Source organism: Pseudomonas sp. NPDC087639 (assembly GCF_044743385.1).
GTDB lineage: Bacteria > Pseudomonadota > Gammaproteobacteria > Pseudomonadales > Pseudomonadaceae > Aquipseudomonas.
The window spans coordinates 1-57671 of record NZ_JBIUWI010000007.1; the positions used below are offsets into that span (position 1 = coordinate 1).

Consider the following 57671-nt stretch of genomic DNA (forward strand, 5'->3'; position numbering starts at 1 on the left):
ATCGGACCTTCGAAGGTCGACATGCCGTAGAACGCCAGGGAAACCACGAGGAAACGCAGGATCGGGTCGGTGCGCAATTTATGCCACGCGCCCGACAGGGTCATCATGCCGTTGATCATGCCGCCCCAGCTTGGCGCCAGCAGAATGATCGACATCGCCATGCCCAGCGATTGAGCCCAATCCGGCAGCGCGGTGTAGTGCAGGTGGTGCGGGCCAGCCCAGATGTACAGGGTGATCAGTGCCCAGAAGTGCACGATCGACAGGCGATAGGAGTAGATCGGACGTTCGGCCTGTTTCGGCACGAAGTAGTACATCATCCCGAGGAAACCGGTGGTCAGGAAAAAGCCTACGGCGTTGTGGCCGTACCACCACTGAATCATCGCGTCGGTGGCACCGGCATACACCGAGTAGGACTTGGTGAAACTCACCGGCAATTCCAGATTGTTGACGATGTGCAGAATCGCCACGGTGATGATGAACGCACCGAAGAACCAATTGCCGACATAAATGTGCTTGGTCTTGCGCTGCATGATCGTGCCGAAAAACACAACCGCGTAGGCGACCCAGACGATGGTGATCAGGATGTCGATCGGCCATTCCAGCTCGGCGTATTCCTTGGAACTGGTGTAACCCAGCGGCAGGCTGATTGCCGCCAACAGGATTACAAGCTGCCAGCCCCAGAAGCAGAACGCGGCGATTTTCGGCGCAAATAGCTGAGTCTGGCAGGTGCGCTGCACCGAGTAGAACGAACTGGCGAACAGCGCGCAGCCACCGAAGGCGAAGATCACCGCGTTGGTGTGCAGCGGGCGCAAGCGGCCGAAACTGGTCCAGGGCAAATTGAAGTTGAGTTCGGGCCAGACCAATTGAGCCGCGAGAAAAACCCCGAGGCCCATGCCGACGATGCCCCACACCACCGTCATAATGGCGAATTGGCGGACCACCTTGTAGTTGTAGGCGGTACTGATAGAAGTGTTCATGGTTCCCCATCCACGGTTCAGCCGAAGTGAGCGCACGCAGAAAACGCTGCGAATCCTTCGTCTGGAGTTATAGGCAGACTAAAAGCGAGGCAAGCATGGACAAACAGCACAAGGCCAGTATTGACGGGGATCAATGGGCGCAGTGCGTACGTGATCATGGGTGGTTATGGGATGCGGCTGTGGGTGAGGCTTCGGCGACGTTGATCCTTGCGCATGGGGCGGGTGCGCCGATGGATAGCGAGTGGATGACGGATATGGCTGGGCGCCTTGCTGGGCTTGGGGTGAACGTGTTGCGGTTCGAGTTTCCGTATATGGCGCAGCGGCGGGTGGATGGGGGCAAGCGGCCGCCGAATCCTGCGGCGAAACTGCTTGAGTGCTGGCGCGAAGTATTTGCCGAAGTGCGACGCCATGTCGCTGGGACTTTGGCCATCGGTGGTAAGTCCATGGGCGGGCGGATGGCGAGTCTCTTGGCCGATGAGTTGGGCGCTGATGCCTTGGTTTGCCTGGGTTATCCGTTTTATGCGGTGGGCAAACCGGAGAAGCCGCGGGTTGAGCATTTGGCTGGTTTGCAGACGCGGACGTTGATTGTGCAGGGGGAGCGGGATGCGCTGGGTAATCGTGAGGCGGTTGAGGCTTATTCGTTATCGCCGAGTATTGAGGTGTTTTGGCTTGTGGCGGGGGATCATGACCTGAAGCCGCTCAAGGTTTCCGGGTTTACGCATGAGCAGCATTTGGCCAGTGCCGCGCAGAAAGTAGCCGAGTTTCTCAGCAGCTGACCGAGCTGGTCTGAGATTTTGAACTGCATGAAGATCTGCTCCCTTTCCCCTCGACCCCATGGGGGAGAGGGCTGGGGTGAGGGGGATCGATTTCAGTCACGACATATTTTTTGGGTACATATCCATTGCTGCGGTAACGGCCACTTAGGGTTTCGCCCTGACGGCGACTCACTTTTTTTACAAACGCCTAAAAAAAGTAAGCAAAAAAACGCTTGCTCCTACGTGCGGCCCGCTCGCTGGGGCTCGGGGTTCCTTCGCTCCGGGATCGATCCGGGCGCAGCGTCTCCGGTTTGCTGCGCTGCACCTCCTCTCGCTGTGTTTGGCTTCGCCAAACGGTCGCTGCGCTCCCACGCCCAGATCGATCCCTCCACTCAGCCTTCCGACGTCGCCCGTGGATCAAGATCAAAAGCCGCAGCCGAGCTAACGCTCATCCTTTGAGTGGGGCGGCATGCGCCGCGTGCGGGGTGTACTCATTTTCTTGTGGGAGCTGGCTTGCCAGCGATGGCGGCCTGCCAGCCGACCAATCCCTTGCTGGTGTACCCGGCCCAACTGTAGGAGCGAGCCTGCTCGCGAAAGCGGCCTGACAAACAACATCAAAACAACAGGCCAACTTCCCGCTTTTTCTGCCCATAAACGCAATCCCGCGAGCACGTTTAAACTACACAACCCGTTACGCCATCGGGCCTACAACACCTTGCGCCGTTACCTACGCGTACGCCAGAATCCGCCGGCTTACACTGCTATGCAGTGGGCTATATCGTTCCCCTGTCACTGAAAATCAGTGATCGGGTTTGGTAGCCCGTCTGTAATAGCTGTATGGCAACACCGTAGGCAGTCCCTCTTCTTGGTGCTCGGTTTTATGGTGGTCATGCGTGGGGCTCACTCGTGAGCGCCGGGTTCCTATTGCAGCCGGTCTACCAACCCGCGTATGGCCGCCACCCTCGTTTGGTAGCGAGAGTGATGGCTCCTAAACTGCAATAGGAGTGTCATCCATGTTCAAAATCACGCCAAACCCACCGCACACCGATCCCATCCCCCATGACCCTGCGCTTGACCCGCAAAAGGTAAAAGAGGCAACCGATCGCGCCCTCGACTACTACCTCAAACCCGAAGACCTGGCGGCTCCGCCAAAATCGCCCAAGTTTCGCCCCGTGTTTCTCGTTGACCCCACGCTGGATGACGAAACCCTGCTCGTCGAAGCCTGTGAGTCGCTGTCATACGCCCATGCCATTGCCGGTAATATCGCCAACTCGGTGGGTGGCCCGGAGCGCAAACCGCTGCTGGCGCTGCAACAGGTGATCATGCTGAACGAGCTGTTGGTCAATCGGTTGCTGGATAAGTTGAAGTTGCCTCAATAATTTCGCTGGCTGTTATGGACTCTTCGCGAGCAGGCTCGCTCCCACACTGGATTTGCGGTGGCACACATATTTTGTGCCCGACGACGATCCCTTGTGGGAGCGAGCCCGCTCGCGAAAGCGGTCTGCCAGACAACATCAAAAGAGGAGGCTGATTACCGGCAATTTCAGCGAGTAAACGTAATCCCATGAACACGTTTAAACCACACAAAGCGTTACGCCATAAGGGCTACAACACCTTGCGCCGTTACCTACGCGTACGCCAGAATCCGCCGGCTTACACGGCTATGCAGTGGGCTATATCGTTCCCCTGTCACTGAAAAACAGTGATCGGGTTTGGTAGCCCGCTTCGAAACCGTCGTATGGCGTCACCGTAAGCAGTCCCTTTTTGGGGCTCAGATTTTTATGGTGGACATGCGTGGGGCTCACTCGTGAGCGCCGGGTTTCCCGTTTCGACCGGTCTACCAACCCACGTATGGCCACCACCCAATCGTTTGGTAGCGAGGGTGATGGCTCCTAATATTCGAAACTGGAGTTACACCAATGTTCAAAATCACACCCAACCCACCGCACACCGATCCGATCCCCCACGACCCTGCGCTTGACCCGCAAAAGGTAAAAGAGGCAACCGATCGCGCCCTCGACTACTACCTCAAACCCGAAGACCTGGCGGCTCCGCCAAAATCGCCCAAGTTTCGCCCCGTGTTTCTCGTTGACCCCACGCTGGATGACGAAACCCTGCTCGTCGAAGCCTGTGAGTCGCTGTCATACGCCCATGCCATTGCCGGTAATATCGCCAACTCGGTGGGCGGCCCGGAGCGTAAACCGCTGTTGGCGCTGCAGCAGGTGATCATGCTGAACGAGCTGTTGGTCAATCGACTATTGGATAAACTCCGTTTGCCGCAATAGTTGCGAAGCCGATGAGTGGGGCGTTTGCCCCGCTCATCGCACAGAAGCCGTACCGCCTAATGCTGATTCATTGATCGGTTCTTGTCAGTTTGAACGTTCCGTTCGGCCACAAACGATAACCTTCGGATTTGAACGTTGCGGTGAAGTCACCGGTGACGGTGCCTGTTGTCCGGTCCAGTCTGATTGTAAGTTCCGCGTCATCGGCATCGACAGTTGCGAATCCCGTGAAACCCGGTGGGGCAGGTATCGAATGGATATGGGCAACATGCAACCCTTTGCCGTCATTCAGTTTGTAGGTGTACTCCATCAAATCTTCATCGAGATAAGGCACGCTCAGAAGAAAGCTAAAGTAGTTTTCTTCGTCCAACGATCCGGTCGAACCGGCAAAGACCCAACTTTCTTCGCCGGTAGGCGCGAAGACGCTATAGGCGAACGAGCTGTGTTGAGCGTTGATGGGCTCAGCCCCGAAACTCCAGTGAAAATCATTGGTGGCGGGCTGGAAACTGTTTTGCTTCGTGATGAAAATGCACTTCGCGCTCATGATGAAATCCTTCTCCGTGTATGAACAAAGACAGGTGAGAACACCTGGGTGCCATTGAAGGTTCTTTAATGAACGCGCGTCTACTGTAAAACCTGACAGCTAGACAGCGTCGGGCAAGTGTGGATGCGTAGGCAAACCAAGGTAGTCAGCGAATTCCGGCTCTGGCGCCATCCATTTCCGACCTGCAATAAAAAACCCGGAAGCTTTCGCTGTCCGGGTTTTTGTTATCGCCAGTTCAATCAGCGGTTAAACCGCTCCACCAACGAATACTGCGTATTGGCCGTCTTCGTCAGCTCTTCACTCAGCAATGCCGAGTTGTGCGCCTGTTCCGAGGTCTGATCCGCCAGTTCCGAAATATTGCTGATGTTGCGGCTGATTTCTTCGGCCACCGCACTTTGCTCTTCGGTCGCGGCGGCGATCTGGGTGGTCATGTCGGTGATGTTGGCCACCGCTTCGCTGATGCCGACCAGTGCCTGATCCGCTTCCAGGACTCGCGCCACACCTTCTTCCGCCTGGCGATGCCCGGCTTCCATGGTTTGCACGGCGCTCGAAGCAGTCTGCTGCAACTTGGCGATCAGCGCATGAATCTGCCCAGTCGATTCGCTGGTGCGTTGCGCCAATTGGCGCACTTCGTCAGCCACCACGGCAAACCCACGGCCCATCTCGCCGGCACGGGCCGCTTCGATGGCGGCGTTGAGGGCGAGCAGGTTGGTCTGGTCGGCGATGCCTTTGATCACGTCGACCACGCCGCCGATTTCGTCGCTGTCCTTGGCCAGTTGGGTCACGGTCAGGCCGGTTTCACCCACAACCACCGACAAGCGCTGAATGGCTTCGCGGGTTTCGCCGGCGATGTCGCGGCCGCGACCGGTCAGGCGATTGGCCTCTTGAGTGGCGTCGGCGGTGCGCTGCACGTGGCTGGCGACTTCCTGAGTAGTCGCGGCCATCTGGTTGACGGCGGTGGCGACCTGTTCGGTTTCCACGCGCTGACGTTCCAGGCCGGTAGAGCTGCTGTGCGCCAGTCGGTCGGACTGTTTGGCCTGATCGGTCAGGTGTTCGGCGGTGTCCTGCAGACGGGTCAGGCAGGTTTTCAGGCGTGCTTCCTGGCTGAGGATCGACATTTCCAGACGTGCCTGGGCGCCACGGCTGTCGGTGTACATCTGCGCGATCAACGGGTCGGACGTGGTCTGCCCGGCCAGACGCAGCAGGCGTTTGAGCCCGCGTTGTTGCCATTGCAAACCCATCAGGCCCAGCGGCACCGACAGACCGGCCGCCAAAGCAAAGCCCCACTGCGAGTTCAGGGTTGCGCCGATCACGAAACCCAACTGACTGACCAGAATGAATGGCAGCCAGTCTTGCAACACCGGCAGCCATTTATCGCTGGAAGGGATCGCCGACTTGCCCTGGTTGATGCGTTGGTAGAGCGCTTCGGCACGGCGGATCTGTTCGGCGGTGGGTTTGATCCGCACCGACTCGTAACCGACCACTTGATTGCCTTCAAACACCGGTGTCACGTAGGCGTTAACCCAGTAGTGGTCCCCGGACTTGCAGCGATTCTTGACAATGCCCATCCATGGCAAGCCTTGTTTCAGTGTGCCCCACATGTGCGAAAACACCGCCGCCGGGACGTCGGGGTGACGAACCAGGTTGTGCGGCGCACGGATCAGTTCCTCACGCGAAAACCCGCTGATCTCGACGAAAGCGTCGTTGCAGTAGGTGATCATGCCCTTGGCGTCGGTTGTGGAAATCAACCGTTGCTGAGCCGGGAAAGTCCGTTCGCGTTGTGTGATGGGCTGGTTATTACGCATGGTTTTTCAATCCGCAAGGCTTTGAAAGGTTGTCGGCGGTGTCAGCTTTTTATTGAATTTTTTTTCAGATTTATGTACGGCGTCGCAAAACCGGCCTTGCTTCAGCCCGCGAGCATCGGATAGGTGAACAAGCCGAAATGCAGCAGGTTCAGCCCGAAATGCGTGGCGATCGCCGCGCCGAGTCCGCCAAAACGGTAGGCCAGACCATAGCCGACACCTGCCAGACCCGCCAGCAACACCCATGTCCAGCCAGCGCCGATATGCGCCAGTGCGAACAATGATGAAGCCAGCAGCAGGGCGAGATTTTCGCCGTATGGCAGGTGCTTGAAGCGTCGGCTCAGGCCGCCCTGTATATAGCCGCGAAACAGCGCTTCCTCGACCAGCGTCACCAGCAGCAGATTATTCAGCACCCACAGCCACGCCTGATCCGGCCACTTCGGCGCCCAGGCGATCACGCCCAGCAACACAGCCCCGCCGAGGGCGAGGATCGCGCTCAAGGTCAGGGCGAGAGCGCTGGCGTACACCGTCAGGCGCAATGAACGCCGCGCGACAATCCATGGGCAGACCAGCAACAGCCAGAGGCCGATCAGCGGTTTGTCCTGATTCAGGTACATCGAGAACGGTACGGCATTGTCGGTGAAGCGTTGCGGGTCGATGGCGCGACCGTTGTAGAAACCGGGCAACCAATGCAACGCCAGCGCCAACGCCAGAACGACGAACAGACCGTGACCGAGATAGCGCGCGACCTGCACGTGTTGCTGACGTACGGCAAAACCGGCGAAGAGCAGAAGCCCGACAGAAATCAGCGCGAGCCAGCCGAGTTGGCCGTAACTCAGCGCCAATCCGTAGCCGATACCGAGAAGTGCCAGATAAAGCCATGGCAGAGACTTCATGGAGGGTCCTTGTGCAGATTTTGTGGAAGGGCTTTCTACACGGACGGGCGGCGGGGGACAAGTGAAGGTGAAGAGCAAAGCAGGGGCTGAAGCCAGTGACAGCCGACCTGTAGGAGCTGCCGAAGGCTGCGATCTTTTGATCTTGATCTTGAAAAAGCCAAAGTCAAAAGATCGCAGCCTTCGGCAGCTCCTACAGGGTTTTGTGGATGGCTGAGGATCAGCGCAAGTTGAGTTTCGCCGCCGCGCGCCCGGTGATTTCCGTGCGCAGTTTCAACGATGGCGCCGCACGCAGCCGGGCTTCATCGACGATTGCGCTCGGCGCTGTATCGGGGCTGCCGGCATTGAACGGCGGTGCCGGCGCGTACTCAAGTTGCAACTGCACCAGTTGCGCCGTATCGGCATCAACCAGTTCAGCCGCCAGCACCAGCGCAAAATCGATCCCGGCAGTAATCCCGCCACCGGTAAACAGATTGCCGTCACGCACCACCCGATCCTTCACCGCAATCGCGCCCAGTGTCGGCAGCAGATCGTGATACGCCCAGTGCGTGGTTGCGCGTTTGCCTTGCAGCAGGCCCGCCGCGCCAAGCACCAACGAGCCGGTGCACACCGACGTCACGTAACGCGCCTGCGCCGCCTGACGTTTGATGAAGCTCAGCGTCTGCTCATCTTCCATCAGCGGCCCGACGCCACCGCCACCGGGCACACAGATCACATCCAGATCCGGACAGTCCTCGAACGTGGTGGTCGGCTTGAGCAGCAACCCGGTGCTGGCGGTGACCGGCATCAGATCCTTCCAGATCAGATGCACCTGCACGCCCGGCAGCGAAGCGAGCACGTCGTATGGCCCGGTCAGATCCAATTGCTGAACCTGCGGAAACAACAGAAAACCGATCTGCAGCGTCATCGTTCTTGCTCCATTAAAAGGGGTGGACGGCTTCACTGTAGGCGCGTAGGTTTTGGCGCATACGCCAATTGCCCCACGAATTACGCCAAATGCCCAAAGCCATCCACGTACTCGCGTTTGCCAACATGCAGATCCTCGATATCACAGGTCCCTTGCAGGTATTCGCCTCGGCCAATGATCTCGCCCGTCAGCGCGGCTTGCCGGTTCCTTATGCGCCGTCAGTGATTGCCAGCGAGGGCGGGGCGGTGATGTCGTCGGCGGGGTTGGCGGTGCTGGCCGAACCGTTACCGGTGGAGCCGAGCGATACGCTGATCATCGCGGGCGGCTGGGGGATTTATTCCGCCGCTGAAGATGTGTCACTCGTGGACTGGGTGCGGGAACACGCGGCGAAATGCCGGCGCGTGGCCTCGGTGTGCACCGGGGCATTTTTGCTCGCGGCCAGTGGCTGGCTCGACGGTCGTCGCGTCGTCACCCACTGGACCCGTTGCGAGCAACTGGCGCAGCAGCACCCTAACTTGCAAGTCGAGGCCAATCCGATCTTCATCAACGACGGCCCGGTCTGGACTTCTGCAGGCGTCACTGCCGGCATCGATCTGGCGCTGGCCATGGTCGAGGAAGACCTCGGCCGCGACATCGCGCTGGACGTCGCCCGGCATCTGGTGGTGTTCCTCAAACGCCCGGGCGGGCAGTCACAGTTCAGCGTGACGTTATCGCTGCAAAATCAGGGCAATCGTTTCGATGACTTGCATGCGTGGATCGCCGAAAACCTGACCTGCGATCTCGGTGTTCCCACCCTCGCCGAACAGGCCGGCATGAGCGAACGCAGCTTCGTCCGCCACTACCGCGCCGACACCGGCCAGACCCCGGCGCGGGCTATCGAGTTGATCCGCGTCGAGACCGCGCGGCGGCTGCTCGGTGATACTGGGCTCCCGGTCAAACGAATTGCTGCCAATTGCGGGTTTGGCAGTGAAGAGACATTGCGCCGCAGTTTCCTGCGCGCCATCGGCGTGACGCCGCAGGCGTATCGGGAGCGGTTTTCGGTGAGTGCTGCTGTTCCTTAAGCCTCAGCTTCCGCCACCTGATTGAAATACTTCGTCCGATCCGGGGTAAACGTCACCACCATCTTCGTCCGTGAACACGTCAGCGAGCGCTCATCACTCAAATCGATATCCAGATCTTCTCCGCGCAACCCTTGCCATTGGGCGAGGTATTTCAGTGAGCCGTGCTTCTCGTTTTTCTTCAGGCTGCGGCTGACGCCACCTTTCCAGCCGAGCACCGGCAGTTCACCCGCGAGGCATTGCAGAGCGAGGTCGGGGAAGCGGGTGGCGCGCTGGCGGCCGATTTCCCAGCATTTGATCAGGCCTTTGTCGGCGGCTTCCCACAGCTGGGTGCGGGTCAGGCCGGTGCGCAGGGGGGAATTGATGGTGCGCTGGACGTGCTGGGACATTCTGGTTCCTTGAATTCGGGTTTTGTTGGACAGCTCCGCTGTGCCCGTTGCGCTTGATGGTAGGGGCGGATGTAACCGCTGGCAACAAGGTATTTCGGGGTGTAAGCGCAAGTTGCGGGGGGAGGGATTGAGTGGTGGTGTTTAGCGAATGTAGGAACTGAGCCGCGCAACTGTGGTGAGGGGATTTATCCCCGACCGGCTGCGCAGCAGTCGCAAAGTCAGTGAATGCGGTATTTCTGGAGGATTGCTTGTGGAGGGTTTGGGGCTGCTTCGCAGCCCATCGGGGATAAATCCCCTCGCCACAGGGAGTGACTGATTGTAGGAATTAGTCTTGCTGCGAGTGGGAGGTGGCAAATGTCCGACAGACTCCGATGACAATTACGGCTGCCACTCACTCTTTTCCCCACTCAAGCGCCTATCGAGAAAACTCGCTGCACTGATCAATGCCAGATGCGTCAGTGCTTGGGGGGTATTGCCCAGATGCCGCCCATGACTGTCGAACTCTTCGGCGTACAGCCCCAACGGATTGGCGTAGCGCAGCAGTTGTTCGAATTCCAGATGGGCCTTTTCCACTTGCCCGGCACGGGCCAGGCATTCGACATACCAGAATGAACACGCGGCAAACGCGCCTTCAGTGCCGGTCAAACCGTCGATGTTGGCGTCATCATTGCGGTAGCGATAAACCATGCCGTCGCGCACCAGCGTCTTTTCGATGGCCTCAAGCGTCGACAGCCAGCGCGGGTCCTTCGCGCTGACGAAACGCACCAGCGGCATCAACAGCATTGAACCATCCAGCGCAGTGCCGCCCTTGTACTGCACGAAATGCCCGCGCTCTTCGTCCCAGAAGTTGTCCCAGATGTCGGCGTAGATCGCTTGGCGAGTCTGATCCCATTGCGCGAACGGTGCAGGCAGCGAGCGTTTCGAGGCCAGCCGAATCGCCCGATCCAGCGCCACCCAGCACATCAGCCGCGAGTGCAGAAAGTGATGTTGCTCACCACGCATTTCCCAAATGCCTACATCCTTGGTCTGCCATGTCTCACAAACCTGATCGACCACTTCGCGCACGTGTTTCCAGCCTTCGTGGGAAATCGCGTCACCGTACTTGTTGACCAGATACACCGCGTCCATCAACTCACCAAAGATGTCGAGCTGGATCTGGTCATACGCGCCATTGCCGATCCTGACCGGTTGCGCACCGCCATGGCCTGAAAGGTGGGTCAATTCGGTTTCCGGCAATTCCTGACGACCGTCGATGGCGTACAGAATGTTCAGTGTCATCGGTTGGCCACAGCAGTCGCTGACCCGTCCGCGTAGCCAGCCCATGTAGGCGTTGGCTTCACTGACGAAACCCAGACGCATGAACGCGTAAACCGTGAACGAGGCATCGCGGATCCAGGTGTAGCGATAGTCCCAGTTGCGCTCGCCGCCGGGGGTTTCCGGCAGGCCGAAGGTGGCTGCGGCGAGGATCGCACCGTGTTTGCGTGAGGTCAGCAGCTTGAGCGCGAGGGCGGAGCGGTTGACCATTTCCCGCCAGCGTCCGCGATAAATCGACTGACCGATCCAGTCGCGCCAGAACTTCAGGGTGCGCTCCATGCAGAAGTCTCCGGCACCTTCGGCAAAGCGCGGATCGTCGGTGGCGCCGAGCATGAAGGCGGCGGTCTGATTCTGTTTGAGGGTGAAGCGGGCAACCGCTGCATCTGCGTCGACTTGCATGGGCTGATCCGAAGCCAGACGCAGTGTTGGTTGCCCTGTGGCACTGAACACCACGTCTTTTTGATCCAACTGCGCACGGGTGTCGGCGCGGGAATAGTCGTGACGAACGGCGCAGCGCATGTGGAACGTCGCCTCGCCACTGACCACCCGCACCCGCCGCATCAGCAGTGGCAAGTCATCTTCGCTGTCACCCACCGGCAGCATGTCGGTGATTTGCACCACGGCATATTCACTGAGCCAGCGGGTTTGCAGGACGTTGGTGTCCGGCAGGTAAATCTGCTCGCGGCGGGCATCGGGCAAGTCCGGCGCCAGTTGAAAAATCCCTGCGTCAGGGGTGTCCAGCAGCGAACAGAAAATCGATGGGCTGTCGAACTCCGGCCAGCAGAAAAAATCCACGCTGCCCTTATCGTTGACCAGTGCCGCACTGCGCATGTCGCCGATGATGCCGTGGGCGTCGATCGGGCTTTGTCGTTCTGGATGATGCTCAGCCATTGCCGCGAAACTCCGGATAGAGGCTCATGCCGCCGTCTATAAACAGGGTGGTGCCGACGATGTAATCGGCGGCATCGGAAGCGAGAAACACCACCGCGTTGGCGACGTCTTCGACATCGCCGATGCGACCGTAGGGAATCAGCTCAAGCAGTTTTTCGCCGGCCGCGCCTTCGGTGGCTTCTTTATTGATGGCCGTGCGAATCGCACCCGGCGCAATGCCGTTGATGCGAATGCGCTGATGGCTGACTTCCTGCGCCAGAGACTGCATCAACAGATCGACGCCGCCCTTGGACGCCGCGTAATTCACATGCCCGGCCCAAGGGATGCGCTGGTGCACCGAACTCATGTGAATGATCTTGCCGGCGGCCCGGGACACGCCTTCGCGCACGCCCTGGCGGTTGAAAATCCGCAGGGCGGCGCGGGCGCAGAGGAACTGGCCGGTGAGGTTGACGCCGATGACCGCGTTCCAGTCCGCCAGCGACATGTCCATAACCGCCGCGTCTTTTTGCAGACCGGAATTGGCCACCAGAATGTCCAGTGAACCGAAAGCTTCGAGGGTCTCGGCGAACAGTCGTTCTACGTCATCTTCCTTTGACACATCGGCGCGAATGGCAATCGCCTGACCGCCGTCGGCGATGATCTGCCGGGCGAGTGCTTCGGCGGGTTCGGCCTGGCGGTTGTAGTTGATGACCACGGCGGCGCCGGCAGCGGCCAGGGCCTTGGCGGCGGCATGGCCGATGCCGGAGCTGGCGCCGGTGATGAGGGCAACTTGGCGGGCGAGGGAAATCTGCATGAGTGTCAGGGCCTGAAGCTTTAGTCTTGAATAGCTGACTGGCCGGCGCAGGCGAGAGTTCAGTGAAAAAATAGCTGCCCCTGCCAGCCCAATGCGCTTTGAGGGGGCAGCGCGTATTAAAACGATCGCTCAGATGTGATAACGCGCACTGTGTTTATGCCATTCCCGATTGCCCGCAATCCAAGTGGTCAAGCCGTTCAGATAGCGTTTGGTCAAAGGCGTGGCCGTGCTCAGCAATTGCTTTTCAAGCGTTACGTATTCCTGCATGACGGCATCATGAATATCCGCCGATTTATCGATGGCATCTTGAAGCGAGCAGTCGTGTCTGGCCGCCAGCAGGTAGGGAAGCTTGAAGTCTCCCGTTTCCTTGAGGTGCTCTTTGTAAGCGGAGTACAAGTCGTTGACCAACGTCGTGGCCAGTGCTGCCAGCGCGCTGATGTGGTGAATCTCCGGCTGGGAATACAGGTTGGCGGGTACTTCGTATCCCCCGATAGCATCAATCAGAACCTGACAAGGCCAGAAACTGTTGACCTGTCGGCTGGCCAGGTATTCCGCGATGGTGGGTTGGGTGCCATAGATACGCCACGGAGCTTCGGCAGCCATGGTGACAAACATGGCAATGGTGATTTGCCGGACTCGAGCCACTTGTGAGGGTGTGCAGAAATGACCCACGCGTGTCATGTAAGACAGCAATCCTCTGATCACCGGGTCGCGCGATTGTTGTTGCGAGAGTTCTTCATCGAAAGGCGCAGGCAAATAAACCGGGTCGATAGCCGTGATGGCGAACGACAGCATTTGGGCCACATTCTCAGGGCGGCCGCCAAGCGATTGGTCGTCACAATAATGGTCATCCACCGCGAACAATGCCGCGAAACACTGCGCTGCGAGCAGCAACCTGTCCGGATCGTCCGTGTCGGCATGGCACAACATTGCATAGCGGCCGAAGTCACTGGCTCGCAGTTTCTCGTGTTTACCGGCAAAGATACCCACGCTCGGTATCCACGCCATCAGACGCTCGTTGACCTCCTGGCCCAACGCCTCATCAATGCGTGTGGGTGGAGGGCAAAAGAGTTCGCGCACGACAAAGGGTGCAATTGCGCTGCGTGGTTGTGACGAGATCGTGGGCTGATTCATGGTGTGCTCCTGTTATCGACGCTGACTCAGGACACTGAACGCAATAGTCGGGTCCGTGCTTGACGGGCGAGTTCCTGCGTAAGTAACGGTGGGAATATAAATGCGCTTTGTCGGGAGAAAGCGCACCTGTCAGGTCTGACAGGTGCGCAGGTTTTGCGACGGGTGGTGGTGTCACTCGCGGCTTACCAACCGCGCCCCGAGTTGACCCAGAAATTCACCGACAACGAGGTCGACACCGACTCGACCTGATGGAACCAGCCTTCCGGCAAAAACAGCAAATCTCCCGCCTCAAGTGTCACGCGCAGAAACGTCACATCCCGCGCCGCCGGGAAGCGTTCGTAGTCCGGCGCATCCGGGTTGAAATCGCAGCCATCCAGCCCGCCCTTGGGCGCGGTCGACCAGGTGCCGAGCGCTTCACGATGATGCGGTGCGGCGAGGATGAATTTCTTCTTTCCCCACACCTGCGCAAACAGATTGTCGGTGTCATCGCGATGCAGCGGCGTCAGCGTGCCTTTGGGGCCGATCCAGATGCGCGGCGGAATGAACTGCGAGGGATCGAAGTAGCCCGGGTATTTGATCTGCTGCATCAATTGCGCCGGCAGAATGTTGTTGCCCATGTAGGCCGGCGGTTCGCCGTCTGCGCCTTTGACCGCCGGTTGGTCCAGCGAAGCAATGAAGTCGGCCATCGACGTTGAACGGAAATCACGTTCGGTGGAAAAGGTCTTCTTCACGTAATCGCCATGGCGGGTGATGCCTTGCAGTTCGGCGAAATGCACCAGCGACTCTTCGCGACTCAATTTGAACAACGGCCAGTCATGCAGCGCGTTGCTGATCACCACGGGAATGCCATGGGGCAGATAGCGGCTCTTGAACTCGGTCACCGACAGCTCGCTGCGCGAACGTCGCTCGACGTTCAGTTGGGTCGGCAGGCCGGCGGTGAGCTTTTCACTGAAGCGCGGCGGCGTCGGGTAACGCTTGTTCATGTCGACTTTTTCCGCCACGGCGCCGCCGTGCATCGCATGCTCGATGATCTGCGGCAGCAGGGTCGCCAGGCCCATGTTGCCGCCGATTTTCAGGCGACCGCTGGCGAACAGTTCTTCGACGTTGGCCATGCCGCCCATGATCCCGAGGAAGTCGCGCTCGGCGACTTCGATGGTCACATCAGGGCTCGCGTGCCGGCCAGACACGGTGCGACTGCTGGCCTTGACCTCGGACCAGTAGGCCTGCTGCGGGCCAAACACGAATTGAAAAACGCCTTCGATGCCGACGGCACCGGCATTGGCGAACAACTTGCCCAGGATGCTCTGCAGGTCCACGGTGAATCCTCATTATTGGTTTTGGCCTGAACAGTTAACGAGCGCCTGTGCAGAGGATTTAGCGGGCGCCGACTAATTTGATCGGGCCGCGATCCGTTTCTCTCTACAGACGAATTTTTTGAGGGGAGCGTGGTGACCAAGCTGACTCTGCTGTGCCTGCCGTACTCCGGCGCCAGCGCGATGGTCTACAGCCGCTGGCGGCCGAAGATGCCGCAATGGTTGCACTTGCAACCGGTGGAACTGCCGGGGCGCGGCGCGCGGTTCGACGAGCCGCTGCACACCGACATGCGAACGCTGGCGATGCAATTGGCCAAGGAATTGCGCCCGACACTCAAGACCCCGTACGCGCTGTTCGGTCATAGCCTCGGCGCGTTGCTGGCCTGCGAAATGGCGCATGCCTTGCGCGCGCTGGGATGTCCGGAGCCGGTGGCACTGTTTGCCTCGGGCACGGCGGCGCCGACGATGCGCGCCGATTACGATCGCGGTTTTGCCGAGCCGAAAACCGATGCCGAGCTGATCGAGCAATTGCGCACGCTCAACGGGACGAGCGAGGAGGTGCTGGCCAATGCCGAGCTGATGAGCCTGACCTTGCCGATCCTGCGGGCGGACTTTCAGTTGTGCGGCAGGTTCGAAACCTTGCAGCGACCACTGCTCAACTGCCCGGTGCATGTGCTCGGCGGCAAGGCTGACCGCGCCACCACCGAGCAACTGATCGGCTGGAGCAAGGAAACCCGTGGCAGCTTCTCGGTGGACATGCTGGCCGGTGGGCACTTCTTCATCCATGAGCACGAAGCCAAAGTGCTGAAGGTGATCAAGGATCAACTGGATGTGCACCATCGCCGGCACAGCGTGATGGCCGCCGTGTAAACCGACTCCTGAAACTTACCCAATACCCTGTGGGAGCGAGCCTGCTCGCGATAGCTATTGATCAGTCACTAAAACATTGGCTGACAGACCGCTATCGCGAGCAGGCTCGCTCCCACAGGTTTTTGTCTGTCTGACAGTTGTTCTCATTCGCTAATTTTTCCGGTCTGCATTCGTTTTATAGGGACGACGTGCCTTTGTGCTGCCTGCCTACTGATCCGGATGCCAAGAAATGAATGCAGAAGACTCCTTGAAACTCGCTCGCCGGTTTATCGGGTTGCCCCTGGAAAAGCGCCAGATATTCCTTGCGGCCCTGCACAAGGAGGGCGTTGATTTCGCCCGGTTTCCGATTCCCGCCGGCATTGAGGCCGAGGATCGTCAGGCGCTGTCCTACGCGCAACGACGTATGTGGTTTCTCTGGCAACTTGATCCGCACAGCGGTGCCTACAACCTGCCGGGCACTGTGCGTCTGAGCGGGCAGTTGAACCGTCGCGCACTGGAGCAAGCTTTTGCCAGCCTGGTCGAGCGCCATGAAACCCTGCGCACGGTGTTCGAGCGTCAGGCCGATGACAGCCTGCTGCAGGTGCCGGCGGCGGCACCGCTGGTGATTAACGTTGAGGATTTCACGGGTCTACCGGCCGTCGAGCGTGAGCAGGCGGTCGTCTGCGCAGCGGAACAACAATCGGTGTTGCCGTTTGATCTGGCGGTTGGGCCGCTGTTGCGGGTGACGCTGCTCAAACTGGCCGAACAGGAACATGTGCTGCTGCTGACCTTGCACCACATCGTTTCCGATGGCTGGTCGATGAACGTGCTGATCGATGAATTCATCCGTTGCTACGACGCGTTCGATGGCGGCCAGCAGCCGCAACTGGCGCCGCTGCCGATTCAGTACAGCGACTATGCCTTGTGGCAGCGTCGCTGGCTGGAGGCCGGCGAGCAGGCGCGCCAGCTCGATTACTGGCAGGCACAACTGGGCGACGAACATCCGGTGCTGGAATTGCCGCTGGATCACTCACGTCCAGCGATGCCGAGCTATCGCGGCACCCGCTACGAATTTGCCGTCGACGCGCAGTTGGCCGAGCAACTGCGCAACACCGCGCAGCAGCATCAAGTGACGTTGTTCATGCTCTTGCTCGGTGCGTTCAATGCGCTGCTGCATCGCTACACCGGCCAGACCGACATCCGCGTCGGCGTGCCGATTGCCAACCGCAACCGTGGAGAAATCGAAGGCCTGATCGGTTTCTTCGTCAACACCCAGGTGCTGCGCACGCAACTGGACGGCCAGACCCGTGTCGATGATCTGTTGCGCGCCATCAAGGAAACCGCCCTCGGTGCCCAGGCCCATCAGGATCTGCCGTTCGAGCAACTGGTCGAAGCGCTGAAACTGGAACGCAGCCTCAGCCACACGCCGCTGTTTCAGGTGATGTACAACCACCAGCCGCAAGTCGCCGATGTCGCCACACTGAGCACCGCGTCGGGTCTGGCGCTGAGCAGTCTCGACTGGCAGAGCCGCACCACGCAGTTCGACCTGACCCTGGACACCTACGAGAAGGGCGGCAAGCTGCACGCCGCGCTGACCTACGCCAGCGACCTGTTCGACGCCGCGACCATCGAACGCATGGCTCGCCACTGGCTGCGTTTGCTGACAGCGATGGTCGCCGATCAGTCGCAGCGCGTCGGTGAGTTGCCACTGCTGGAGGCGGATGAGCAGCACACGCTGGTGCACCTCTGGAACGATACCCCGGCGGTTTATGCAGTTGAGCAGCCGATTCATCAACTGATCGAAGCACAGGTTGCGCGCACGCCCGACGCGCCAGCGCTGGTGTTCGGTGAGCAGACCTTGAGCTACGCCGAGCTGGATGCCCGGGCCAATCAACTGGCGCATCTGCTGCGTGAGCAAGGTGTGCGGGCGGACAGTCTGGTGGGCATCTGCGCCCAACGCTCGCTGGAAATGGTCGTCGGCCTGCTGGCCATCCTCAAGGCTGGTGGCGCCTATGTGCCGCTGGACCCGGAGTACCCGCAGGAACGTCTGGCCTACATGATCGAGGACAGCGGCATCACCTTGTTGCTGACGCAAGCGGCGTTGCTGACGTCGTTGCCGACGGACGGCGTGCAGGTGATTACGCTGGATCAGTCGGGCCTGCTCGACGGCTACAGTGAAAACCGTCCCGAAGTCAGCGTCGACCCGTTGAATCTTGCGTATGTGATTTACACCTCCGGCTCCACCGGCAAGCCCAAAGGTGCGGGCAACAGCCACGCGGCGCTGGTCAACCGCTTGTGCTGGATGCAGCAAGCCTACGGGTTGGACGCCGCTGATTCGGTGTTGCAGAAAACCCCGTTCAGTTTCGACGTATCGGTCTGGGAGTTCTTCTGGCCGCTGCTGACCGGCGCGCGTCTGGTCGTGGCCGCCCCGGGTGCGCACCGCGATCCGCTGCAACTGATCGACACCATCAACCGCTATGGCATCAGCACGCTGCACTTTGTGCCGTCGATGTTGCAGGCGTTCATTCACGAACCGGGCGTCGAGACGTGCACGGGGCTCAAGCGCATCGTGTGCAGCGGTGAAGCGTTGCCGCTGGATGCGCAACTGCAAGTCTTCGCCAAACTGCCGAACGCCGGTCTCTACAACCTGTACGGTCCGACCGAAGCGGCCATCGACGTCACCCACTGGACCTGCGTCGACGAAGGCGCCGACAGCGTGCCGATCGGTCGACCGATTGCCAACCTGCGCACCCACGTGCTCGACGCCGAGCTGTTGCCGGTACCCAGTGGCGTGGCCGGCGAACTGTATCTGGGCGGGGCAGGGCTGGCACGCAGTTATCACCAGCGTCCGGCACTGACCGCCGAACGTTTTGTGCCGTGCCCGTTCCATGACGGCGCGCGGCTGTACCGCACCGGTGACCGTGTGCGTCAGCGCGCCGACGGCGTGATCGAGTACCTGGGCCGTCTCGACCATCAGGTGAAGTTACGCGGCTTGCGCATCGAGCTCGGTGAAATCGAAACCCGCCTGATGCAGCACCCGCTGGTGCGCGAAGCGGTGGTGCTGGTGCAGGGCGGCAAGCATCTGGTGGCTTATCTGGTGCTGGAAACCGCCCAGCCAGACGAGCAATGGCAGCAGGACGTCAAAGCCTGGCTGCTCGGCAGTCTGCCGGAATTCATGGTGCCGACCTACCTGCTGACCCTGGACAAACTGCCGGTCACCGCCAACGGCAAACTGGATCGCAAAGCCCTGCCGCAACCGGACGCCGCACCGCAACAAGCCTTCGTTGCGCCGCAGGATGCGCTGCAGAAAGCCCTCGCGGCGATCTGGGAAGACGTGCTGGGTCTGGAGCGTGTGGGCCTCGAAGATAACTTCTTCGAACTGGGTGGCGACTCGATCATCTCCATCCAAGTGGTCAGCCGGGCGCGGCAGGCCGGGATCCGCGTCAGCCCGCGTGATCTGTTCCAATACCAGACGGTGCGCAGCCTCGCGTTGGTCGCGACGCTGGACAACCAGACCTCGGTGGATCAAGGGCCGGTAACCGGCGGCGCCGTACTCGGGCCGATCCAGCAACACTTCTTCAGCCGTGCGATGCCGGTGCGTGAGCACTGGAACCAGTCGCTGCTGCTGACCCCGCGTGAAACATTGAATGCGCAGTGGCTCGATGCAGCGCTGGCGCATGTCATCAACCATCACGACGCCTTGCGCCTGCGTTTTGTCGAAAACGCCGAAGGCTGGCAGCAAAGCCACGACACGCGGGTTGAAAGCGCTGACCTGTGGCGGCGCGACGCCGAGTCTGTCGAGCAGTTGAATGCCTTGTGCAATGAAGCCCAACGCAGTCTTGATCTGCAAAATGGCCCGTTGCTGCGCGCGTTGCTGGTGAACATGGCGGATGGCAGTCAGCGTCTGGCGCTGATCATTCATCACCTGGTGGTGGACGGGGTTTCCTGGCGCGTGCTGCTGGAAGATGTGCAGCAGGCTTATGAACAACTGGCGGCGGGGGGCGGCATTCAGTTGCCGGCAAAAACCACGTCCTTCCAGAGCTGGACGGCGCGCCTCGAAAGCCAAGCATCACGCTTCGACGAACAACTGAATTATTGGAAAACCCAGCATCAGGGTGCCCAGGATCTGCCCTGCGAGCGCCCGGATGGCAGCTTGCAGAATCTGCATGGTGAGAAAATCGAATGGCGCCTCGACGCCGAGCGCACCCGGCAACTGTTGCAACAGGCGCCGGCAGCGTATCGCACGCAGGTCAACGATCTGCTGCTCACCGCACTGGCGCGCACCATCAGCCGCTGGAGCCAGCAACCGGGCACGCTGATCGAACTCGAAGGTCATGGCCGCGAAGACCTGTTCGATGACATCGACCTGAGTCGCACCGTGGGCTGGTTCACCAGCCTGTTCGCGGTCAACCTGAGCGCCGCCGATGATCTCGATGGCTCGATCAAGTCGATCAAGGAGCAACTGCGCGCGGTGCCGGACAAAGGTCTGGGCTATGGCGTGCTGCGTTATCTCGCGGCGCCGTCGGTACGCGCCGAACTTGAGTCGCTGCCGCCGCCGCGCATTACGTTCAACTATCTCGGCCAGTTCGACCGCCAGTTCGACGACGCGGCGCTGTTCGTGCCGTCCGCTGAAACCAGCGGTGTCGCGCAGGACCCGGCAGCGCCGTTGGCCAACTGGCTGACCGTTGAAAGCCAAGTGTATGGCGGCGAACTGTCGATGAGCTGGGGCTTCAGCCGCGAGATGTTCGACGGCGCGACCGTGCAGAAACTGGTGGACCAATACGCCAGCGAGTTGCACGCACTGATCGAACATTGCTGCACGCTGCAAGCCGCGCAAGCGACGCCGTCGGACTTCCCGCTGGCGCAGGTCACTCAGGCGCAACTCGATGCGTTGCCGGTGTCGGCCGGGCAACTCGATGACCTTTATCCACTGGCGCCGATGCAACAGGGTTTGCTGTTCCACACCCTCTACGAGCAGGCGGCGGGCGAATACATCAATCAGTTGCGCGTCGATGTGCAAGGCGTTGATCCCGAGCGCTTCCGCGCGGCGTGGCAGGCCACCGTCGACGCGCAGGACATTCTGCGCAGCGGTTTCGTCTGGCAGGGCGAGCTGACACAGCCGCTGCAGATCGTGCACAAGCAGGTGCAGTTGCCGTTTACCACGCTGGACTGGCGCAACCGCGACGACCAGCCAGCGGCGCTCGCAGCGCTGGCCGACGCCGAGCGTCAGCAAGGTTTTGACCTGTCCCATGCGCCGCTGCTGCGGCTGGTGCTGGTGCAGACCGGCGCCGAGCAGTGGCACCTGATTTACACCCACCACCACATCCTGATGGACGGCTGGAGCAACTCGCAGTTGCTCGGCGAAGTCTTGCAGCGCTACAGCGGCCGCACGCCGATAACTGGCGGCGGACGCTATCGCGATTACATCGCCTGGCTGCAACGTCAGGACGGTCAACTCAGTCAGGACTTCTGGAGCGAGCAACTCGCTGCGCTGCAAGAGCCGACCCGACTGGCCCGCGCCGCTACCGGCGGGGAAAACCTCAGCGGTCACGGCGACCATTACCTGACGCTGGACGTGTCTCGCACACAAGCGCTGGAAGCGTTCGCACGGCAACAGAAAGTCACCGTCAACACCTTGGTGCAAGCCGCATGGCTGCTGTTGCTGCAACGCTACACCGGTCACGAAGCGGTGGCGTTCGGTGCCACCGTGGCCGGGCGCCCGGCGGAGCTGCCGGGTATCGAGCAACAAGTCGGTCTGTTCATCAATACCTTGCCGGTGATCGGCGCGCCGCGTCCGGATCAAACCGTCGGCCACTGGCTGCAAGCGGTGCAGGCACAGAACCTCAGCCTGCGCGACTTCGAACACACGCCGCTGGCGGACATTCAGCGCTGGGCCGGGCAGGGTGGCGAGGCGTTGTTCGACAACATTCTGGTGTTTGAAAACTACCCGATTGCCCAGGCGCTGAGTCAGGCCGGGCAGGGGCTGGTGTTTGGCGACGTGGGCAATCTGGAGCAGACGCACTATGCGCTCAGCGTTGCCGTGACCTTGGGGCAGCAACTGGCGTTGCATTACAGCTTTGACCGTGGCCAGTTCGCCAGTGATGTGATCGAGGGCATCAGTGCGCATCTGCTGCAACTGCTTGAGCAATTTGCCGTGTCGGCTGAGCGCAACCTCGGTGAAATCGCCCTGGCCAGCGCTGAGGAGCAGGCGCGCCAGCAAGCCGAAAACCACCCGCAGCCTTACCCGGTGGACATCGGCGTGCATCAGCGTATTGCCGCGCTGGCCGCTGAAAACCCGCAACGCACGGCGGTGATCTTCAACGGTCAGCGCTTCAGCTATGGCGAAATCGATCAGCGTGCCAACCAATTGGCCCACGCGCTGATCGCCCGTGGTGTCGGCCCGGAAACCCGCGTCGGGGTGGCCCTGCCGCGCAGCGAGGCGGTGATCGTTGCGCTGCTGGCGGTGCTCAAGGCGGGCGGTGCTTATGTGCCGCTGGACACCAGCTATCCGCGTGAACGTCTGGCCTACCTGATCGAGGATTCGGGGCTGGCACTGCTGATCAGCGATTCATCGGTGTCGGCGCAATTGCCAGTGGCCGAGTCGGTGCCGCTGCTGGAACTGGATCGTCTCGACCTGCGCGATTGGCCGATCATCGCGCCGCCCGTGCAACTCGATCCGCACAACCTCGCGTATGTGATTTACACCTCCGGCTCCACCGGCAATCCGAAAGGCGTCAGCGTCGCCCACGGCCCGTTGGCGATGCACTGCCAGGCCATCGGCCAGCGCTATGAAATGCGCGACAGCGACTGCGAATTCCACTTCATGTCGTTCGCCTTCGACGGCGCCCATGAGCGCTGGCTGACCAGCCTGACTCACGGCGCGTCGTTGCTGATCCGCGATGACAGCCTGTGGACACCGGAGCAGACCTACAACGCCATGATTGAACACGGCGTGACCGTCGTCGCGTTCCCGCCGGTGTACCTGCAACAACTGGCCGAACACGCCGAGCGCGTGGGCAATCCACCCAAAGTGCGTATTTACTGCTTCGGCGGTGACGCGGTGCCGAACGCCAGTTTCGAGCGGGTCAAACGTGCGCTCGATCCGGACTACATCATCAACGGTTACGGCCCGACCGAAACCGTGGTCACGCCGCTGATCTGGAAGGCCGGTCGCGAGGTGCCGTGCGGTGCCGCTTACGCGCCAATCGGCAGCCGCATCGGTGATCGCAGCGCCTACGTGCTCGACGCCGATCTGAACCTGCTGCCGCAGGGCATGGCCGGTGAGCTGTATCTGGGTGGCACGGGCCTGGCCCGTGGTTATCTGAACCGTCCGGGGCTGACTGCCGAGCGTTTTGTCGCTGATCCGTTCAGCAGTGCTGGAGGCTTGCTCTATCGCACCGGTGACCTCGTTCGTCAGCGCGCCGATGGCACGTTCGACTATCTGGATCGCATCGACAATCAGGTGAAGATCCGTGGTTTCCGCATTGAACTCGGTGAAGTCGAAGCCGCCCTGCAAGCGCTCGACGGCGTGCGTGAAGCGGTGGTTGTGGCCCAGGAAGGCAGCGCCGGTAGCGGCAAGCGTCTGGTGGCGTATGTGGTGGGCGATTCGACCCGAGCGGACTTCACCGAAGACCTGCGTGCGCAGCTCAAGGCCACTTTGCCAGGCCATATGGTGCCGGCGTACGTGCTGCGTCTGGAGCGCATGCCGCTGACGCCAAACGGCAAGCTCGACCGCAAGAACCTGCCGAAACCGGATGTCAGCCAACTGCAGCAAACCTATGTCGCTCCGCAGAACGCGCTGGAGCAACAACTGGCGGCGATCTGGCAAGACGTGCTCAAGCTTGAGCAGGTCGGCATCAGCGACAACTTCTTTGAGCTGGGCGGCGACTCGATCATTTCGATTCAAGTGGTCAGCCGTGCGCGGCAGGCTGGCATTCGCTTTACGCCCAAAGACCTGTTCCAGCACCAGACCATTCAGGCGCTGGCCGCTGTCGCGCAGACGGGCGAAGCGCAGCAAGTGATCGATCAGCAACCGGTCACCGGCAGTACGGCGCTGTTGCCGATTCATCAGGAGTTCTTCGCTCAGGCGATTCCCGACCGTCATCACTGGAACCAGTCGGTGATGCTCAAGCCAACTCAAACCCTTGATGCCCAAGTGCTTGAGCAAGCGCTGGATGCGTTGGTGCTGCATCACGACAGTCTGCGTCTGGACTTTGTCGAGCAGGCTGACGGCTGGACATCGAACTACCGCGACATCGCCACGCAAGCAGGTGAAACGATCCTCTGGCAAGTCGAGGTCGCCGACCTCGCAGCCCTTGAAACACTGGGTGAAAAGGCCCAACGCAGCTTGCAATTGAGCGGTGGCTCGCTGATTCGCGCGGTGCTGGCCAACCTTGCCGATGGCAGTCAACGCCTGCTGCTGATCGTCCATCACCTGGTGGTCGATGGCGTGTCGTGGCGGATTCTGTTTGAAGACCTGCAAAACGCTTATCGGCAGATAGCGAGCGGCAATGCCGTGCAATTGCCGGCCAAGACCAGTGCGATCAAAGCCTGGGCGGCTGCATTGCAGGACTACGCCGCGACGCCTGCGTTGCAGACTGAACTGGGCTTCTGGCAGCAACAGTTGCAAGGCGCATCGGCGGCGTTGCCTTTCGACCGTCCCAACGGTGGGCAACAACACGATCAGGCGCAGACCCTTCGCAGCAAACTGGATCAGACCCTGACCCGTCAGCTGTTGCAGGATGCTCCGGCGGCTTATCGCACGCAGGTCAACGATCTGCTGCTGACCGCTCTGGCGCGGGTGATGGTGCGCTGGACCGGTGCCGACCACGCACTGGTATTGCTCGAAGGCCACGGTCGCGAAGACCTGTTCGACAGCGTTGACCTGACGCGCACCGTCGGCTGGTTCACCAGTGTGTTCCCGGCGCGCCTGTCGCCGGTCGCGGAACCGGGCGCATCGCTCAAGCAGATCAAGGAACAACTGCGGGCGATTCCGCACAAAGGCATTGGCTTCGGTGCGCTGGCGCACCTGGGCGATGAGCCTGCTCGCCAGACCCTGCAAGCGTTGCCCGCACCGCGCCTGACCTTCAACTATCTGGGACAGTTCGACGGCAGCTTCGATGCCGCCGACCAGGCTTTGTTTGCACCGACCAGCGAATCCGGCGGCGCCGAAGTCAACCTGCAAGGCCCGCTGGGCAACCCGCTGGCGCTGAACGGCAAAGTCTTTGGCGGTGAACTGGATCTGAGCTGGACCTACAGCAGCGCGATGTTCGACGCCGCGACCATTCAGCGTCTGGCCGATGATTACGTGCAGGAATTGACGGCGCTGATCGGCCATTGCTGCGACAGCGTCAACCGTGGCGTGACGCCCTCGGACTTCCCGCTGGCGCAACTGTCGCAGACGCAACTCGATGCGCTGGTGCTCGAACCGCAGAGCATCGACGACATCTACCCGCTGTCGCCGATGCAGCAGGGCATGCTGTTCCATACGTTGCTCGAACACGGCAACGGCGACTACATCAACCAGATGCGTCTGGACGTCGACGGCGTCGATCCACAACGTTTCCGCGCGGCGTGGCAAGCGGTGGTGGATGCCCATGACATTTTGCGCACCGGGTTCTTCTGGCAGGGCGACTTGCCGCAACCGGTGCAAGTGGTGCAGCGTCAGGTTGAAGTGCCGTTCAGCGTGCTCGACTGGCACGGCAAAACCGGGCTGGACGCAGCGTTGCAAACCCTCGCCGATGAGGAACTCGCTCTGGGTCTGGACCTGACCTGCGCGCCGCTGCTGCGTCTGGTGCTGGTGCGCACTGCGACGGATCGTCATCACCTGATCTACACGAACCATCACATCCTGATGGACGGCTGGAGCAGCGCGCAGTTGCTCGGCGAAGTGTTGCAGCATTATCGCGGCGAAGCGGTGGCGCGTCCGGCGGGCCGCTATCGCGATTACATCGGCTGGCTGCAGCGTCAGGACAATGCGGCGGCCGAAGCCTACTGGCTGGCGACGCTCAACAACCTGCAAGAACCAACGCGTCTGGCCACTGCCATCGCGCGGCCGCATGACGGCTTGCCGAGCGTCGGTTATGGCGATCATTACCAAGTGCTGGACGCGGATCTGACTCAGCGTCTGGGTGAATTTGCCCGGGCCGCGAAACTCACGGTCAACACCGTGGTGCAAGCCGCATGGCTGTTGCTGTTGCAGCGTTATACCGGCAAAGACTGTGTGGCGTTCGGCGCCACCGTTGCCGGGCGTCCGGCGGATCTGCCGGGTGCTGAAGCGCAGATCGGTCTGTTCATCAACACCTTGCCGGTGGTTGCCGCGCCGCAAGCACAGCAGAGTCTGGCCAGTTGGCTGCAAGGGGTGCAGGCGCAGAATCTGGCATCGCGCGAGTTCGAACACACGCCATTGGCGGATATTCAGCGCTGGGCCGGGCAGGGCGGTGATGCGCTGTTCGACAGTTTGATGGTGTTCGAGAACTACCCGATTGCCGACGCGCTGGAACGCGGCGCGCCGCAAGGCTTGCGTTTCGGCGCGGTGGCCAATCAGGAGCAGACCAACTATCCGCTGACCCTGTTGGTGAACATGGGCGCGCAACTGACGGTGCATTTCAGCTATCAGCGCGACAGCTTTGCCGACGCCAGCGTGGCGCAGTTGGGCGCGCATTTGCAGCGTCTGCTGAGCCAGATGACCGAGGCAGGCGAACGCGCACTCGGCGAGCTGAGCCTGATCGAAAGCACGCCAGGCATCAATGCCGGTTTCGTCACCGAGCTGTGCATTCATCAGGGCATTGCGCGTCAGGTGGCGGCGACCCCGAATGCGCTGGCGGTGACTTTCGGCAGCACGCAACTGACTTACGCTGAACTCGACGCGCAAGCCAATCGTCTGGCGCACAAATTGATCGAGTTGGGTGTAGGCCCGGAAGTGCGGGTGGGCGTGGCGATGCCACGTTCCGAGCAACTGCTTGTCGCCTTGTTGGCGGTGCTCAAGGCCGGTGGCGCCTATGTGCCGCTGGACCCGGATTACCCGGCAGATCGTGTCGCTTATATGCTCGACGACAGCCGTGCGCGGGTGTTGCTGACCGAGCAAGCGGTCGCCGCGACCCTGAGTGTGCCGAGAGATACCCAAACGCTGCTGCTGGATCAGGTGTCGTTGAGCGGTTATTCGAGCAGTGCACCGCAAACATCGGTCGCGCCGGATAACCTCGCTTACGTGATCTACACCTCCGGCTCCACCGGCAAACCCAAAGGCGTGGCGATTGCCCATCGCAACGTCATGGCGCTGATCGACTGGTCGGCCAAGGTTTACAGCCGCGACGACATTCAAGGTGTATTGGCTTCGACGTCGGTGTGCTTCGATCTGTCGGTGTGGGAGCTGTTTGTCACGTTGGCCAACGGCGGCTCGCTGATCATCGCCCGTAATGCCCTGGAGCTGCCGCAACTGCCGGCCCGCGATCAGGTGCGCCTGATCAACACTGTGCCGTCAGCCATTGCTGCGCTGCAACGCGCCGGGCAGATTCCTCCGAGCGTGCGGATCATCAATCTGGCGGGTGAGCCTCTCAAGCAAGGGCTGGTCGACGCGCTGTATCAACAGTCGACGGTCGAGCACGTCTTCGACCTGTACGGCCCGTCGGAAGACACCACCTATTCGACCTGGACTCGCCGCAGTGCCGGTGGTCAGGCGCGCATTGGTCGTGCCCTCGACCACAGCGCCAGTCGCTTGCTCGACGCCGATTTGCACGTTGTCCCACAAGGCGTTTCGGCTGAGCTGTACCTGTCTGGTGCCGGCATCACTCGCGGCTATCTGGGCCGTGCGGCGATGACCGCCGAGCGGTTTGTGCCCAACCCGCTCGCCAACAACGGTGAGCGCATGTACCGCACCGGCGACCTGATCCGCGAGCGCGAAGAGGGCGATCTGGAGTACATGGGCCGAATCGACCATCAAGTGAAAATTCGTGGATTCCGCATCGAACTGGGCGAGATCGAGGCGCGATTGCTCGCTCAACCGGCAGTCACCGAAGCGGCGGTACTGGCGGTCGAAGGCGAGGCTGGCGCGCAACTGGTGGCCTATGTGGTCGCCCCGCCACTGGATCTGTACGACGGCGAAGCGCAGCGGCTCCTGCGCGACGGACTAAAGACTGGCCTCAAGTCTTCGTTACCTGACTACATGATTCCCGCGCACCTGCTGTTCCTTGAGCAGTTGCCACTGACCCCCAACGGCAAACTCGACCGCAAGGCCTTGCCAGCGGTCGATGCCAGCCAGATGCAGGCCGCGTATGTCGCGCCGCATAGTGAGCTTGAGCAGCAGGTCGCGGCGATCTGGCAGCAAGTGCTCGACGTGCAACGCATCGGCCTGAACGATCACTTCTTCGAACTGGGCGGGCACTCGCTGCTGGCGGTCAACGTGGTGTCGCGCATCGCCCTCGAACTGGGCCTGACGCTGACCCCGCAACTGTTATTCCAGCACCCCGTCCTGAGCGACTTTGTCGCTCACCTCGATACAGGAGGCGGGGCAATCAACGAACAGAAACTGAGCAAGCTGGAAGCCCTGCTTGACGATATGGAGGAAGTCTGATGGACAAGAGTGTTGCTTTGAGGGTAGCCAAGCGCTTTATCACTCTGCCGCTGGACAAACGTAAGCTGTACCTGGAAAAGATGCTCGAAGAGGGCGTCTCTCCGGCCAACCTGCCGATCCCGGAAACGCGTTCCGGGTTTACGGCGATTCCTCTGTCGTACGCCCAGGAACGTCAATTGTTCTTGTGGCAAATGGACCCGCACAGCACCGCGTATCACATCCCCAGCGCCCTGCGCCTCAAGGGGCGGCTGGATGTGGCGGCGCTGGAACGCAGCTTCAATGCCGTGGCGGCGCGTCACGAAAGTCTGCGCACCACTTTCGCCGAGCAGGGCGAAACCTTCTGTCAGGTGATCCATCCGCAACTGCCGCTGAACATCACGTTGGCGCCGTTGCCGGAGGGCCTCGACGCCGCAGGCACGGACGCTGCGATCAAGGCCTTTGTCGAAAGCGAAACCGCGCGCCCGTTCAACCTGCGACAGGGCCCGCTCCTGCGCGTGGCACTGTTGGAAGTGGCGCAAGACGATCATGTACTGGTGCTGATCCAGCACCACATCATCTCCGATGGCTGGTCGATCAAAGTGCTGGTCAACGAGCTGATCCAGCATTACGCCGCCGACACCAGCGGGCAACCGTTGACGTTGCCGGCGCTGGAAGTGCAATACGCCGACTACGCGATTTGGCAGCGTCACTGGCTGGAAGCGGGCGAGCGCGAGCGGCAACTGGCTTATTGGGTCAAGACTCTGGGCGGCGAGCAGCCGGTGCTGGAGTTGCCGATCGATTTTCCCCGTCCGGCGGTGCAAAGCCTGCGCGGTGCGCGGCTCGAACTGGACTTGCCGGCGGATCTCGGTGATGCCCTCAAACAACTGGCCCAGCGTGAAGGCGCGAGCCTGTTCATGGTGTTGCTGGCATCGTTCCAGGCGTTGTTGCATCGCTACAGCGGCCAGGCGCAGATTCGCGTCGGTGTGCCGACCGCCAACCGCAACCGCGTCGAGACGGAGGGCCTGATCGGCTTCTTCGTCAACACCCAAGTCCTGAATGCCGAGGTGAACGGACAACTGCCGTTCAACCGATTGCTGGCGCAGGTCAAGCAAGCGGCGATGGACGCCCAGGCGCATCAGGATCTGCCGTTCGAGCAATTGATCGAAGCGCTGCAACCGGAACGAAGCCTGAGCCACAGCCCGGTGTTCCAGGTGATGTTCAACCACCAGACCCGCCGTGATCAGGGGCGTGGCGCGGTGCAACTGCCGCAGTTGAGTGTCGAGGATGTGCAGTGGGAAGGGCGCACCGCGCAGTTCGACCTGACCCTCAACACCTATGAATCCAGCGATGGTTTCGCCGCCGAACTGACCTACGCCACTGACTTGTTCAAGCCTGAGACTATCGAGCGCATTGCCCGTCACTGGCAGCACCTGTTGCAAGGCATCGTGGCCGCACCGACCCAACGTGTCGGCGAATTGCCGTTGCTGGATCGTGCCGAACATGGCGTGCTGTTGCAGGACTGGTTCCGCGTTGCCGATCACTCCGCGCAAGCCGATTGCGTGCAGCAGGCTTTCGCCTTGCAAGCGCAGCAAACGCCGCAGGCCACCGCGCTGATCATCGGCGAAGACGTGCTGACCTATGGCGAACTGGATGCCCGGGCCAATCAACTGGCGCACAAACTGATCGAGGCCGGTGTCGGCGCGGATCAACTGGTCGGCATCGCCGTCGAGCGCAGCGTCGAAATGATCGTCGGCCTGCTGGCGATCCTCAAGGCGGGCGGTGCGTATGTGCCGCTCGACCCGGCGTATCCCGAAGATCGTCTGGCTTACATGATTGAGGACAGCGGCCTGCAATTGCTGCTGACCCAAGCGCACTTGCAGGTACAGTTGCCGATCCCGACGGGCGTGCAAACTTTGTTGCTCGATCAGCCACACGGCTGGCTGGCGGCGTATCCACAGACCGCGCCGGACGTTGCGGTCAACGGCGAACATCTGGCCTATACGATCTACACCTCCGGTTCCACCGGCAAACCGAAGGGCGTGATGGTGCGTCACGCGGCGCTGAGCAACTTTGTCGCGAGCATGATCAAGCAACCGGGGATCGCGGCCACTGATCGCATGCTGTCGCTGACCACCTTTTCGTTCGATATTTTTGGCCTGGAAATCTACGGCCCGCTGTTGGCCGGTGCCTGTGTGGTGCTGACCGGCAAGGACGTGCATCAAGACCCGCAAGCGGTGCTTGAACTGATCGAGCGCCACGCCGTCAGTGTGCTGCAAGCCACACCTTCAACCTGGCGCATGCTGCTGGACAACGAACACGCTGCGATTCTGAGCGGCCGCACGTTCCTCTGTGGCGGTGAAGCACTGTCGCAGGAACTGGCGCAACGCATGCTGGCGCTGACGCCGAGCGTGTGGAACCTCTATGGCCCGACCGAGACCACCATCTGGTCGGCGCAACACGCCCTGAGCGCGGACAACAGCCGGCCGTTCCTCGGCACCCCGATCGATAACACCGCACTGTACATCCTCGGTAGCGACCTTGAGCTCAATCCGCTCGGCGCACCGGGTGAACTGCTGATTGGCGGTGACGGTTTGGCCCGTGGTTACTTCCAGCGCCCGAGCCTGACCGCCGAACGTTTTGTGCCGGACCCATTCGCGAAGAACGGCGCGCGTCTGTACCGCACTGGCGACCTGACCCGCTACCGCGCCGAGGGCGTGATCGAATACATCGGGCGGATCGACCATCAGGTAAAAATCCGTGGTTTCCGTATCGAACTGGGCGAAATCGAAGCGCGTTTGCTCGCGCTCGACAGCGTGCGCGAAACCGTCGTGGTCGCGCAGGATGGCCCGACCGGCCCGCAACTGGTGGGCTACGTGGTGCCATCGGCGAGCGATGTTTCAGAGGCCGATCTACGCGCCGCGCTCAAGGCCAGCCTGAAGGCTGAACTGCCGGAATACATGGTGCCGGCGCACCTGCTGTTCCTCGCGCAACTGCCGCTGACCCCCAATGGCAAAGTCGACCGTAAGACCTTGCCGGCGCCCGATGCCAGCCAATTGCAATCGGCCTACCGCGCGCCGCAGACCGCCACCCAGCACACCGTCGCCGAGATCTGGCAAGCGGTGCTGAAACTCGATCGCGTGGGCCTCGGCGATAACTTCTTCGAACTGGGCGGCCACTCGTTGTTGGTCACGCAAGTGGTCTCACGGGTGCGTCAGGCGCTGAACGTTCAGGTGCCGCTGCGTACGCTGTTTGAACACAGCACGCTGGAAGATTTCGTCGCCGCGCTCGGTGTTGATCAGGCGCATCAGGAGCCGCCGATTGTCGCGTTGCCGCGCCTGCAACCGCTGGCGCTTTCGTATGCTCAGGAACGTCAATGGTTCCTCTGGCAACTGGAACCGACCAGCACCGCCTATCACGTACCGGTGGCGTTGCGTTTGCGTGGTGAGCTGGATCTGCCGGCGTTGCAGCGCAGCTTCGATGCCCTGATCGAGCGCCACGAATCCCTGCGCACCTGCTTCGTCGAAGAGCAGGGCCAGACCCTGCAAGTGATTCAGGCCCATGGAACGCTGGATCTGCACGTGCAGGACGTTGCCGCCGATCTGGATGAGGCCGCGCTGCAAGCGCTGGTCGCCGAAGAAACCCTGCACCTGTTCAATCTTCAAAAAGGCCTGCTGCTGCGGGTCAAATTGTTGCGTCTGGCCGCTGACGACCACGCACTGGTTATCACCTTGCACCACATCGTCTCCGATGGCTGGTCGATGACCGTCATGGTTGATGAGCTGGTGGCGTTGTACGCCGCTTACAGCCAGGGTAAGACCGTGCAACTGCCAGCGCTGCCGGTGCAATACGCGGACTACGCCGTGTGGCAAAAGCAGTGGATGGACGCCGGTGAACGCGAGCGTCAGTTGAGCTATTGGACTGCGCAACTGGGTGACGGTGATCAGCCGCTGCTGGAACTGCCGACCGACCGCCCACGTCCGCCCGAACAAAGCTATCGCGGTGCCCGTCGCGACATCCCGCTGAGTCTGGAGCTGGCGACTGCGCTCAAGCAGGTTGCTCAGCGTGAAAACGTCACGCTGTTCGCACTGTTGCTGGCGTCGTTCCAGACCTTGCTGCATCGCTACAGCGGTCAGGCCGACATCCGCGTCGGCGTGCCGGTGGCCAACCGCAACCGGGTCGAGACTGAAGGGCTGATCGGCTTCTTCGTCAACACGCAAGTGCTCAAGGCCGAGTTCGACAGCCAACAGACCTTCCGCAGCCTGCTGCAACAAGTGAAAAACACCGTGCTCGGCGCCCAGGCGCATCAGGATCTGCCGTTCGAGCAACTGGTCGACGCGCTGCAACCGGAGCGCAGTCTCAGTCACAGTCCGTTGTTCCAGGTGCTGCACAACCACCAGAGCCAGGCCCGTCAGGCGCAGGGCGCCACGCGCTTGCCGAACATCGAGATTAAAGGCCTGAGCTGGGCGTCGAACACCGCGCAGTTCGATCTGACCCTGAACACCTTCGAGTCCACCGACAACGTCTGGGCCGAACTGACCTACGCCACCGACCTGTTCGACGCACCGACCATCGCGCGCCTGTCGCAACATTGGACGAATCTGCTGCAAGGCATCGTCGCCGACAGCGGCCAGCGCATCGCCGACCTGCCGCTGCACGACGCCGCCGAGCGTGCGGCAACCCTGTTGCAATGGAACCCGGCCGTGGCCGATTTCCCAAGCGAGCAATGCCTGCATCAACTGATCGAAGCCCAGGCTGCCCGCGCACCGCAAGCGATTGCCGTGACCTGTGCCGGGCAATGCCTGACTTACGGCGAACTCAACAGCCGCGCCAATCAGTTGGCCCACCAATTGATCGCCAGCGGCGTCGGCCCGGACGTGCGCGTCGGTCTGGCGGTGGAGCGCAGCCTCGACATGCTGATCGGGCTGCTGGCGATCCTCAAGGCCGGCGGCGCTTACGTGCCGCTTGATCCGAGCTACCCGGAAGAACGCCTGAGCTACATGATCGGCGACAGCGGCATCTCGCTGCTGCTGACCCAAAGTCATTTGCTCGGTCGCCTGCCGGTGCCGGACTCGGTCCGCAGCTTGATGCTTGATCAGGAGCGCGACGGTCTCGAAGGCTACAGCGACAATAATCCGCTAGTCAGCATGAGCCCGGACAACCTGGCTTACGTGATCTACACCTCTGGTTCCACCGGCCAGCCGAAAGGCACGTTGCTGGCTCATCGCAACGTGCTGCGTCTGTTCGAAGCCACGGGGGCGTGGTTCGATTTTGGCTCGGCCGATGTCTGGAGCCTATTCCACTCCTACGCCTTCGACTTCTCGGTGTGGGAGATCTTCGGTGCGCTGCTCTACGGCGGCAAACTGGTGGTGGTGCCTTACGAGGTCAGCCGTTCGCCGGAAGATTTTTACGCCTTGCTGTGCCGCGAAGGCATCACCGTGCTCAACCAGACGCCGTCGGCGTTCAAGCAATTGATGCAAGTGGCGTGCGCCCCGGAACACGCCGCGCAACAGCCGTCGCTGCGTTACGTGGTGTTCGGTGGCGAGGCGCTGGAGGTCAAGAGCCTGCGCCCGTGGTTCGAGCGTTTTGGCGATCAGGCGCCGCAACTGATCAACATGTACGGGATTACCGAAACCACCGTGCACGTGACCTACCGGCCGATTTCGCTGGCCGATCTGCAAGGCGATGTCGGCAGCCCGATCGGCGAGCCGATTCCGGATCTGTCGTGGTACTTGCTCGACGGTGATCTGAACCCGGTCGCCAAAGGCTGTATCGGTGAGCTGTACATCGGGCGCGCCGGCCTGGCGCGGGGTTATCTGAACCGTGCGGATCTGACCACCCTGCGTTTCATTCCCGATCCGTTTGCCGCTGATGGCGGGCGTCTGTACCGCACCGGTGACCTGGCGCGTTACCGCGCTGACGGGGTCATCGAATACGTCGGGCGCATCGACCATCAGGTGAAGATTCGCGGATTCCGTATCGAACTCGGCGAGATCGAAGCGCAATTGCTGGAACAAGCCGCCGTGCGCCAAGCCGTGGTGCTCGCGCAACCGGGCCTCAGTGGTCAGCAACTGGTGGCGTATCTGGTGCCAGACGATGTCGCGCTGCTCGACGCCAGCCCGGCCGAACAAGGCCTGTGGCGTGACAAAGTGCGTGCCGAACTCAAGGAAAACCTGCCGGATCACATGATCCCTGCGCACCTGTTGCTGCTCGCGCAACTGCCGCTGACCGGCAACGGCAAACTCAACCGCAGCGCGTTGCCGTCTCCGGATGCCAGTCAGGCGCAGCAGGCTTATCAGGCACCACAAAGCGAGCTGGAACAGCGTTTGGCGGCGATCTGGCAAGATGTGCTGAAACTGCCGCAAGTGGGCCTCAACGATAACTTCTTCGAACTGGGCGGCGACTCGATCATTTCGATTCAAGTGGTCAGTCGCGCCCGTCAGGCCGGCATTCGCCTCAATCCCAAAGACCTGTTCCAGCACCAGACCGTGCAGCGTCTGGCGCTGGTCGCGCAACTGGGCGAGGACGAGTCGAGTATCGATCAACAAGCGGTGACCGGCGCGGCTTTGCTGCTGCCGATTCAGCAGCAGTTTTTCGAAGATGACATCCCTGAGCGTCACCACTGGAACCAGTCGGTGCTGCTCAAGCCGCGTCAGCCTCTGGACGCTGAAAAGCTCGAGCAAGTGCTGCGCGCGCTGGTGGCCCATCACGATGCCTTGCGCCTGAGCTTCACTCAGCACGATGGCGTGTGGCAGGCCGAGCACCGGGCGGTGGAAGACCCATCGCAAAACCTGCTGTGGCAGGAAGACGTCGCCGATGTCGCCGCCCTTGAAGCCCTGGGCAACCGCGCCCAGAGCAGCCTTGATCTGCAAAACGGGCCGTTGCTGCGTGCAGTGTTGGCGACCCTGGCCGACGGCACTCAACGTCTGCAGTTGGTGATTCATCACCTGGCGGTGGACGGGGTGTCGTGGCGGATTCTGCTCGAAGACCTGCAAAACGCGTATCAGCAATTGCTCAATGGTCAGCCGTTGAGCCTGCCGTCCAAGACCAGCGCCTTCAAGGACTGGAGCGAGCAATTGCAGCGCTACGCCAACAGCCCGGTGTTGCAGCAAGAGCTGACGTACTGGCAGGCCTGTCTCAGCGATGTCAGCACTGATCTGCCGTGCAAGCGCGTGGACGCCGGTCAGCAAAACCGGTTGGCGCAAACCGTGCAGACACGTCTGAGCGCCGATTTGACCCGAAAACTGCTGCAGGAAGCCCCGGCGGCTTACCGCACGCAGGTCAATGACCTGTTGCTGACGGCGCTGGCGCGAGTCATCGGCCGCTGGAGCGGGCAGGCGTCGACGCTGATTCAGCTCGAAGGCCATGGTCGCGAAGAGCTGTTCGACGGGGTCGATCTGACCCGCACCGTCGGATGGTTCACCAGCCTGTTCCCGGTGCGCCTGACCCCGGCGGCGAGGGCGGGCGAGTCGATCAAACAGATCAAGGAGCAACTGCGCTCGATCCCAGACAAAGGCATCGGTTTCGGCGCGCTGCGCCACCTCGGCGATGCACAGGCACAGCAGTGCTTGCGCGCCTTGCCGACACCGCGCATCACCTTCAACTATCTCGGCCAGTTCGACGGCAGTTTCGAGGGCGATGCCGCCGCGCTGTTCGTGCCGGCGCCGGACAATGCCGGTCTCGATCAGAGCCCGGACGCGCCGCTGGGCAACTGGCTGACCCTCAACGGTCAGGTGTATGGCGGCGAACTGCGGGTGGGTTGGACGTTCAGCAGCGAACGTTTCGACAGCGCGGTCATTGAAGCGCTGGCGGCGGATTACGCCGAGGAACTGGCCGTGTTGATCGGCCATTGCCTGACCCCGGGCATCGAAGGCCTGACCCCGTCGGACTTCCCCTTGGCTGGCCTGACTCAGGCGCAACTCGACGGCTTGCCATGGCCGGCGCCGCAGATTGCCGACGTTTATCCGCTGTCGGCGATGCAGCAGGGCATGTTGTTCCACAGCCTTTACGAACAGGCCACTGGCGATTACATCAACCAGGTGCGCCTCGACGTCGAAGGCCTCGACCCGCAACGCTTCCAGCAAGCCTGGCAAGCGGCGGTGGATAACCACGACATCCTGCGCACCAGTTTTGTCTGGCAGGGTGAACTGGCGCGTCCGGTGCAAGTGGTGCACAAGCAACTGGACATGCCGTTCAGCGTGCTCGACTGGCGCGAACGCGGCGATGGCCAGAGCGAATTGAATGCACTGGCCGCCGCTGAGCAGGCGCAAGGTTTCGACCTGAGCCAAGGGCCGTTGCTGCGCATGGTCGTGGTGCGTCTGGATGACCAGCGCTGTCATCTGATCTACACCAACCATCACATCCTGATGGACGGCTGGAGCAATTCGCAGTTGCTCGGCGAAGTGCTGCAGCGTTACAGCGGCATTGCTCAACCGGCACTGGCCGGGCGCTATCGCGATTACATCGAATGGCTACAACGCCAGGACGTGCAGGCCAGCGAGCACTACTGGACTGCGCAACTGGCCGACTTGCAGGCGCCGACCCTGCTGGCGCAGGCACTTCAGGCACAGCGTGGCGATGCACCGCAGGCCGGGCATGGCGAGCATTTCTGCGTGCTGGACGCGCAGCATACCCGTCGTCTGGGCGAGTTCGCCCGCCAGCAAAAAGTCACGCTCAACACACTGATTCAGGCGGCGTGGTTGCTGCTGTTGCAGCGCTTGACCGGTCAACAGAGCGTCGCGTTCGGCGCCACGGTGGCGGGGCGTCCGACGGAACTCAAAGGTGTCGAGCAGCAGATAGGCCTGTTCATCAACACCTTGCCGGTGATCGCCAGCCCCCGTGCGCAATCGAGCGTTGCTGAGTGGTTGCAGAGCGTACAGGCGCAGAACCTGGCCCTGCGCGAGCATGAACACACGCCGTTGTTCGACATTCAACGTTGGGCCGCGCGCAATGGTGAAGCGCTGTTCGACAACATTCTGGTGTTCGAGAACTACCCGGTGTCCGAGGCGCTGGAGCAGGGCGCACCGCAGGAATTGCGCTTTGGCGAGATCAACAACCATGAACAGACCAACTACCCGCTGACCTTGCTGGTGCATTTTAGCGACGAGTTGTCGATGCACTTCAGCTACCAGTGCGAGAGTTTCGCGGCGCACAGCGTGGCGCAGTTGGGTGAGTGCTTGCAGCGCTTGCTCGGGCAGATGAGCGAGTCGGGCGAGCGTTCGCTGAGTGAGTTGAACCTGATCGAAAGCGTGCCGAGCGTCGCTGCCGATTTCGTCACCGATCTGTGCATTCATCAGGGCATTGCTCGTCAGGTGACGGCCACCCCGGATGCATTGGCGGTGACTTTCGGCAGCAATCAGCTGACTTACGCTGAGCTCGACGCGCAAGCCAATCGTCTGGCGCACAAGCTGATCGAACTCGGTGTCGGCCCGGAAGTGCGGGTGGGCGTAGCGATGCCGCGTTCCGAGCAGTTGCTTATCGCCTTGCTGGCGGTGCTGAAGGCCGGTGGCGCCTACGTGCCGCTGGACCCGGATTACCCGGCGGATCGCGTTGCTTACATGCTCGACGACAGCGGTGCGCGGGTGTTGCTGACCGAGCAAGCCGTCGCCGCGACCTTGAGCGTGCCGAGCGAAACGCAAGTGCTGCTGATGGATCAGGTGTCGTTGAGCGGTTATTCGAGCAGCGCACCGCAAACATCGGTCGCGCCGGACAACCTCGCTTACGTGATCTACACCTCCGGCTCCACCGGCAAACCCAAAGGCGTGGCGATTGCCCATCGCAACGTCATGGCGCTGATCGACTGGTCGGCCAAGGTTTACAGCCGCGATGACATCCAAGGTGTGCTGGCTTCGACGTCGGTGTGCTTCGATCTGTCGGTGTGGGAGCTGTTTGTCACGTTGGCCAACGGCGGCTCGCTGATCATCGCCCGTAATGCCCTGGAGCTGCCGCAACTGGCAGCCCGCGACCAGGTGCGCCTGATCAACAGCGTGCCGTCAGCCATTGCTGCATTGCAACGCGCCGGGCAGATTCCGTCGAGCGTGCGGATCATCAATCTGGCGGGTGAACCGCTGAAACAAGGCTTGGTGGATGCGCTGTATCAGCAGTCGACCGTCGAGCACGTTTTCGACCTGTACGGCCCGTCGGAGGACACCACCTATTCGACCTGGACTCGCCGCAGTGCCGGTGGTCAGGCGAGGATCGGTCGTGCCCTCGACCACAGCGCCAGCCATTTGCTCGACGCCGATTTGCACGTTGTCCCGCAGGGAGTTTCGGCTGAGCTGTACCTGTCTGGTGCCGGCATCACTCGCGGCTATCTGGGCCGAGCGGCGATGACCGCCGAGCGGTTTGTGCCTAACCCACTCGCCGCCAATGGCGAGCGCATGTACCGCACCGGCGACCTGATCCGCGAGCGCGAAGAGGGCGATCTGGAGTACATGGGGCGCATCGACCATCAGGTGAAAATTCGCGGCCTGCGTATCGAACTGGGCGAAATCGAGGCGCGTCTGGTGGCGTACGTCGCCGTGCGTGAAGCCGTGGTCGTGGCCAGTGAAGTGCTGGGCAGCCAACAATTGATCGCCTATCTGGTGCCGAGCGATCCGACGATTGTCGATGCCAGTGCTGAACAGCAACGTGAACTGCACGACGATCTCAGCACTTGGCTGGGCGCAACCCTGCCGGATTACATGGTGCCGACTCACCGTCTGTGGCTGGCGCAACTGCCGCTGACCCCCAACGGCAAGATCGATCGCAAGCGTTTACCGGCGCTGGAACTCACGGCGGCGCAACAACACGTCGAGCCGGTCAACGCCACCGAGCAGGCGCTGGTGGACATCTGGAAAGACGTGCTGGGCCTGGCGCGGGTCAGCACCACCGACAGCTTCTTCGCCCTCGGCGGGGACTCGATCATCTCGATTCAAGTGGTCAGCCGTGCCCGTCAGCAAGGCCTGGAACTGAGCCCGAAAGACCTGTTCCAGCACCCGACCATCGAGCAACTGGCGCAACGCGTCGCAAGCACCTCAGACGTACCGGTGGCAGCGCTGATCGACATGCCTCTGCACGGCTTGAGTGATGCGCAAATCGCGCAATTACCGCTGCCGCAGGATCAGTTGGCAGGGCTTTATCGCCTGTCGCCGATGCAGCAGGGCATGCTGTTCCTCGGCCTGAATTCGCCGGAATCGGATCTGTACGTCAACCAGTTGAGTGTGCCGGTGCAGGGCCTTGACCCCCTGCGCCTGAAAGCCGCTTGGGCAACGGTCAGCCGTCGCCACGACATCCTGCGCACCGGTTTTCTCTGGCAGGACATGGCCGAGCCGCTGCAATTCGTCCTCGCTGACCCGCAGTTGCCGATCAGCCTGCTGGACTGGCGCGAACAGGATCACTCGGCCGAAGCCTTGCAGGTGCTGGCGGATGCCGAGCGGGCCAAGGGCTTCGATCTCGACCAGCCACCGCTGCAACGGTTGGCGCTGGTGCGGGTGGATGAGGACAGTTATCAGCTGATCTGGACCTATCACCACATCCTGATCGACGGCTGGAGCAGTTCGCAGTTGATCGGCGAAGTGCTGAGCCAGTATTCCGGCAAGCCGCTGGCCGACGCCGTTCCATATCGCCGCTACATCAACTGGCTGCAACAGCAGGACGCCAACGCCAGCGAAGGGTTCTGGCGTCAGCATTTGAACCTGCTCGACGAACCGACCTATCTGGCCGACGCCGTTACGCGTACTGACAGCGGTCGTGGTCACGAGGCGCTTTACAGCCGCTTGGGTGAGCAGCGCACCGAACAGCTCAAGGCTTTTGCGCAAGCTCAGCAAGTCACGCTGAACACCTTGGTGCAGGGCGCATGGCTGATGCTGCTCAGCCGTTACAGCGGTCAACGCTGCGTGGCGTTCGGCGCCACGGTGGCGGGGCGTCCGGCGAGTCTGCCGTCGTCGGAATCGATCCTTGGCCTGTTCATCAATACGTTGCCGGTGATCAAGGACGTGCCGGCCGAGCAAGCGGTGGGGCCGTGGCTGCGTGAGTTGCAGGACTTCAACCTGGAAATGCGAGAGCGCGAGTACACCCCGCTGACCGACGTCCAGCGTTGGGGCGGCCGCGCCGGGCAGTCGCTGTTCGACAGCATCATCGTGTTCGAGAATCACCCGATCGACCAGGCATTGCGCGAATGGCGCGACGACTCGCTGAAGTTCGGCGAGATCAATAACTCTGGCCTGACCAACTTCCCGATGGACTTGATGGTCACGCTCGAAGAAGGTCTGGTGATCGAGTACATGTTCCTGCGCGAGCATTTCGACCGGGCGACGGTGGAAGGCATCCGCAGCAACATGGAAGGCCTGCTCGTTGCGTTGACGGAAGATGCGACGCAACCGCTGGGCCGCATCGGTCTGCCGACCGGTCAGGCATGCATCGCGCAGGCTTTGCCGGCTCCTTCGCAAGAACCGGCAGTGCACCAGCGCATCGCACAATGGGCACAAGCGCATGCAGGCCAAACTGCATTGATCTTCAATGGCGAGACCTTCAGCTACGGCCAGATCGAGGCCCGGGCCAATCGTCTGGCCCATGCGCTGATCGCCGAAGGTGTCGGCCCGGAAATCCGCGTCGGTGTGGCCCTGCCACGCAGCGAAAACATGATCGTCGCGCTGTTGGCGGTGCTCAAAGCCGGAGGCGCTTATGTGCCGCTGGACGCGACGTACCCGCGCGAACGTCTGAGCTATCTGATGCGCGATTCCGGCATTGCGCTGTTGCTCAGTGATTCGAGTCTGCGTCAGGTGATGCCCGCGCAGGACAACCTGCATGTGCTGGAACTCGATCACCTGGATTTGAGCGCTCAGGCAGCGATGGCGCCACAGGTTGCGGTGCAACCGGGCAACCTCGCCTACGTGATTTATACCTCCGGTTCCACCGGCCAGCCGAAAGGTGTCGGTGTGGCGCATGGACCGTTGGCGATGCACTGCCAGGCCATCGGCCAGCGTTACGAAATGAGCGAAGCCGACTGCGAATTGCACTTCATGTCGTTCGCGTTCGACGGCGCGCATGAGCGCTGGCTGACCACCCTGACGCATGGCGGGCGCCTGCTGATCCGTGATGACAGCCTGTGGACGGCCGAGCAGACCTACAACGCTCTGCATGAGCATGGCGTGACCGTGGCGGCGTTCCCGCCGGTGTACTTGCAGCAACTGGCCGAACACGCCGAACAGCACGGTAACCCGCCGCCGGTACGGATCTACTGCTTCGGCGGTGATGCGGTGCCGGTGGCGAGTTTCGAGCTGGCCAAACGGGCACTGAAACCGCAGTACATCATCAATGGCTACGGCCCGACCGAAACAGTGGTGACGCCGCTGATCTGGAAGGCCAGTGCTGACGATCAGTGCGGTGCGGCCTACGCGCCGATCGGCAGTGTGGTCGGTGAGCGCAGCGGTTATGTGCTCGATGCCGACCTTAATCCGCTGCCGGCCGGCATTGCCGGTGAGCTGTACCTCGGTGGCGCGTTGGCTCGCGGTTATCTGGGACGTGCCGGCGGCACTGCGGAGCGCTTCGTTGCCAACCCGTTCAGCGCCGATGGCAGTCGCCTGTACCGTACCGGCGACCTGGTGCGCCAGCGTGAGGACGGCACCGTCGACTACCTGGGACGAATCGACCACCAAGTGAAAATCCGTGGTTTCCGCATCGAGCTGGGTGAAGTCGAGGCGCGTCTCAAGCAGCAGCCGGGCGTGCGTGACGCCGCCGTGGTGGCCCGCGAGGGTGTCAGCGGCAAGCAACTGCTCGGCTATGTGCTGGCTGCTTCCGATACCCCGGCAGACGGTTTGTGCGAACGCCTGCGCGAGCAACTCAAGGCCAGCCTGCCGGATTACATGGTGCCTGCGCATTTGATGGTGCTTGAGCGCATGCCGCTGACGCCGAACGGCAAACTCGACCGCAAGGCCCTGCCGAACCCGGACGCTGAACAGCGTCTGGCGTACGTGGAACCACGCACTGAGCTGGAAAAAGCCTTGGCAAAGATCTGGCAGGACGTGCTGAAAATCGAGCGCGTCGGGCTCACCGACAACTTCTTCGAACTGGGCGGCGATTCGATCCTCAGTCTGCAAGTCGTGGCCCGCAGCCGCGTACTCAAGGCCCAGGGCCTGAGCCTGAAACTGCGCGACCTGATGCAGAAACCGAGCATCGCCGAACTGGTGGCCAGCGTGCAGGGCGCTGCTGAAAAAACTTCCGGGCTGCTGGCGATGAACGCTGAGGTCAAGGGTGTTGCGCCGCTGTTCTGCATTCACGCGGGCTTCGGCACGGTGTTCGACTACGAGCCATTGGCGCGCCGCTTGGGCGGTCGCCGTCAGGTGTTGGCGATTCAGTCGCGGATGTTGCTCGATCCGGCTTTCAACGATGTTTCGTTGCAGGACATGGCCAGCAATTACGTGGCGCAGATCCGCGAGAAACAGCCGCACGGGCCGTACCATCTGTTGGGCTGGTCGCTGGGCGGGACGTTGGCGATGTTGATGGCCGCGCAACTCGAACAGGCTGGTCAGACGGTCAAATTCGTCGGTCTGGTGGACAGCTTCGTGCCATCCGCCAAGGTCAACGAAGGGGCGGTGGATGATTGGCAGGCCGATCTGCGTGACTTCCTGCGGGTGACCCTGCCGGACGCCGCGCCGGGCTTGAGCATCGACGGCGAAGAAACGCCGCAGAACCTGCGTGCATTGTTCGCCGCGGCCATAAGCGCCGAACGCAACGCCTCAACCTACGTGGCACTGGGCGCCGATGAACTGGCCCATGTGTTCAGCGTGGCCCGCCGGCTCAAGCAACTGTCGTTGCAACTGGATGGCTGTGCACCGCTGGTGGTCAATCCGATCTGCTGGTGGACCCTGGGTCGCGAAGAGGAGGCGATGGAACTGGCGGTGCAACTCAAACAGCCAGGCATGGGCGGCGAATGGCTCGATTGCGGGCACTTCCAGATCCCGCGCGATGAAACTTTCCTGTCCGAGGCTGAAGAAATGCTCGGCGAGATCGTTGAACCAGTAGCCATGTCCTGAACTTGCTCTGAACTTGAAAAACCGCTCGGGCGCCTGATGGCGTTCGACCGGTCTGGAGATTTGAATGTCGTTGAACCCTGATATCGCCGCGTTTCTGCAACTGGTCGGCAACGGCCGGGCCAGTGGCAAGCGCGTCGGCATGCATGAGCTGAGCCCGGCACAAGCCCGTGAACAATTCGATCAATCGTCGTTGTTGATGGATGCCGGTGGTGAAGAGCTGCAAGTGGTGGATGAACTGCAATTGCCCGTGCGCGATGGCTCGCGCCTGAATGCACGGATCTACAGCAATCAGCCTTTGAATGCAGGTGCCGGACGCCCGGCGCTGTTGTATTTCCATGGCGGCGGTTACGTGGTCGGCAGTCTCGATTCCCATGATTCGCTGTGCCGGGCTTTGGCTTCGATGGCTGATTGTGTGGTGCTGTCGGTGGCTTATCGCTTGGCGCCTGAGTTTCGCTTTCCAACGGCGGCCGATGATGCCCGTGATGCCTGGGATTGGCTGGTAGCCAGCGCGCAGGATCTGGGCATCGACGCCGCGCGCCTGGCAATTGCCGGTGACAGCGTCGGCGGCAGCCTGGCCACGGTACTCGCCGCACAACTGGCGGATGCCACCGTACAGCCGCGCTTGCAGGTGCTGATTTATCCGGTCACTGATGCCAGTCGCAGCACGCCTTCCATTGAGCAGTTCGGGGAAGGGTATCTGCTGGAAAAGGCTTCGCTGCAGTGGTTCTACGAGCATTATCAGCGTGATGCCTGCGATCGTCTCGATCCACGTTTCTCGCCGTTACTTGCTGAGGTCAACGCTAACGTCGCGCCCGTGCTGCTGGTCTTGGCCGAGTGTGATCCGTTGCACGATGAGGGCGTGGCGTATGCGCGTCACTTGCAGGCGGCCGGGGTTGAGGTGGAATTGAAGGTGTATGAGGGTATGACCCACGATTTCATGCGTATGGGCGCGATCATTGATGAGGCTGAAGAGGCGCAGCAGCATATTGCTGAGCGCTTGGTAGAGGTGTTTGCTGTGGCTTGAAGGGATGGGTGAATATCCGTTGCTGCGGTAACGGCTGATTAGGGTTCCGCCCTTACGGCGGGTCACTTTGGCAAACGCCCCAAAGTAACCAAAGGTCTGTGCCCTGACGTTCGGCCCTCGCTGTGGCTCGGGTTCCTTCGCTGCGGGATCGATCCGGGGGCATCGCCTCCGGTTTGCTTCGCTGCACCTCCTCTCGATGTGTTTGGCTTCGCCAAACGGTCGCTGCGCTCCCACCCCCGGATCAATCCCTCCACTCAGCCTGCCGACGGGCCTTCAGATCAAGAGCTTTACTCGAGCTAACGCTCATTGTGTTGAGTGGGGCGGCATGCGCCGCGTGCGGGGTGTACTCAATTCCTTGTGGGAGCTGGCTTGCCAGCGATGGCGACCTGACAGCCGACCAAGCTCTGGCGGGGCGACTCATTTCCTGTAGGAGTTGCCGAAGGCTCGGGCCGCGATCGGACGATCTTTTGATCTGCTTTGGCTTTGGCTTTGGCTTTGGCTTTGGCTTTTGATCTTGCTCTTCAGCCCATCGGCAGGCCGAGCGGAGGTGTTCATCAGGGGGTAGGCGCGCAGCGCCGTGCGGCGAAGCCGCACACATCGAGAGGAGGTGCAGCGAAGCAAACCGTAGGCGATGCCCCCGGATGGACACCGTAGCGAGGGAACACTGAGCCTAGGCGAAGTGCCGTACGTCAGGGTAAAGCCTTTTGGGTTACCTTTTCGGCGTTTGGAAAAGGTGACCCGCCGTAAGGGCGGAACCCTAATCAGCAACACCCGCAGCAACGGATATACACCCAACCCCAACCCCAACCCCAACCCCAACCCCAACCAAAAAAAACGCCGGCAGATGCCGGCGTTTCAGTGAGCGCAGAGCGTATTACCAGTTGTAGGTCACGTCAGCAGTCATGGTGCGGCCTTCACCGTAGTAGCAGTCGAGGGTGCTGTTGCACGCGGCAACGTATTTCTCGTCGGTGAGGTTCTGCAGGTTGGCTTGCAGCTTCACGCCTTTGATGTGCAGCGGCGATTTTTCCAGGTCGTAGGAGACCATGGCGTCATACACGGTGTAGGACGGGATCTGGAAGGAGTCCGACTCGTAGTCCGAACCGTAGCTGCTGCGCACGTAGCGTGCACCCAGACCCATACCGAAACCGGCCAGGGCAGTGGAGACGTCGAAGTCGTAGTTGACCCAGGCGGACGCGGTCAGTGGTGGACGCATCGCCAGGGTGCGACCTTCGCGACCGTCGTTGTCTTTTTCCCACTTGGTCTGGTTACGCGACACCGAAGCCAGTACGCGCAGGTTCTGGGTGACATTGACCTTGCCTTCCAGCTCGACACCACGGGAGCGCACGGTGCCGCTCTGGGTGCTGAAACCCGGATTGTCGAGGTCGGAGGTGAGCATGTTGTCCTGATCGATCTGGTAGGCCGACAACTGGATAAAGCCATCAATGAACGTCGGCTCGTACTTGATACCGACTTCGTACTGTTTGCCGGTGGTCGGTTCGAATGCGCCGCCGCTCATGTCGGTACCGGTTTGCGGCAGGAACGATTCGGCGTAGCTCACGTAAGGCGTGATGCCATTTTCGAACTCGTAGCCAAGGCCGGCACGACCGGTGAACTTCTCGTCCTTCTGGTTGCTGTGACCGCCGGTCAGTGGTTGCTTGTTGTCAGTCTCGGCGAAGTCATAACGACCGCCGAGAGTCAGGAACCACTGGTTCCAGCGCAGTTGATCCTGAGCGTACAGGCCGGTCTGGGTAATGGTGTTATCCCACTTGTACGGCTGGCGGAAGTTGATCTGGCTGCCATACACCGGGTTGTACAGGTCGATACCCGGAGCGGTGCGGTCATAGAGACCGAGGAACTTTGAGTTGGAGTGGTAGTAGTCCACGCCCAGCAGCACCGTGTGCTCGATATCGGCAGTCTTGAACTTGGCCTGGGCAATGTTATCGATGCCGTAAACCTTGTTGTGCTGCGACCAGTCCACCGCGTAACGGCTCTGGAAACTGTTGTCGTTGAGACCGGTGACCGGGTTGGTCGGGAACGAATAGCCGTGCAGCGGCGCCACGTACTGGTCGTTGACGTCGGCGTAACGAGCGTTCTGTTTCAGGGTCCAGACGTCGTTGAGTTCGTGGGCGATTTCGTAACCGACGACGAACTGTTCACGGTGGTACTTGTTCACGTCCGGTTCGCCGATGAAGCGGCTGCGGCTGATGCGCCCGTTAGAGGTGCTTTTGACCGTGCCAAAGGCTGGCAGACCTTGAGCTTCCGGTACGTCGTGATCTTTCTGGTACTGACCGAATACGGTGATGGTGGTGCGGTCGTTCGGCAGCCAGGTCAGGCTTGGCGCCAGCAACATGCGGTTCTGGTTGGCGTAGTCGATGGCCGAACTGCTGTCGTTGAACACGCCGGTCAGGCGATAGAGGAATTCGCCCTGATCGTCGATCGGGCCACCGAAGTCGAAGGCGCCGTATTTACGGTCATAGCTGCCGCCACCGATTTTCACTTCATGCAGCGGGGTAGCCGTCGGACGCTTGCTGACCATGTTGACGATGCCGCCTGGCTGGTTCTGCCCGTAAAGTACCGATGCCGGGCCCTTGAGCACTTCGACGCGCTCCAGGGTGTACGGGTCGATTTGCAGCGAACCGCCGGTGCTGCCGCCGCCGTATGGCATGTGCAGACCATCGAGGTACAGCGGAGTAGGGGAGAAACCACGGGAGGTCGGTTCGTCGAAAATCTTCACCCGGTCCGAGAAACCGCCGCCGGTCATGCCTGGTGTGTAAAGCAGGGCTTCGGTGACCGACTTCGAACCGCGCATCTTGATTTCGTCTTGTGTCACGACGTTGATGGTCTGCGGGATTTCCTTGAGCGACGAATCGGTCTTGGACCCGGAGGCGCTACGCTTGGCGACGATTCCGTCAACCGGGCCCCAGGCCGATTCCGCGGTGGCGGAAATACTGGTCGGTGCCAGATCCAGGCTTGCACCGCTGCTGCGGCCGCGCAACGCGACGTTGTTGCCCTGAACGCTGTAGGCGATGTCGGTGCCTTTGAGCAATTGCGCGATGGCGGCGGTTGGTTCCAGGTTACCGCTGACGGCGGTGCTGCGCAGACCACTCACTTCATCCGGGCTGTAAAGCACCTGAAGGTTGGTCTGACGACCGAATTCCTGCAAGGCGCTCCCCAGCGACTGTGCAGGAATATTGATCGCCACGGCGGCGGCCTGAGCCTGACCTGCGATTGGCAAGGTCAGGGCCATGGCGCAAAGCGCTGGCAACGTGGAACGCAAGGAGCGGCGGATCAGCAGAGCCTTGGCGAGCGGGTGGAGTCCGTGCGGTGCGGGCATTGTTCTTCTACTCTTCAAAGTGTTGACTGAGAACTATTTCTATTAACTGTAAGTAAGACGTTGAGCCTTCCGAAAACCGGAAAGGCTCAACGCATTTTTTTTACAAATTTTTCACAATCAGGCGGGTTGAAGCTCAGTGACCACTTTGCCGGCGTTCATGCGCACCAGTTGGTCGGCGACATCGAAGTAACGATCGTCGTGGGAAATGACGATGATGGTCTTGCCCAGACGCTTGAGGTCAGGCAGCAGCTCGGTATAGAAAATGCGGCGGAAGGTCGGGTCCTGGTCGGCGGCCCACTCGTCGAACACCAGCACCGGCCGTTCTTCCAGCCAGGCATTGATCAGCGCCAGACGTTTGCGTTGGCCGGTCGAAAGGTCGGTGGTGGTGAATGAGCCGTCGCGCACGCTGACCTTGTGGGCGATCTCCAGACGCTGCAGATATTGGTTGGCATCTTCCGGAATATGCGTGTCGCCCTGAACCACGTCGTCGAACAGGTAGTAGTCGGCGAAGACCGTGGTGAACAACTGGCGATAGTCGTCGCGGGTCAGGGCGGTGACCACTTGATCGTTGAGGCGGATTTCACCTTGCTGCGGCGCGTACAGGCCCAGCAGCAATTTGATCAGGGTGGTCTTGCCACAACCGTTTTCGCCGACGATGAAGACGATGTCGCCCTGTTCGATTTTCAGGTTCACCGGACCGAGACGGAACGGCGTCGCGCCTTGTACGGTCGGGAAACTGTACGAGACGTTGGTCAGTTCCAGGCTGTGCACCGGTGTCTTTTTATTGCCTTGGTCGTTGAGCAGCAGGTGCGGTTCGGGCGAGGAAAACTGCTCGGACAACTCGGCGATACGACGGAACGCGATCTGCGCGCGACTGACAATCGGCAGTGCGGCAATGATGTGTTCCAGCGGACCTTTCATATACAGCAGCACCAGCACAAAACCGCTCATCACCGCTTTATCGGCGTTCGGCCACAGCGATTGCAGGCCCAGCGCCAGGCCGATCACGACGAAAAACAGCATCGAACCGAGCGTCTTGGCGATCACGAAAATATTCACCGAGCGCACCTGGGTATCGCAGATCTTGTCCGCCGTGCCTTCAATGCCCGAGACAAACATTCGGTGCCGGCGCGGCCGATGGATGCGCAGCTCCTTGGCGCCCTCAGCGACGGCGTGGTAGCTCTTTTGCAGTTCGTCTTCGTAGTCGCGAGCCTTCATGAAACCCTGCATGCCACGCCCGCGAGCAATGTATTGAACGACCGTACCGATCAGGATAGCGATGACTGTCAGCAGAAACATCGGCCATGACAACATCGCCAGATAGCCCATGCAGCCGAGGGCAACGGTCATCGAAATCGCTAGCGGGGCGAAGGCGAACGCAAAGTCGCTGATGGTATCGACGTCGTGGGTCAGCACCGGAATCAGACGATGACTGCGATAGCGTTCGATCTGTTCGATCGGCGCCGAGAGGACTTTTTCGCCCAGCTCCTTACGCAATTTGGCAATGATGTGTTGGCCGACATAATTGGTGCCAATGTCAGAAAAAATGGAAGTGGTCAGGGCCAGCAGGCACAGGCCGGCGAAGATCGCGACCATGGTGCCGGTCAGATCGCCTTCGCTGTGCAGCACGCTGTTGATGGTCGCCAGCAATGCGGTGACGCTCAGACCGCCGACCATGCCGAGCAGGACGGAGACGGTGACGATCAGCCGAAAGGGTTTGAGCAGGGCGAACAATTCATTGATCACCCCGCGTGTTGGTTTGCTCATGGAGGTTCCCTGCTTGAAAGAGCGGCGAAGGCCGGCATCGGCTGCGGACTTCGCCTGGGTGACGTAGAAGGCGGTGGCGCGCCTTGACGGTTCGCGCCCACCTGTAAAACGACTGGCAGGACGGCTAATTTAGCCGGGTGAGGGGCTTACAGATCGCGGGCTACGCGAAACCCGATCCAGTCGCCGCGGGTATCGGTGAACGTCGCGTTACGATTGCCCGAGCGAGAGAACACCGGTGCTTCACCCCAGTCGTTGCCACGGATGCGGCGAACTTCGCATTTGCCGCTCGACCAGGCACTGCCATCGCTCGGTGCGCCGACGTAGTTTTCGTTGTAGCAGTCGGCCGTCCACTCATAGATGTTGCCGTGCATGTCGTAGACGCCAAAGGCGTTGGCCGGGAAGCTGCCGGCCGGTGCGGTGAAGTTGTAGCCGTCGCCGGCGCCGTAGGTATTGGCGTGTTTGGCGATGCTGTATTCCTTGCCTTCGTCGAACGGGAAGGGGAACGGGCCGGTGCTGCCACCACGGGCGGCGTATTCACGCAGGGATTCGCTGACCAGCCGATATTGCTGACCGGTCTTTTTCGACAGCCACGCCACGTAGGCCTCGACTTCAGGGAAGTCCATGCACACCGCAGGATGTTTGTCGGTGTACTGCTTGCGCGGGTCACTGCCCTGATAATCAGGGATGCCCGCTTTGCAGGCGCGGCCGGGGCGAGTGTCGCCGTCGGGCATTTTGTAGCCGGTGTCCTTGAGGTACGCATCCCACTCGCCACGCAGCACCTGAAAGCGGCTGATCGCCAACGGTTTGGCAAACGTCACCGGGTGCATCGGGCCTTCGTCAGGCTCGCGGCCGACTTCGTCATCCGGGGTGCCCATGGTGAAAGTGCCGGTGGGCAGTACGACCATTTCCGGACAGTCCTTGCAGTCCTTGAATACCTTGCCCGGCGCAGGCGGGGTGGCGGCGAAGGCGGCGCCTGGCAGCAGGCCTGAGGCTAGCGCCGTCAGCATCAACGCTGGCAGGGCCTTCATGGAAAATCGACGCAGTTCACGGTTCATTGCAAGTCTCGCTAAAAAGGAAAAAGGGATCGCGCGGGCTCAAAGGGCTGGGTCGAGCACGGCCAGCAATCGATCGATCTGTTGTTCGTCGTTAAGCAACCCCGGTGCGGTGCGGATAACCGGACCCACGTCGCGGTTGACCGCATCGGCCACCACGCGGTTGGCCATCAGGTACGCAGCAATCTTGTCGCTATCCTTGCCCTTGACCCGGAAGAAGGTAAATCCGGCGGACAGTTCAGGGCTCAGTGGCGTGACGAGTTCGATCTGTGGGCGCTGTTGCAGGTGTTTTTTCAGGTAGCTGTTGAGGGCGTGAATGCGCGCTTCAACTTCGGCCTTGCCCAGTTGCAGGTGCAATTTGAAGGCTTCGTCGAGCGCCCAACGGTGCTCGAACGAGTGGTAGCCGCCGGGCGTCATGGTGGTGGAAAACGCCGTTGCTTCAGAGAACGTCGGAATGATCGGGGTGACATATCTGACCTCTTCGAAGCGACTGCAAACGATGCCGGTGCCGCGCGGGCCGAACATCCATTTATGGGTACCGGCGATGAAGAAGTCGCAGTTCATCTGCGCAAAACTGAGGTCGTCGACGCCGAAACCGTGCACGCCATCGACGACGTAGATGATTCGGTCGGCATCGCTGCGGCCACGGTTGTGCTTGTCGACGATGGCGCCTATTTCGCCGATGGGCAGTTTCAGGCCGCTGCCCGAATGCACCCAGCACATCCCCAGCACACGGGTTTCGGGGCGAATGGCGCTGTCGATGGCGGCCAGGATTTCAGCTTTGCTGGCGCTGTACACATTCTTGAACAAAGGGATTTTGCGCACCCGCGTGCCGTCGCGTTCGGTGCGCAAGGCAAGGATGGTGTGGGTGGCGTAATGCTCGTGGACGGTGGTGAGGATTTCCTGATCGGCGCGCACATGCACACCGCCATAAATCGTCGCCAGCCCCTCAGTGGTGCTGCCGGTCAGGGCGATCTGCTTGGCATTGGCCTGCAAGTAGCGACCGGCCCAGACCCGCACGTTTTCTTCGCGCTGTTCGATCACGCCCAGATCCCAGTCCATCGCCAGGCCGGGGTTCTTGTCGAGGGCGGCGCGGTGCATTTCGATGGCGTCGCGCACGGGTTTGGGGTGCGAGGTGACCAAAAAATTGGAGAAGTGCAGGTAGTCCGGATCCTGATCGAACTGTTGCTGCAACTGTGCCCACTTGTTGCGCGGCTGCGGTGCTACGGCTGAGGCGCTGGCGAGATTCGGCAGACCCGCACCCAGCGGCAGTGCCGCCGCCAGAAGCCCGGCCTGCTTCAAGAAGTCACGACGATTGCTCATGGCTTGGCGGTTCCCTGCGCAGCGGCCAGCGAAGGTTTCGCCGCTTTCTCGACCTGATCCCAAACGCGCAGGAAGTTGCCGCCCCACAGCTTGGCAATGTCGGCTTCGGAATAACCGCGCGAGATCAATTCGGCGGTGACGTTGCGGATTTCGCCGACGTTCTCGAAGCCTTTGACGCCGCCGCCTTCGTTGAAGTCGGAACTGATGCCGACATGGTCGATGCCGATCTTGCGCACCGCGTAATCGATGGCGTCGCCCAAATCCTTGAGGCTGGCTTTCGGCTCTTCTTCGAGGATGCCGTAGAGACGGCCGGCGTACTGGCCGAACTTCTGTTCGGACCAGGCGGTAATGATCGGGTCGCCGGGCATCAGTGCCATGGCCAGGTTCGGCAGTGGCGGCAGGTCGAACTCCTTGCGCATTTCGTTGAGCTTGTTCTGGGTTTCCTGGGTCAGCGGACGCAGGTACTGCGAGAACGCGACGATCTGTACGACGCCGCCGCTGTTCTTGATCAGCTGCATTTCCTTGTCGCTGAGGTTGCGCGGGATGTCGACCATCGCGCGCGGCGCCGAATGCGAAGCCACCAGCGGTGTGCGGCTCAGTAGCGCGACCTGCTCGAGGGCCTTGGTCGACATTTGCGACACGTCGATGATCACGCCCAGATCGTTAAGGCGCTTGACCGCTTGCTTGCCCAGATCCGAGAGACCGTCGAGGGCATCCGGCGAATCATTGAGGAACGGCAGCGGACGCGACGAGTCCGCCCAGTCGTTGTTGCCGATGTAGCTGAAGCCGAACATGCGCATGCCGCGAGCCGTCCACATGTCCAGCAGGTTCAGGTCGTGACCCAGTGGATAGGCGTTGAGCATGCTGATGAAAATCGCGAATTTGCCTTCGCCGTGCAGGCGTCGGAAGTCGTCCGCGGTATAGGCGATGGCGACCTGATTGGGATAGTCGCGGACCATGCCGGAGATGATCTTGAAGCGGATCTCCTGCTGGTTGCGCGCCTCGTCGACGAAACCGGGCGTCGGTTTGTGCGGGGCGTTCGGGCCGTTCCACATTTCCGGCCAGCCGAAGATGGTCAGTGCGGCGCCCGACAGGCGTCCACGGCTGGCCTTGGCCAGATCGAACTGGCCGTCGCCGTCCTTGTCGGCTTCGTGGCCGTCGGTGCCGAAGTTTTGCGTCAGGCTGACATGGCTGTCGAAGGAGAGCATGCGTTCGTGCAGTTCATCGGCCTGTTTCATGACTTTGACCGGGTAGCCGAGGTCGTCCTTGAACCAGTGTTGCCAAGCGGCAAAGCCTGCGCCGGCACTGATTGCCAGGGCCAGTGGCAGGCCGATGAATAGAGCCTTTTTCGAACGTGGTTTTGTCATTGCCATCTCTGTCAGGTTCGCCATCGAGGTGCAGGCGCGGGGGCCTTTGCTATCTGGGAAGAACGATTAGTCGGCAGGGAAATTTAGGCGGGCGCGCCTCAAGCAAAAGCGGCGGCTTAAATTTGCCGGCGCAACAAACGTTCTAGCTTGGATAAAGCCTGCTTCATGGCTGACACAGGTAGGGCAATGAAGATTTCTCGACGATGGTTCATGGCAGGCCTGGCGCTGACGGGCGCTGCCGTGCCTGCGGCTTATTTTGGGCATCGTGAATGGACGAAGCCGGACCCGACGATCACGCCGGGTGAAGCGTCATTCGACGTCGCCGACACGGCCGGGCAACGCCTGGCGAATGCGTTGCGCGGGGTTTGGGATATCCGTTTCGAAGGTTCTGATGCCGGCCTTGAAGGTCTACCGCTTGAGGGCCTGCAAGTGTTTCTCGACATCGGCCAGAAGGGTCGTGGTGTCTGCGGTTTTCTCGACACGCCAGAACGTCTGCGCTCGGGTGAGACGCCTCGTTACCGAATTCTTGGCGATCTTGCAGGGGCCGATGCAGCGAAACTCAGCTGGCGGCTGATCGGCGCTGATGGCCAGATTGGCTATGAACTGGAAATGATCCTAGATGAGGTCTGGGCCGATTTCGGTAATGCCGGCAGCGGCACCCTCAGCGGCAAAGCGCTGCAACTTGACCGGCCGTTGAGCCTGCCGGCGCAGGACAACCGCTTCGTGGCCGTCAAGCGCCTGTTTCCCGAAGCGCGCGAGCGCACACCGTTGAACGCGACGCTGCTGGCATGGCTGATCTCTCCCGAGCATCGCCTGTTCCACCAGTTGTGGCATGCGACCCGGGACAAGTGGCACAAGCTTCCCGAGGACAAGCGCGAGGCGCTGCGCGGCATTGGCTGGCAGCCCGGCCCGCGCGACAAGGAGCGTGATGCCCGTGGCCCGCGCAAGGATCGCAACGGTTCGGGTGTGGACTTTTTCTTCATGCACCGACACATGCTCGGGACGGCGCGATCGATGCAGGATCTGCCGTCCTGGGAATACTTCCCGCTGCCGCAACCGGAGTTGATCCGCGACCGCATCGGTTTCGCCCGGTATTTCGATAATCACGATGGCACGGCTTTGCCGCCGACGTGGACGGCCGCAGGTGACGACGAGTTCAGTCAGTGGGTCAGCGACATCAAGACCGCCGAGACTTACGAAAGCAACTTCCAGGTCTGGGAGTCGCAGTACCGTGATCCGGCGTATCTGGCCAAACTCACGCTGGGTCAGTTTGGTTCGGAAGTCGAGCTGGGCCTGCATGACTGGCTGCACATGCGCTGGGCGTCAGTACCGCGCGATCCATCCAATGGCCAACCGGTGCCGTTTGCTCGCGATCCGGCGGACTTCGCCGCACGCTGGTACAACGCCGAAAACGACTTCCTCGGCGATCCGTTCTCATCCCACGTCAATCCGGCGTTCTGGCACTTCCATGGCTGGATCGATGACCGGATCGAAGACTGGTTTCGCGCCCACGAGCGTTTCCATCCGGGTGAAGTCACGCGCCTGCAAGTCAATGGCGTGCACTGGTTCGCACCGGGGCGGTGGGTCGAGGTCGATGATCCGTGGTTGGGGCCGAGCACCCATGGTTGCAGCACCACGCCGGGATTACAGACGGGAAAAACCGTGGAAATGGACCCGGAAACCATGAAGCTGGCGCTGCGCATCACCTTCATCACCGACGAGGACAAACTCGCCGGTCTGTTCCGCCGCGTGCCGCAACGGCCGTGGTATGCGCGCAATCTGAAAGCCAAGGCATAAAAGCCAAAGATCGCAGCCTTCGGCAGCTTCTACAGAGGATTCATTTCATGTAGGAACTGCCGAAGGCTGCGATCTTTTGATCTTCAAAGACTCTGCCATCCGCCCCCAAGCGCCTTGTACAGCGCGATGCTCGCCTGTACCCGCGACAGTCGCAATTGCGCATTCTGATCTTGCGCCGCATACAACGTGCGCTGGGTTTCCAGCACCGTCAGCAAGTCTTCGGCGCCGGCCTGATAGCGGCTCTGGGCGATGTTGAACGCGGTCTGCGCCTGGCTCAATTCCTCGTTCTGCCACAACCGCTGCTCATCAAGGCGCCGAATGCTGTTGAGGGCTTTTTCCACATCGGCGAAGCCGTTGATGATCGCGCCACGATAGTTCTCCAGCAGTTCTTGCTGGCGCGCCGTGGCCTTGTCGCGTTCAGCGCCGAGGCGCCCGTTATTGAAGATCGGCGCGACTAGCCCGGCGGTGAGGTTGTAGAAGGGGCTGCGAATCAGGTCGTCGAACTGGTTGGCGCCGGAGCCGAGCTGGGCTGTCAGGGTCAGCGCCGGCAGCATGGCCGCACGGGCGACTTTGACGTCGGCCTCGGCGGCGGACAGTTGTGCTTCGGCGCGAGCGATGTCCGGGCGGTGGCTGAGCAATTCGCTGGGTACGCCGGCAGCGATATCAGGCCATTGCAGGTGATCGAAGGGCTCTTTCGGCGACAGTTGTTGCACCGGTTGGCCGAGTAGCGCAGCCAGGCTGATCAGCGCGTCTTGCGCTTGCTGCTGCACACGCGGCAATTGCCATTGCTGAGCGGCCACCAGACTTTTTTGCTGGGCCAGTTCCAATGCCGTCGCCGAGCCTGACTCATAACGCGTCTGCACCAGCTTCAGCACGCTTTGGGCGTTGGCCAGATTCAGTTCGGCAATGCGGCTTTGCTCGCGCAGCGACAGGGTTTGCGCATAGGTATTGGCAACACCGCTGAGCAGTGTCAGCTCCACGGTCGCACGATCGAATTCACTGGCTTGCAGGGTGAATTGCGCACTGTCGCGGGACGCGCGTTTGCCGCCCCAGAAGTCGATTTCGTAAGTGGCACTCAGATTGGTATCGAAGTAGTCCACAGCCTTGTTGCTGCTGTTGGCGTCCAGTTGGCTGTAGCCGGTGCCGCGCAGCAGTTTTTGCCGGTTGGCATTGAATCCGGCTTTGACCTCCGGCAGCAATGAACCGCCGGCGATCACCGTGCCGGCCTGCGCCTGACGCACCCGGGCAACAGCGGCCGCGAGGTCGAAACTGCCGGCTCGCGCCTGTTCGATCAGGCTGTCGAGTTCCGGGCTGCCGAACTGCGTCCACCACTGTGCATTGTTGCGGGCGGCGCTGGCGGTTTGCGGCGATTGCCACGCGGCGGGCGGCTGCAAGCCGCTGTCCGGACGCTGGACGGGATTGGCGCAGGCACTGAGCAACAGGCAGACGGTCAACAGGCTAAGGCACGGTTTCATAGATCGATCATTCACTGGTAAGGGCCGTGACCGGGTCGAGCCGGGCAGCTTTGCGGGCCGGCATGAAGCCGAAGACAACACCGGTGACCAGTGCGCAGCCGAAGGCGCCGAGCACGGCCATCAGGGAAAACGCCACGGCGACTTCACTGAGCACCAGCACGCCGCCGACGATCAGCGCCAACGCGATCCCGGCAATGCCGCCGACCACCGAGAGCATCACGGCCTCGGTGAGGAACTGGCGCAGGATGTCCCGTTGTCGCGCACCTGTGGCCATGCGGATACCGATCTCACGGGTGCGTTCGCGCACGGTCATGAGCATGATATTCATCACGCCGATACCGCCCACCAGCAGCGAGATCGCGGCAATCGAACCGAGCATCAGCGACAGGGTGTTTTGCGTGCGCGCCTCGGCCTGGATCATCGCGGCGTTGTTGGTCAGTTCGAAATCCTTTTTGCCGTTGTGCAGGCGCAGCATCAGTTGTTCGATGGCCTGTTCGGCTTCCTTGACCTTGCGTGCGTCGGCGGCGGCAATGGCCACGTATTCCGGATCGCGGGTGCCGAACAGCCGCACGCTGGCTGCCGAGTAGGGCACGGCGATACGGTCGTCGCTGTCGGAGTCGCCGGAGCTGGCGCCTTTTTCCGCCAGTACGCCGACCACCTGAAATGGCACGTTCTCGATCAGGATGTAATGGCCGATCGGGTTGATCACATCCTTGAGCAATTTACTGCGGACCTTGTGGCCGATCACCGCAACGGCTGCGGCATTCTGTTCATCGGCGTCGGTGAAATAACTGCCTTGCACCACCGGCCAGTTGAAGATCGCCGGGAAGTTTGTGTCGTTACCGCCGACATAACTCATGTGGTCGATATTGCCGTAACGCACCCCGGCTTCGGCGCCGTTGACCGGCATGATCCGCTGCACTTGCGGCAGGCTCGCCAGGGCACGGACATCGTCCAGAGTGATGATGCCCGGCGGCGTGCGCGGGTTGGGCGCCGAACCGCTGAGGTAAATGATGTTCGAGCCGAACGCGCCCATCTGCGCCATGACTTGGCGCTTGCTGCCTTCGCCG

Annotated in this window: 26 protein-coding genes (1 of these 26 running past the window's edge); 9 read left to right on the forward strand and 17 right to left on the reverse strand. The window is 61.3% G+C overall.

Annotated elements, in window-relative coordinates:
• Nucleotides 1-977, reverse strand: a 977-nt coding sequence (locus tag ACIOVB_RS05365; RefSeq protein WP_401265541.1) for a cbb3-type cytochrome c oxidase subunit I, incomplete at its 3' end; no start/stop codon positions are given.
• A 95-nt stretch (nucleotides 978-1072) separates the two neighbouring features.
• Between ACIOVB_RS05365 and ACIOVB_RS05370 the strand changes: the two genes are divergently transcribed.
• The 3 genes from ACIOVB_RS05370 to ACIOVB_RS05380 all read left to right on the forward strand — a co-directional run bounded on the left by ACIOVB_RS05370 (nucleotide 1073) and on the right by ACIOVB_RS05380 (nucleotide 4017).
• Nucleotides 1073-1753, forward strand: coding sequence for an alpha/beta family hydrolase (locus tag ACIOVB_RS05370; protein WP_401265543.1), 681 nt, complete (start codon nucleotides 1073-1075; stop codon nucleotides 1751-1753).
• Between the two features lie 992 nt (nucleotides 1754-2745).
• Complete coding sequence (locus tag ACIOVB_RS05375; protein WP_401265545.1) at nucleotides 2746-3111, forward strand: DUF6124 family protein; 366 nt, start codon at nucleotides 2746-2748, stop codon at nucleotides 3109-3111.
• Nucleotides 3112-3651: 540 nt separating this feature from the next.
• Nucleotides 3652-4017 carry a DUF6124 family protein gene (locus ACIOVB_RS05380; RefSeq protein ID WP_401265547.1) on the forward strand — a complete coding sequence of 122 codons (366 nt, stop codon included), beginning with the start codon at nucleotides 3652-3654 and terminating at the stop codon, nucleotides 4015-4017.
• Nucleotides 4018-4084: 67 nt separating this feature from the next.
• On the opposite strand, the gene ACIOVB_RS05385 is transcribed toward ACIOVB_RS05380, so the two are convergent.
• From ACIOVB_RS05385 to inhA, 4 genes are all read right to left on the reverse strand, one after another.
• Entirely contained in the window at nucleotides 4085-4558 is a 474-nt protein-coding gene (locus tag ACIOVB_RS05385) for a hypothetical protein (protein ID WP_401265549.1), read from the reverse strand.
• Between the two features lie 239 nt (nucleotides 4559-4797).
• Nucleotides 4798-6363 (reverse strand): methyl-accepting chemotaxis protein, encoded by a 1566-nt coding sequence (locus ACIOVB_RS05390; RefSeq protein WP_401265551.1) that lies wholly within the window; start codon nucleotides 6361-6363, stop codon nucleotides 4798-4800.
• Nucleotides 6364-6464: 101 nt separating this feature from the next.
• Complete coding sequence (locus ACIOVB_RS05395) at nucleotides 6465-7256, reverse strand: type II CAAX prenyl endopeptidase Rce1 family protein (RefSeq protein ID WP_401265552.1); 792 nt, start codon at nucleotides 7254-7256, stop codon at nucleotides 6465-6467.
• A gap of 217 nt (nucleotides 7257-7473) precedes the next feature.
• Nucleotides 7474-8160: an isonitrile hydratase gene (gene inhA / locus ACIOVB_RS05400; RefSeq protein ID WP_187680919.1), complete on the reverse strand. Its 687-nt coding sequence runs from the start codon at nucleotides 8158-8160 to the stop codon at nucleotides 7474-7476.
• Nucleotides 8161-8249: 89 nt separating this feature from the next.
• Here inhA and ACIOVB_RS05405 point away from each other — a divergent pair, with 89 nt between their 5' ends.
• A complete protein-coding gene (locus ACIOVB_RS05405; RefSeq protein ID WP_401265554.1) occupies nucleotides 8250-9221 on the forward strand; it encodes a GlxA family transcriptional regulator in 972 nt (323 codons plus the stop codon).
• Here the strand turns inward: ACIOVB_RS05405 and ACIOVB_RS05410 are convergent.
• From ACIOVB_RS05410 to ACIOVB_RS05430, 5 genes are all read right to left on the reverse strand, one after another.
• On the reverse strand, nucleotides 9218-9607 hold the full coding sequence (locus tag ACIOVB_RS05410) for a hypothetical protein (protein WP_401265556.1): 390 nt from the start codon (nucleotides 9605-9607) through the stop codon (nucleotides 9218-9220). The genes ACIOVB_RS05405 and ACIOVB_RS05410 overlap by 4 nt on opposite strands.
• Before the next feature lie 378 nt (nucleotides 9608-9985).
• The gene (locus tag ACIOVB_RS05415) at nucleotides 9986-11812 is read right to left on the reverse strand and encodes a glycoside hydrolase family 15 protein (RefSeq protein ID WP_401265557.1); all 1827 of its coding nucleotides are present in this window, start codon (nucleotides 11810-11812) and stop codon (nucleotides 9986-9988) included.
• The gene (locus ACIOVB_RS05420) at nucleotides 11805-12605 is read right to left on the reverse strand and encodes a glucose 1-dehydrogenase (RefSeq protein WP_401265560.1); all 801 of its coding nucleotides are present in this window, start codon (nucleotides 12603-12605) and stop codon (nucleotides 11805-11807) included. Before ACIOVB_RS05420 ends, ACIOVB_RS05415 begins: the two co-directional genes overlap by 8 nt.
• Nucleotides 12606-12734: 129 nt before the next feature.
• Nucleotides 12735-13739, reverse strand: a complete 1005-nt coding sequence (locus ACIOVB_RS05425; RefSeq protein WP_401265561.1) for a hypothetical protein — start codon at nucleotides 13737-13739, stop codon at nucleotides 12735-12737.
• Between the two features lie 182 nt (nucleotides 13740-13921).
• Entirely contained in the window at nucleotides 13922-15055 is a 1134-nt protein-coding gene (locus ACIOVB_RS05430) for a cupin-like domain-containing protein (RefSeq protein ID WP_401265563.1), read from the reverse strand.
• A gap of 129 nt (nucleotides 15056-15184) precedes the next feature.
• Between ACIOVB_RS05430 and ACIOVB_RS05435 the strand changes: the two genes are divergently transcribed.
• The 4 genes from ACIOVB_RS05435 (at nucleotide 15185) to ACIOVB_RS05450 (ending at nucleotide 44486) form a co-directional block, all read left to right on the forward strand.
• Nucleotides 15185-15922: a thioesterase II family protein gene (locus ACIOVB_RS05435; protein WP_401265566.1), complete on the forward strand. Its 738-nt coding sequence runs from the start codon at nucleotides 15185-15187 to the stop codon at nucleotides 15920-15922.
• Nucleotides 15923-16151: 229 nt separating this feature from the next.
• Nucleotides 16152-28472, forward strand: coding sequence for a non-ribosomal peptide synthase/polyketide synthase (locus ACIOVB_RS05440; protein WP_401265568.1), 12321 nt, complete (start codon nucleotides 16152-16154; stop codon nucleotides 28470-28472).
• Nucleotides 28472-43462 (forward strand): non-ribosomal peptide synthase/polyketide synthase, encoded by a 14991-nt coding sequence (locus ACIOVB_RS05445; protein ID WP_401265571.1) that lies wholly within the window; start codon nucleotides 28472-28474, stop codon nucleotides 43460-43462. Before ACIOVB_RS05440 ends, ACIOVB_RS05445 begins: the two co-directional genes overlap by 1 nt.
• A 64-nt stretch (nucleotides 43463-43526) precedes the next feature.
• Nucleotides 43527-44486: an alpha/beta hydrolase gene (locus ACIOVB_RS05450; protein ID WP_401265574.1), complete on the forward strand. Its 960-nt coding sequence runs from the start codon at nucleotides 43527-43529 to the stop codon at nucleotides 44484-44486.
• An 874-nt stretch (nucleotides 44487-45360) separates the two neighbouring features.
• Here the strand turns inward: ACIOVB_RS05450 and ACIOVB_RS05455 are convergent.
• From ACIOVB_RS05455 to pvdM, 5 genes are all read right to left on the reverse strand, one after another.
• Nucleotides 45361-47820, reverse strand: a complete 2460-nt coding sequence (locus ACIOVB_RS05455; protein WP_401265577.1) for a TonB-dependent siderophore receptor — start codon at nucleotides 47818-47820, stop codon at nucleotides 45361-45363.
• Between the two features lie 117 nt (nucleotides 47821-47937).
• Nucleotides 47938-49587 carry a cyclic peptide export ABC transporter gene (locus tag ACIOVB_RS05460; protein WP_401265580.1) on the reverse strand — a complete coding sequence of 550 codons (1650 nt, stop codon included), beginning with the start codon at nucleotides 49585-49587 and terminating at the stop codon, nucleotides 47938-47940.
• Between the two features lie 146 nt (nucleotides 49588-49733).
• Complete coding sequence (locus tag ACIOVB_RS05465; protein WP_401265581.1) at nucleotides 49734-50642, reverse strand: formylglycine-generating enzyme family protein; 909 nt, start codon at nucleotides 50640-50642, stop codon at nucleotides 49734-49736.
• A 39-nt stretch (nucleotides 50643-50681) separates the two neighbouring features.
• Nucleotides 50682-51962 (reverse strand): aminotransferase class V-fold PLP-dependent enzyme, encoded by a 1281-nt coding sequence (locus ACIOVB_RS05470; RefSeq protein WP_401265583.1) that lies wholly within the window; start codon nucleotides 51960-51962, stop codon nucleotides 50682-50684.
• Nucleotides 51959-53329, reverse strand: a complete 1371-nt coding sequence (pvdM, locus tag ACIOVB_RS05475; RefSeq protein ID WP_401265586.1) for a pyoverdine-tailoring dipeptidase-like protein PvdM — start codon at nucleotides 53327-53329, stop codon at nucleotides 51959-51961. Before pvdM ends, ACIOVB_RS05470 begins: the two co-directional genes overlap by 4 nt.
• Before the next feature lie 186 nt (nucleotides 53330-53515).
• On the opposite strand from pvdM, the gene ACIOVB_RS05480 reads away from it, so the two are divergent.
• Complete coding sequence (locus tag ACIOVB_RS05480; RefSeq protein ID WP_401265589.1) at nucleotides 53516-55126, forward strand: PvdJ/PvdD/PvdP-like protein; 1611 nt, start codon at nucleotides 53516-53518, stop codon at nucleotides 55124-55126.
• A gap of 83 nt (nucleotides 55127-55209) precedes the next feature.
• On the opposite strand, the gene ACIOVB_RS05485 is transcribed toward ACIOVB_RS05480, so the two are convergent.
• Both ACIOVB_RS05485 and ACIOVB_RS05490 read right to left on the reverse strand, forming a co-directional pair.
• On the reverse strand, nucleotides 55210-56601 hold the full coding sequence (locus tag ACIOVB_RS05485) for an efflux transporter outer membrane subunit (RefSeq protein ID WP_401265591.1): 1392 nt from the start codon (nucleotides 56599-56601) through the stop codon (nucleotides 55210-55212).
• Nucleotides 56602-56608: 7 nt separating this feature from the next.
• A protein-coding gene (locus tag ACIOVB_RS05490) for a MacB family efflux pump subunit (protein ID WP_401265594.1) crosses the window boundary here: on the reverse strand, nucleotides 56609-57671 show its 3' portion. Its footprint extends 911 nt past the window's final position; the window shows 1063 of its 1974 coding nt (coding positions 912-1974); the start codon falls outside the window, past its right edge; the stop codon is at nucleotides 56609-56611.

Excerpts from the sequence above, each read along its gene's own strand:
- ACIOVB_RS05440 (WP_401265568.1), top strand. The coding sequence starts at position 16,152 with ATGAATGCAGAAGACTCCTTGAAACTCGCTCGCCGGTTTATCGGGTTG.
- ACIOVB_RS05375 (WP_401265545.1), top strand. The coding sequence starts at position 2,746 with ATGTTCAAAATCACGCCAAACCCACCGCACACCGATCCCATCCCCCAT.
- ACIOVB_RS05390 (WP_401265551.1), bottom strand. The coding sequence starts at position 6,363 with ATGCGTAATAACCAGCCCATCACACAACGCGAACGGACTTTCCCGGCT.
- ACIOVB_RS05420 (WP_401265560.1), bottom strand. The coding sequence starts at position 12,605 with ATGCAGATTTCCCTCGCCCGCCAAGTTGCCCTCATCACCGGCGCCAGC.
- ACIOVB_RS05410 (WP_401265556.1), bottom strand. The coding sequence starts at position 9,607 with ATGTCCCAGCACGTCCAGCGCACCATCAATTCCCCCCTGCGCACCGGC.
- pvdM (WP_401265586.1), bottom strand. The coding sequence starts at position 53,329 with ATGACAAAACCACGTTCGAAAAAGGCTCTATTCATCGGCCTGCCACTG.
- ACIOVB_RS05470 (WP_401265583.1), bottom strand. The coding sequence starts at position 51,962 with ATGAGCAATCGTCGTGACTTCTTGAAGCAGGCCGGGCTTCTGGCGGCG.
- ACIOVB_RS05455 (WP_401265577.1), bottom strand. The coding sequence starts at position 47,820 with ATGCCCGCACCGCACGGACTCCACCCGCTCGCCAAGGCTCTGCTGATC.
- ACIOVB_RS05395 (WP_401265552.1), bottom strand. The coding sequence starts at position 7,256 with ATGAAGTCTCTGCCATGGCTTTATCTGGCACTTCTCGGTATCGGCTAC.
- ACIOVB_RS05425 (WP_401265561.1), bottom strand. The coding sequence starts at position 13,739 with ATGAATCAGCCCACGATCTCGTCACAACCACGCAGCGCAATTGCACCC.
- ACIOVB_RS05415 (WP_401265557.1), bottom strand. The coding sequence starts at position 11,812 with ATGGCTGAGCATCATCCAGAACGACAAAGCCCGATCGACGCCCACGGC.
- ACIOVB_RS05380 (WP_401265547.1), top strand. The coding sequence starts at position 3,652 with ATGTTCAAAATCACACCCAACCCACCGCACACCGATCCGATCCCCCAC.
- ACIOVB_RS05450 (WP_401265574.1), top strand. The coding sequence starts at position 43,527 with ATGTCGTTGAACCCTGATATCGCCGCGTTTCTGCAACTGGTCGGCAAC.
- ACIOVB_RS05460 (WP_401265580.1), bottom strand. The coding sequence starts at position 49,587 with ATGAGCAAACCAACACGCGGGGTGATCAATGAATTGTTCGCCCTGCTC.
- ACIOVB_RS05385 (WP_401265549.1), bottom strand. The coding sequence starts at position 4,558 with ATGAGCGCGAAGTGCATTTTCATCACGAAGCAAAACAGTTTCCAGCCC.
- inhA (WP_187680919.1), bottom strand. The coding sequence starts at position 8,160 with ATGACGCTGCAGATCGGTTTTCTGTTGTTTCCGCAGGTTCAGCAATTG.
- ACIOVB_RS05405 (WP_401265554.1), top strand. The coding sequence starts at position 8,250 with ATGCCCAAAGCCATCCACGTACTCGCGTTTGCCAACATGCAGATCCTC.
- ACIOVB_RS05480 (WP_401265589.1), top strand. The coding sequence starts at position 53,516 with ATGAAGATTTCTCGACGATGGTTCATGGCAGGCCTGGCGCTGACGGGC.
- ACIOVB_RS05370 (WP_401265543.1), top strand. The coding sequence starts at position 1,073 with ATGGACAAACAGCACAAGGCCAGTATTGACGGGGATCAATGGGCGCAG.
- ACIOVB_RS05445 (WP_401265571.1), top strand. The coding sequence starts at position 28,472 with ATGGACAAGAGTGTTGCTTTGAGGGTAGCCAAGCGCTTTATCACTCTG.
- ACIOVB_RS05465 (WP_401265581.1), bottom strand. The coding sequence starts at position 50,642 with ATGAACCGTGAACTGCGTCGATTTTCCATGAAGGCCCTGCCAGCGTTG.
- ACIOVB_RS05485 (WP_401265591.1), bottom strand. The coding sequence starts at position 56,601 with ATGAAACCGTGCCTTAGCCTGTTGACCGTCTGCCTGTTGCTCAGTGCC.